A 54062-nucleotide genomic window follows, 5' to 3' on the forward strand; every position below is an offset into this window, starting at 1 on the left:
CCTGTCGCCGCAGGGCGGCGGTGGGCTCGGGAGGCAGCATGTGTATTAGTCGCCGGCGTAGCCGATGCCGGCCTCGGTCTCGTTGATCGCGGCGTTCACCAGGTTGATGGCGCGCTCGCGATGGCCGCCCTTGTTGGGACGCGCCTGGATCAGCTCGGCGCGCGCGGCCTGCAGCGAGCCGAGGGCGGCCTGCATGTTGGGCTGGTTGGCGCCGGCGGCGCAGGCGCCGATGGCGGCGCCGATGATGAGGCTGGCGACGGAGATCTTCACGGACGAACTGATCATCTTAGGCTCCAAACGAAAACGGGCGGGGAAAGCCCCGCCCGTGATGCTAATCGTTCGCAATGCCTTCGTGCAGCCTTATTTGAGAGCGGCGGCCCTGTTTGCAGCCGAGGTGACGGCCTTGAGCGAGGCGGCCACGATGTTCGAGTCCATACCGACGCCCCACAGGATCTTGCCGCCTGGCGTCTCGGCCTCGATGAAGCTCACGGCCTGGGCATCGGAACCGGCGCCCGTGGCGTGCTGGTGATAGTCGCGGACCCGGATCTGGATGCCGCAGTTCTTGCCCAGCGCATCGACATAGCCCGCGATCGGGCCGTTGCCGGCGCCGGAGATGGTTGCGGGTTTGCCGTTGAAGCTCACCTTGGCATCGAGAAGACGCACGTCGGGATGCGCCGGATCGGGCACCGTGGTGTGGCTGTCGAACTCGACCGGCGATGTGTTCTCGAGATACTCCTTGCGGAACGTGTCCCAAATCAGCGCCGGCTGGATCTCCTTGCCGGTCTCGTCGGCGATCTGCTGGATGCGCTTGGAGAACTCGACCTGCAGGAGGCGCGGCATGTCGATGCCGTAGTCGCTCTTCAGGATGTAGGCGATGCCGCCTTTGCCCGACTGGCTGTTGATGCGGATGATCGCCTCGTAGCTGCGGCCGAGATCGGCCGGGTCGATCGGCAGGTAGGGGACTTCCCAGACCTTGCTGTTCGACGCGTCGAGCGACTTGAAGCCCTTGTTGATCGCATCTTGGTGCGAGCCCGAGAAGGCGGTGAACACCAGGTCGCCGCCATAGGGATGGCGCGGATGGACGGGGAGCTGGTTGCAGTATTCGACGGTCTGGCGGATCTCGTTGATGTTCGAGAAGTCGATCTCGGGATCGACGCCCTGCGTGAACATGTTGAGGCCCAACGTCACCAGGTCGACGTTGCCGGTGCGCTCGCCGTTGCCGAACAGGCAGCCCTCGATGCGGTCGGCGCCGGCCATGTAGCCGAGCTCGGCCGCCGCGACGCCGGTGCCGCGGTCGTTGTGCGGATGGAGGCTGAGGATGATCGAATCGCGGTACTTGAAGTTGCGATGGCACCATTCGATCTGGTCGGCATAGACGTTGGCCGAGGACATCTCGACCGTGGCCGGCAGGTTGATGATCATCTTCTTCTGCGGCGTCGGCTTGTAGATGTCGCCGACCGCGGCGCAGATGTCGCGCGCGAACTCGAGCTCGGTGCCGGTGAAGCTCTCGGGCGAATACTCGAACACCCATTCGGTCTTCGGATCGGCGTCGGCCATCTGCTTGACCAACTTGGCGCCCGACACGGCGATGTCGATGATGCCGGCGAAGTCGGTGTTGAACACGACTCGTCGCTGCAGGGTCGAGGTCGAGTTGTAGAGATGGACGATGACGCGCTTGGCGCCGCGGCAGGCCTCGAAGGTGCGCTCGATCAACTCCGGCCGGCTCTGCGTCAGCACCTGAATGGTGACGTCGTCGGGGATCATCTTCTTCTCGATGAGCTCGCGCACGAAGTCGAAGTCGGTCTCGGAGGCGGCGGGGAAGCCGATCTCGATCTCCTTGAAGCCCATGTCGCAGAGCAGCTTGAACATCCGGGTCTTGCGGTCGGAGTCCATCGGCTCGATCAGCGCCTGGTTGCCGTCGCGCAAATCGACCGCGCACCAGATCGGCGGCTTGGTGATGACGGCGTTCGGCCACTTGCGGTCGGGGAGGGGCACGGCCTTGAAGGGCACGTACTTCTCGGCCGCGATCGGCATCATGGGCTTCTGGGGATTATGGGATGACATGACGTAGCTCCTCGCGCCGCGCACGGCCGTATGGCTCAAACGAACACTGCGATGGATGAAAGAGAGGCGGCGACTGGTTGGGTAAGAACAGAGACGAACGACAAGCGATCCGCAGGGCCCTTCCGGTTGTCCCGGACGGGCGGCGGATCAGCCAATAAGTCGTAGCGTCGTCAGTCGCAGCATGATGGGCGCGAACATCGTAGATTTAGGCGCGGACGTCAACCCGCCGAATCCGGGCTGTTTCGCCGACGCGCGAAACCCCCTCACCCAGCCTCTCCTCCCTATCGGGCGGAGAGAAGTCCGAAAGGTTTATCAGCGCAGCGGAACGTCGATACCGATGCTGAGGTTGCCGCCGCGCGGATAGACAGGGCCGTATACCGGCGCCGGCGCGTAGGCCACGGGCGGGGCATAGACCGGGGCGGGATAGACCACCACCGGGCGCGGTGCGTAGTAGACCGGGCGTTGCGGCTGCACGACGATCACATCGCCATGGTGATAATGGTGGTGATGCTTGTGCCCGCGACCCTTCTTCCAGTCGCCGGCCATCGCTGCCGAGGCGGTCAGCATGACGGCGCCCGCCATCGCGAGCGAACCAGTCAGACGCAGAACCTCGATGATCATTTTTGCGGTCTCCTTTGCTGCAGGATGAAACGCCTGCAGGAGACCAATGTTGCCTGTGATTTCGCCCGCGGCCGGTGACCAACTTGTGGTAAGCCGATGTGAAGAACTGGAGGAATCTTAGATGGCAGGTCCGTTGGACGGCGTTCGCATTCTCGACTGCACGACCGTCGTGCTGGGTCCGTGGGCGGCGCAGCAATTGGGCGATCTCGGGGCAGACGTCATCAAGATCGAGCCGCCGGAAGGCGACACGACGCGCGTGCTGGGACCGGCGCGCAATCCCGGCATGGCCGCCTTCTATCTCGGCTGCAATCGCTCCAAGCGCTCGATCGTGCTCGACCTCAAGCAGGAGGCCGGCCGCGCCGCTTTGTTCAAGCTGGCCGAGACCGCCGACGTGATCATGCACAACTACCGGCCCGAGCCGGCCAAGCGTCTCGGCGTCGAGTACGAGAAGTTCGAGAAGGTCAATCCGCGCATCGTCTATCTCGCGACCTACGGCTATCGCTCCGCCGGTCCGATGGGGCCGAAGGCGGCCTATGACGACATCATCCAGGCGGGCTCCGGCCTCGCCGCGTTGCAGACGGTCGTGGCCGGCCAGCCGCGCTTCCTGCCGACCATCGTGGCCGACAAGACCAGCTCCAACGGCGTCGTCTCGGCGCTGCTGGCCGCGCTCTTCGCGCGCGAGCGCACCGGCAAGGGCCAGGCGGTCGAGGTGCCGATGTACGAGACGCTCGTGTCGTTCGTGATGGTCGAGCATCTCTACGGCGAGACCTTCAAGCCGGCGCTCGACACGCCGGGCTACAAGCGCGTGCTCAACAAGGAGCGTCGTCCCTATCCGTCGAAGGACGGCTACTTCGCGCTGCTGCCCTACACCGACGGTCACTGGCGCGAGTTCTGCACGCTCGTGGGTCGCGAGGATCTCGCCAAGGACGAGCGCTTCCAGGGCATGGCCAACCGCCTGAAGAACGTCGAGCAGTACTACTCGACCCTGGCCGGCCTCTGCGCCGAGCGCACCAATGCCGAGTGGGTGGAGTTGCTCAAGAACTCCAACGTGCCGCATGGGCCGGTGAACACGCTCGACGATCTGTTCGTCGATCCGCAGCTCGAGGCGACCGGCTTCTGGAAGGAAGTCGATCATCCGACCGAGGGCAAGCTGCGCATGCCCGACATCCCGCCGCGCTTCAGCAAGACCCAGCCTGAGATCACGCGCCTGCAGCCGCGGCTGGGCGAGCACAGCGTCGAGGTCCTGCGGGAGGCCGGCTTTACGCAAGGCGAAATCGACGCCATGCTCAAGTCGGGCGCGACCAAGACGGCTCCTGCAACCTAAGCCGTCTCGACAACGAGTCGCCGCCCGATCGGGAGGCGACCATGATCATCCGTGCAACACGGCGTGACCTGCTGCGCTACGGATCTCTGACGGCGCTGGCATCCTTGCCGGCGCCGGCGATTGCGCAGACATGGCCCACCAAACCGATCAAGATCGTCTGCACCTATCCGGCGGGCGGGCTCACCGACATCTTCGCCCGCGCCTATGGCGAATACGTCGCCGAGAAGACCGGCCAGACGGTGATCGTCGAGAACAAGGCGGGTGCGGCCGGCGCGATCGGCGCGGAAATCGTCAAGCAGTCGCCGCCCGACGGCTACACGCTGATGTTCACCAACTCCACGACGATGGTGCAGAACAAGGCGCTGTTCAAAAAGCTGCCCTACGATCCCGACAAGGATTTCACGCTCGTCGCCTGGTTCAACACCGGCCATCTGCCGACGATGGTGCACAAGGACATCCCGGTGAAGAACATCGCCGAGTTCGCCGCCTGGGCGAAGGACAGGAAGGTCTCGCTGGCGACCTACGGCATCGGCTCCTTCGCCCACATCGTCACCGAGACGCTGAACCGTCACTACGGTCTCAAGATGGAGGCGGTGCACTATCGCGGCGAGTCGGCGATGTGGCAGGACGTGGCTTCCGGCAACGTGCAGGGCGCGACCGGCAGCTACGCCTCGGGTGCGGCGGTCTTGCAGGCGGGCAGCGTTAAGCCGATCGCGGTGCCCACCATGGTGCGCATGAAGAAGATGCCCGACGTCGCGACCTTCTACGAGCAGGGGCTGACGGAGAAGGCCTTCCAGATCCGCGGCTGGGTGGGCTGTGCCGCACCCGCCGGCACGCCGCCCGAGGTGGTGCAGAAGCTCTCGACGCTGATGGTCGAGGGCGGCAAGACCGAGCGCATCCAGAAGGTCAACGACACCTTCGCCATCGACGAGGGCGCGCGCGACGCGACGTATTTCCGGCAGGTCCTCGACGAGGAAGGCCCGGTGTCGATCGAGGTGCTGAAGAGCCTGAACATCGAGCCGCAGTAAGTCGTCCTGACATGAAGGGCGCTCACCCCGTCGACGCCTCCGCGAGCCACTGCCGCGCTTCCGGCTCGTCGGTGAAGAGGCGGAAGCGGCGCGAGGTGCCGACGCGCTGCTTCAGCAGGATCGCCATGTCGAGCATCAGCGGCGGCGGATTCTTGCCCACCAGGATGGCGACCGGGCCCGAGGCGGAGGGATCGTTGTTGCGCGTCAGCGTGCCGATGGCCTGCAGGTCGTCGCCGCTCAACTGGATGTCGGCCTGCCGCAGGTCGAGCAGCTTGCAGTAGCCGACGGCGCCCGCCGCCTGCGTGGCTTTCAGGTAGGACAGGAGAAACGGCAGGTCGAAGACGCCGACGCCGCTCACGATGACGAGATTGTCCTGCGCAAGGATCGCCCAACCCAACGCCGCCATATGACGCTCCCGGTTGTGTTTTCTCCAGTAATTAGTCTGCGCCGCTTCCGGGCCGGCCGCCACCCAAACGCGTCGCTGGCCTTTACGCCCTGTGAAATGGCCGCCATGCTCGCCTGAGGCGCGACCCGAGGCGGCGTGGACCGTCATCAAAAATAACCGCGCCGCAGGGAGGCAATCGATGATCGTGCGTGCGTCGCGACGTGATGTGCTGCGTTATAGCTCGGCCGCTGCCGTTGCAGCCGCCCTGCCGGCCCCCGCGATTTCCCAGGGGACATGGCCCAACAAACCGATTCGCATCGTGTGCGGTTACCCGGCGGGCGGCCTCACCGACATCTTCGCCCGCGCCTATGGCGAGTATATCGCGCAGAAGACCGGGCAGCCGGTGTCGGTCGAGAACAAGACCGGCGCCAGCGGCGCGATCGCGGCCGAGCAGGTGAAGGCCGCGGCGCCCGACGGCTACACGCTGATGTGGACGATCTCGACCACGATGATCATGAACAAGGTGCTGTTCAAGAAACTGCCCTACGACCCGGACAAGGATTTCGTCCTGATCTCGTGGATGGATGCAGGCCATCTGCCGACGATCGTGAACACCAAGCTGCCGGTGAAAAACCTGGCCGAACTCGCCGACTATGCGCGCGCCAACAAGACCAGCCTCGGGACCTATGGCGCCGGCTCCTACAGCCACGTCGCCGTCGAGGCGCTGAACCGTCACTACAAGCTCGGCATGGAGGCCGTGCATTATCGCGGCGAAGCGCCGATGTGGCAGGATGTCGGTTCGGGCGCGGTACAGGGTGGCAGCGGCAGCGTCGCCGCGGCCTCGGGCGTGCTGCAATCGGGCAATGGCCGGCCGATCGCCGTGCCCACCAAGGTGCGCATGAGCAAGCTGCCCGACGTGCCGACCTTCTATGAGCAGGGCGTCACCGACAAGGCGTTCCAGGTTCAGGGTTGGATCGGCCTGGTCGGCCCCGCCGGCATGCCGAAGGAAATCGTCCAGAGGCTGTCCGACATGATGGTCGAAGGCGGCAAGAGCGAGCGCATCCAGAAGATCCTCACGACCTTCGGCATCGATAATGGCGCGCGCGATCATATCTTCTTCGAAAAGATCGTGGCAGAGGAAGGTCCGATCTGGATCGATCTGGTGAAGGGCCTGAACATCGAGCCCCAGTAAGCGGATTGGGCGAGTCGCATCAGAAAACTGAGCCGGAACGTCGGCCGGGCCTGTCTTTTTGTCCGGTTCCGGACCGTTGGCGGCTCTGTGATTCTGCGCAGTACTCGCGCAGGTTGTTCTGCCTCTAAGTGTGCCGCAGGCCGATATTTACAGGTTTCCCTGTCGCTTTAAGATTGCTCTTTTACACGTCTTGATTGTACGTGTAGGGAAATTACAAGCGACTGGCACGAGCCGGCGCACGAACCCGAGGGGACCCGGTCGTTCATGGCCCTTGACGTCTATGTAGGGTCGCTCACGCGTTACTACGCCGGTGCCTGGGACAATCTGGTCGAGAAAGCCGCACGCGAGCGCGGGACGCCGCAGCCGATGCGATCGGGTGGTCCAGCCGAGGCCGCGAAGGCGCAGGCGCGTATTCGTCCGCAGGTGATCGCGTGGCGCACGGCGCTGGCCAAGGCGCTGGGCAAGCGGATCACCTCGCCGCTGGACTGGGACGAGACGGAAGCCGCGCCCTGGTTCACCCATCGTCCCGGCTGGGACGGCTTCGGCTCGCTGGTCCTGTGGGCGGCCTATGCCGAGCATCCGACCCTGCGCCTTCCCGAGACCTTGCCGGAGGAGTGGGACCACGACGTGGCGCTGACGCGCTCCGCGGGCGAGGGCTTTCGTTCGCGCTACTCCCATCTCGTCCGCAACGTCGAGATGTGGTTGCCCGTCGCCTTCGAGATCACGTTCGAGGGTGAGGATGTCGGTGGCCGCCGCGTGGTGGTCGGCTCGGTGACGACCTTGCGCCGCCAGCTCGCCGAGCTGAACGCGGCGACCTGGAAGGCGTCGGCCAGCGACGTGGGCGCATGGGGCCGCATGCAGCCGGAGACGGGACCGCTCGAAGAGCGCGCGCGCTACGCCTTCGCCATCCTGTCCGATCTCGCGCAGTGCGCGCACGACCACAAACTGCCGATGAAGCTCGATCACTGACAAAAGAAAACGCCCGCGGCGAACCGCGGGCGTCCTCGTCAGACAGGCTTTGGTGGAGAGAGGTTAGGCCTGGGTCGGCGCCGGCGGCGCGGCCGGCGGCTCGGTGGCCGGACGGTTGCGGCGGTCGGCCATGAACTGGTCGAACTCCGAGCGGTCCTTGGCGGCGCGCAGCTTGTCGAGGAAGTCGCGGAACTCGCGCTGCTCCTCGTCGAGGCGGTTCAGCGTCTCCTCGCGATATTCGTCGAAGGCAACGTTGCCGCTGCTGCCGTTGCGGCCCCAGCGCTGGCGACGCTTCCAGCCGCGGAATTCCTCACGGCACGAGCGGCCGTCCGGCATGTTCCAGTGGCCATAACGCTTCGAGCAAAACATGCGTCCACTCCCTTTGAGATAGATGAGAAGGGCCAGGCCAACCGGCCAGAACAGGATGAAGCTCAGCACCATGAGGGCGATCCACGCCGGCTTGCCGAGGTCGTCTATTTTTTCGATCAGGCCCATGTGGGAGCCCCCTTTTGATGATGTTAACGATGTGAATGTTAACGACATTTACATTGGGGTCGCCGACCCGGGGAGTCAAGGGCTCGCGGAAAAACTTTCAGCGCGAAGAGGGAAAACCCAATCCCTGCAGGTAGATCAGGACCTCGGATTCCAGCAGCTCCTCGGCCGACATGGGCAGAGGCCGGCGGCCGCCGTCGCCACGGCCGAACAGCGAGGCGATGCCGTGCGACATCGACCAGATGTGCAGGCTCATCATCAGGGCGGGCGGGCGCTTCGGTGCCGGCAGCAAAGTCACGAGCTGATCGGCGGCGGCGCGCAGCACGGCAAAGGCGCGGTCGGATGCGGCGCGCAGCTCGCCGTTGAGGTCGGGCGAGATGCCCGATTCGAACATGGCGGCGTAGTAGGCGGGCTCGGCGCGGGCGAAGGCGAGATAAGCCTTGCCGATATTGTGGAAGGCCGTGATCGCGTCGGGTTTCCCGTTCGCCCAGCCGGTCGACAGCATCGCGGCGAAGCGCTCGAAGCCCTCGCGCGCCACGTCGGCCATGAGGGCGTCGCGGTCGCGGAAATGGCGGTAGGGTGCGGCCGGGCTGACGCCGGCGGAGCGGGCGGCATCGGCGAAGGTGAAGCCCGCCGGGCCCTTTTCCTTGATGAGCTCGCGCGCGGCCTTGATCAGCGCTTCGCGCAGACTGCCGTGGTGATACTTGCGCTCCTCACCGTCGTTACGCTTCCAGCTCATGTTAAGGAGATTTACATGAGCGGGCGGCGATATGCACGCCTCTCCTCGCGCCTGGAACGGCGGCTCCGCAGGCAGGCTGCAGGGATTCGGCCTAAAGCTTCGTCAGGAAGTCCTTGGCGATCTGGGCGATCTCGTTGGCGCGGTCGGTGCCGTTGATGCAGCGCCGGGCGTCGACGAAGTTCGTGCGGTCCTCGGAGATGTAGTCGGTGATCGCGCGGCCGGTGAAGGCGCCGGTCTTGAAGCCGTGCACCAGGACGAACAGCGAGACCGCGGGCTCGAGGGCGATGTCGGGATCGGCGACCATGTCGCGTCCGATGAGGTCCGAGTAGGTCTTGTAGTTGTTCTTCCAGGTGAGCTGGACGTAGCCGCGACCGTAATAGGGATAGTAGCTGAGATTGGCCTTCCGCCAGTTCTCGCTGAGCCAGTAGGCCTCCTTCACCGGCTGGAAGGTCTGCGCCGTCTCCCACTGCGTGGTCGCCAGCACGTAGGCGATCTGGGTCGGCAGGCCGATCCCCATGGTGATGCACTGGTTCTTGATCGCCTGGATCGTCGCGTCCTTGGTGGACAGCATCGGCTTGGCGACGCTCGGCAACTCGCGCAGCTTCTCCTGTAGCGTGGCGACCGATTCGGGGCCGATCAGTTCGGGATTGCCGGAATGGACGTCGGTCTTGAACTCGGCCCAGGCGTTGCGCGTCTTGGGGCCGTAGAGGCCATCGAGGTCGCCGACCGGATAGCCCAGCCGCTTCAGCGCGGTCTGCAGTTCGCGCAGCGGGTTCTCCTTGAGTTCCGTGAGAGGCACGGGCCCGGAGATGCTGGAAAGATAGACGAAATCGATCTTCACCTTCGCGACGGCCATATGACGATCTCCCCCGAGAAGCCAAGGGAAGTGTCCGCAGCGGCGTCGGCGACCGCAACTGTCGTTTGCGAATATCTTGTGGTGCTCACCCGCACATGCCGGCCGGCAGATCTTCCGCTTGACCTTCGGGGCGGGTCGCGACAGTTTCCGGCGCCATGTTCAGGAACGAAAACCTTTTCGACCGACGCCGACGTCGCTGCACCCAGCGGCGGCTTCAGGCTGCGCGTCGATTGGCGTTCCTCCGCATGGTGAGGACCTCTTCGTAGGTCTCATCCGCAGGAGCGGCCCTGGCCCGCGTTCCTGAACCCCCGCAGCCCTCGGCTCCGGGGGTTTTCTTTTGCCTGAACTCCAGAGGACATCATCATGAGCATCCGCGTCGGTATTGTCGGCATCAGCGGTTTTGGCGGCGGCGAGGCGATGCGCCTGGTCGCGAGCCATCCTTCCTTCGAACTGGTCTATGCCGCGGGCGAGGGCAGCGCCGGCAGTCGCCTGGCCGATCGCTTTCCCGGCCTGCCGGCGAAGCTGGCGGGGCTCGTGATCGAGAAGTGGGATCCGGCGGCGCTGCCGAAGCTCGACGTGCTGTTCGCGTCGCTGCCCACGGGCGCCTCGGCCGATGCGCTGGCGCGTGTGCCGAAGGAGGTGAAGATCGTCGATATCGGCGGCGACCATCGCTACGTCGACGGCTGGGCCTATGGTCTTGCCGATGTCTGGCCCAATGAGATCGTGGGGACGACCCGCGTCGCCAATCCCGGCTGCTTTCCCGCCGCGACGCTCACCCCGCTGGCGCCGTTGCTGGCCAATGGACTGATCGAGCCCGGCAACATCGTGATCGACGCCAAGACCGGCATCTCCGGCGCGGGCCGCGGCGGCAACGACAGCCGGTTCGGCTATGCCGAGAGCAACGAGAATCTCGTGCCCTATGGATTACTGAAGCACACGCACATGCCCGAGATGGCCAAGACGATCGAGCGGCTGAGCGGCGGCAGCGCGAGCGGCCTGGTGTTCACGCCGCATCTGGTGCCGATGACGCGCGGCGTGCTCGCCACGATCTACGCGCGCGGCCGCGCCACCACGGAGCAGTGCCTCGATGCGGCCCGGGCCTTCTATGCAGGGCGGCCGTTCATCCGCGTCACCGACAAGCCGCCGCAGACCAAATGGGCGACCGGCTCGAACCTCGCCTTCGTGAGCTACGCGGCCGACCCCGAGCGCAACCTGGTGATCGCGATGGGCGTGGTCGACAATCTCGGCAAGGGCGCCGCCGGGCAAGCGGTGCAGAACGCGAACCTGATCTGCGGCCTGCCCGAAACCGCGGGGCTGGACGGCGCGCCCGTCTGGCCCTGACGAGGGTTGCGGGTGCGGCCTAGCGCGAGACTTCGCCGACCAGGATGTCCTCGGTCACCTTGCCGGCGATTTCCTCTTCCGGCTCGATCAGCCGCTTCTTCTTCCAGTCACCCTTTGCGTAGAGGCAAAGGGTGATCAGCGCCGTCACGATGTTGGAGATGGGCAGGGCCCACCAGATGCCCAGCTCGTGCAGCTCGGTGTGCTTGGAGAGAACATAGGCCAGCGGGAACTGCACCACCCATTGCGAGACCAGGGTCAGCACCATGGTCAGCACCATGTTGCCCGAGGCGCGGAACACGCCGGTCAGCGCGAACTGCAGGCCGAGGAAGCCCCAGGCCAGAGACATGATGCGCAGGAAGCCCGCGCCCGCCGCGATCACGGCGGGATCGTTCGGCACGAAGAAGGCGACGAACTGCGGCGCGAGCAGGAACACCAGGACGCCAAAGAACTCGAGGCTGGCGAAGCCCAGCAGGGCGCCCAGCCGGCCGATCTGCGCGGCACGCTCGATGTTGCCGGCGCCGATGTTCTGGCCGACCAGGGTCGAGATCGCCATCGACAGGCCCATCGCCGGCACCATCACGACCTGCAGGATGTTCGAGCCGACGCCATAGGCCGCGAGCGTCAGCGTGCCGAAGCTCGCGATCAGGAAGGTCATCACCATCAGGCCGAGCGCCCGCGCCGACAGTTCGACGGAGGCGGGCAGGCCCAGGAAAAAGGCGCGCTTGATGTAGGAGAAGTCGGGGATGAAATCGCGCCGCCGCACGTGGATGCCGTGCATGCCGAGCCGCAGGATCGCGATGCCGATCGCGGCGGCGATCGCCTGCGTCACCAAGGTGGCGATGGCGGCACCCATCACGCCGTAGCCGGGTACGGGGCCCCAACCGAAGATCAGCAGCGGATCGAGCACGAAGTTCAGGAACACCGTGCCCAGCACGATATAGACCGGCAGGGTCGGCTTGCCGATGCCGCGCATGATCGCCTGGAAGACGAAGAAGGTGAAATTGAAGACGATGCCGATGAACGACACGCGCATGAATCCCAGCGCGCCGGGATAGACCTCGGGCGCCACGCCCATCAGCCGCAGCAGCGCGGGCGAGGAGAAATAGCCGATCGTGCCCAGCACCAGCGACGCCAGCATGACCATCAGCAGGGTCTGGCCAGCGACGTGCGCCACCATCTTGTCGTTACGCGCGCCGACATACTGCGCGATCAGGGTCGAGCCCGCGAGCGACAGGCCCGAGCCAATGGCGAAGGTGAGGAACAGCACGGGGAAGCTGATCGACACTGCGGCCACCGCCGGGCCGCCCAGCCGGCCGACCCAGAAGGCGTCGATGATCTGGTAGGCCGACTGCAGGATATTCGCCGCCACGATGGGCACCGCGAGCGTCAGCAGCGAGCGCAGGATCGGACCTTCGAGGAGCTTGTTTCTGGAGTCGGTCGTGGCGCTCATGCGTGGGTCCAATACGGCCTGGCGAGAGATTGGTTGCACTGAAGTGGCGCTTCAAAAAGCCCGATGTCAAAGTAGCTGAACATGCAGGCGTGCTGAGCGGAGGCAGAGCGTGCAATCGTCGGTGAGATTGCGTCCCGCCCGTTCACTCGGCGACAGGGTGATGAAGGTCAACCATGCCGGCGAGCAGGGGGCGATCTGCATCTATCGTGGTCAGCGATGGATCGCGGCGAAGACGATGCCCGATCTCGTGCCCGAGCTGGCGGAATATCAGTCGCATGAAGAACGGCATCGCGCCGTCTTCGCAGCCGAGCTGAGCCGGCGCGGCCTTCGCCGCTGTCGCAGCTTCATGCTCTGTGCAGGCGGTGGCATGGCTCTGGGCGTCGTGACCGGATTGATGGGGCGCAAGGCCATCGCCGCGACGACGGTCGCTGTCGAGCGTGTAGTCCTCCGTCACCTCGAGGATCAGAAGGAGCGCCTGGCTACCCTCGATCCGGCCGCGGTCGCCGCCATCGCACAGATCGAGCGAGACGAGCGGGCGCATCACGATCTCTCCGTGCGCGACCTCGGCCGGCCGTCATGGCTTCAGCGAATCCTGATGGGCATCGTCTCGGCCAGCACCGAAGCGGTGATCTGGCTGGGAATGAAGCTCTAGTGTCGTTTCCCTCCCCATTCAAATGGGGAGGTGTCGGCGTCTTACGCCGACGGAGGGGTCATGGCTTCGCGACGCCCCTGACCCCATCGCCCCCGTATGACGGGGCACTTCCCCATCTGAATGGGGAAGGGAAGACTCTGGCGTCAGCGCCAGATCTTCTTGCCGCTGCCCGGCAGCCCGAGCTCGCTCCACATCGCATCGACCTTCTCGATTACGGCCTCATCCATGCGGATCTGCCGGCCCCATTCGCGGTTGCTCTCGCCGGGAAACTTGTCGGTGGCGTCGAGGCCGATCTTGGAGCCGAGGCCCGACACCGGGCTCGCGAAATCGAGATAGTCGATCGGCGTGTTCTCGATCACCGTGATGTCGCGCGCCGGGTCCATGCGGGTCGACAGCGCCCACATCACGTCCTTCCAGTTGCGCGCGTCGATGTCGGCGTCCACCACGATCACCCACTTGGTGTACATGAACTGTCGCAGGTAGCTCCACACGCCCATCATCACGCGCTTGGCGTGGCCGGCGTAGGCCTTCTTCATCGACACGACGGCGATGCGATAGGAGCAGCCTTCGGGCGGCAGCCAGAAGTCGATGATCTCGGGAAACTGCTGCTGGAAGAGGGGGATGAACACCTCGTTCAGCGCTTCGCCCAGCACCGAGGGCTCGTCGGGCGGACGGCCCGTGAAGGTCGAGAGGTAGATCGGCTTGCGCCGCATCGTGATGGCGCTGATCGTGAAGACCGGGAACTGCTCGACGCTGTTGTAGTAGCCGGTGTGGTCGCCGTAGGGACCTTCGTCGCCATAGTCTTCGAGGCTGACATGGCCTTCGAGCACGATCTCGGCCTCGGCCGGCACCTTGAGCGGTACGGTCTTGCACTCGACCAGCTCGACCTTCTTGCCACGTAGGAGTCCCGCGAACTGATACTCCGACAGCGTGTCGGGCACCGGCGTCACGGCGGCCAGGATGGTGCCGGGATCGGCGCCGATCACCACCGCGGCCGGCAACGGCTCGCGCTTGCCTGAGCCCTTCCAGCGCTGGTGATGCTGCGCACCGCCGCGATGTTTCAGCCAGCGCATGAGCGTGGTGTTCCTGCCCGTGACCTGCAGGCGGTAGATGCCGAGGTTGAAGCTGTCCTGCTTGTCGCCTTTCGGGTTCGGACCCTGCGTCACCACCAGCGGCCAGGTGATGAGCGGCGCCGGCTCGCCCGGCCAGCAGGTCTGGATCGGTAGCTTCGCGAGGTCGATGTCGTCGCCGGTGAGGACGATCTCCTGGCACGGTGCGGAGCCGACCGTCTTGGGCTTCATCGCCATGACGGTGCGCACCATCGGCAGCATTTCTAGCGCCTCGCGCCAACCGCCCGGCGGCTCGGGCTGGCGCAGGAAGGCCAGCGTCTCGCCCACGGCGCGCAACTGTCCCGGCTCGCGGTCCATGCCCCAAGCCACTCTCTCGACCGTGCCGAACAGGTTGACCAGCACCGGGATGTCGGAGCGCGTGCCGTCTTCCCGCACCACGTTCTCGAACAGCACCGCGGGGCCGCCTTCGGCCAGCAGGCGGGTCTGGATCTCGGTCATTTCCAGGTGCGGCGAGACCGGCGCGGTGACGCGCGCGAGACGGCCGCTCTTCTCCAGCCGGTCGATGAAGTCGCGAAGCGAGGCGTAAGGCATGCTAGGCACGTCGTTTAGAGGGGCGGACCGATGAGATCAAACGACATTCCGGCCGAGTTCGAGGACCTTTTGAGCCGCGCCGGCAAGCGCGTGCTGGCGGGCACGCATCCTTTGTGCGGGGCTCTGGCCAATCCGCGCACGCGCTTTCTCGCGGCCGAGGACTTGCTCGACAGGACCAAGGCCGCGCGGCTGCGGCGTATCCTGGAGGCCGAGCTGCCGGACACGCTGGAGCCGATCGAGAAGCCGGTCCCGCCCGACACGATCTTCGACATGAAGCAGGACTATGGCGAGCTGCTGCCCAAGAGCAGCCGCGCCCGCACCATCTACTTCGAGAGCCGCCGCGAGCCCGGCTACAAGGCGGCCGAGCGGATCGGTCTCGCACGCATGATGCGCAGCCAGAGTTTCCGCGCCTTCGCCGAGTCGCTGGCCGGCCGCCGGCTGCGCTCCGGCTGGGGCCTGCAGGTGCTGCGCTACGGGCCCGGCGACTATGCCGGCCCGCACAACGACCACCATCCCGAGAACCCGACCGCGGTCGGCGGCTATATCGACCTGCACCTCAGCCTCTGCGGCCCGGAGGTCGATCACCAGTGGCTGGTCTACAGCCGTGCCGGCCATTTCAGCGAGATCGTCTCGGTCGCCGGTCCGGCGACGGTGACCGCCTATCGCCTGCCGTTCTGGCATTACACCACGCCGCTGGTCGGCACCCCGAAAGCCGGCCGCTGGGTGCTGCTGGGGACGTTTCTCTATCGATAACCTCATGTTCCTCTCCCCCGCTAGGGGGGAGAGGCTAGGTGAGGGGGTTACACCAGGTGCGCCGCCCCCTCACCCAACCTCTCCCCCTAGCGGGGGAGAGGAGTATGAAGGTTAGTCCCTATCCGGGGCGCCCAACGGGAACAGTGGGCGGTACTGGCGCGCATCCTCGACGCAGCGGGCGAAGGAGGGGCGGGCCAGCAGGCGGGTGCGGTAGGCGCGCAGGAGCGGATACGACTCCGGAATCCGGTGCACCCAGTCGGCGTAGAACAGCGACGGGGCGGCAGCGCAGTCGGCCATCGTGAAGTCGCTGCCGGTAGCCCAGGTGCGGCCGTCGAGTTCGCCCTCCAGCCAGGCATAGGCACGCTCCAGCTTCGCGATGGATTCGTCGTGGCCGTCCTTGCGCTTGACCGGATCGCCGGTCAGCGCGCCGTTCACCGCAATCTGCATCATGTTCATCACATGCAGGTCGAAGAACCGGTCGAGGAAGCGTACGTCGAGCGCCTTCATCGGATCGGCGGGCAACAGCTTCACCGGACCGGGATGCTTGAGCTGCAGATACTCGATGATGATGCTGGTCTCGACGAGCGTGCGATCCCCGTCCACGAGCAGCGGGAACTTGGCCAGCGGCCAGCGCTTCAGCCACTCGCCGACATGTTCGGGCGTGTCCTGGCCGATGGCGCGGAACTCGAACGGCGTGCCGTTCTCGTAGAGCGCCATCAACACCTTCTGTGTGTACGACGAGAAGAGGTGACCGTAGACCGCGAGCGACATAGTAGACGTTCCCCTGGTTAGCTGGCTTTAGCTGGCTTTCTTCCACGACGCCGCCCGGGCGAGCAGCCGCTCGGCGCGGATGACGATGGGCAGGTCGACCATGCTGCCCTCGAAGGCGACGGCACCCTCGCCATTGGCCTTGGCGACCTCGAAGGCGGCAAGCAGGCGGCGGGCGCGATCGAGCTCGGCGTCTGACGCGCCGTACTCCTCGTTGATGATCGGCACGTGCGCGGGATGGATGCACGAGGCCGTGGTGAAGCCAAGCTCCCGGCCGCGCTTCAGGCCGGCGCGATAGGATTCGAGATCGTCGATCTTGGCGAGCTGGCCCATCGAGCCCATCGGCAGGATGCCGGCGGCGCGGCAGGCGGCAAGACCGTGCATGGCGAAGACGTACATGCTGTCGGCCGAGGGCGTGGCGCCCATGTCGGTCGCCATGTCCTCGCCGCCGACCGACATGCCGGCCATGCGCGGCTCGGCGGCGATGGCGAAGAGATGCGGCAGCGCCGCCGTGGTCTCGATCAGCACCAGGAAGCGTGTGTGGCCGATTTCCATGCCGAGCTGCGTCTCGCGCTCGGTCACCAGCTCGGCCAGCAGGCGCACATGCTCGGGCCCCATCACCTTGGGCAGCATCAGCGCCGAGACACCGGGCATCACGGCGGCGGCGATGTCGGGCACCGCCAGTTCGAGCGGACGGTTGATGCGCACCACGACGTCGGCGCCGTTCTGTGCCACACGCGGCACGGCGGCGGCGATGGCGGCGCGGGCTTCTTCCTTCTTGGACGGGATGATCGAATCCTCGAGGTCGAGGATCAGTGCATCGGCACCGCGCGTATGGGCCTTGGCGATGAAGCGTTCGGCCAGCACCGGCACGAACATCAGCGAGCGCCAGTTGGGCTGGGGACGGGTGGTCATTTCATTGTTCTCCAGAGGAAGTCAGCGCAGGCCGACGGGCACGACGCTGATCGAGTTCTGCGGGCTGCCCTCGATCACGCGGTCGGTATAGGTGAGATAGATCAGCGCGCGCCGCTTGGGATCGTAGAAGCGCACGACCTGGGTGGTCTTGAAGATCAGCGAGGCGCGCTCGCTGAAGACCTCGTGCGGGCTTTTAAGCTTCTCGGCCTTGTCGGCGTCGACCGGGCCGACCTGATGGCAGGAGATCGAGGCGTAGGGCGGGTCTTCCGCGAGACCCACCATGCCCTTGAGGCCACCGGTGCGGGCGCGCGCCAGATAGCAGGTGATGCCGGCGAGGTCGGGATCGTCGAACGCCTCGACCACGATCTTGTCGTTGGGGCCGAGCCACTTGAAGCGATAGCCGACCGAGCCGATGTCCTCGGCCGCGGCGGGCAGCGCCACCAGCAGGGCGAGAGCAGCGAGGATCGCGCGGGTCATGTCAGGCTCCTTTTGGTGAACGGGTCGCGAGGAACAAGCCAGGTAGCACCAGTATGGTTCCCATCAAATGATACCATTGCGGCGCCTCGCCAAGGACGATCCAGGCGAGGATGCCGACATAGAGCGGGCCGAGATACATCGACACGCTGGTGACAGAGGGGCCGAGCTCGCGCACGCAGTAGGCGAAGGCGCCATAGGCCCCGACGCCGGGAATGATCGCCAGCACGAGGAAGGCAGCCCAGGTGCGCCAGTCGGCGAGGTCCGGCGCCTGCCACAGCAGCGCCTCGCCCAGGGTGAACGGCAGCAGCACCAGCGAACCCGCGAAGGAGATGGCGCAGAGTCGCGTCAGCGGATCGAGGGCGCTCGGCCGCGCTTTCAGCAGCACCGAATAGAGGCCCCAGCAGGCCGAGGCGGCGGCGATCCAGAGGTCGCCCTCGGTGAACTGCACGGATAGGAGGTTCTCGATCCGGCCCTTGGCGAACACCGCCGCGACGCCGGCAAGGCAGAGCACGATGCCCGCGATACGGCCCGGCGTCAGCCGCTCGCGGTAGAACAGGCGGCCCAGCGCCACGACCAGGATCGGCGAGGCGGCGTAGATCAGGCCGATGTTGAGGGCGGGGACGGAGCGCGCGCCGATATAGACCCAGGCGCCGCAGATCCACATGCCGATCGCGCCCAGCATGAACAGGTCCCGCCATTCGCGCGCGAGCGCATGGCGATGGCGCACGAGGCGCGTCCAGACGAACGGCAGCAGCAGGAGGGCGACGAAGAACCACCGCCCCAGCGCCAGCGCGTTCGGCGGCACGAACGTGGCATAGCGCGCGCCCAGCATGTTCACGGAGAACATCGCGGGCGTCAGCAGCAGCAGCGTCCAGGCGATGCGACGGCGGGTGAAGAACGACACGGCCGTCCTTCTAGCATGTCTTGCGGTGGTGAAGGCTTCTTCGGACCGCGGGCCTCCAGGCCCGCATAATCATTATGAGCGGGCCTGGAGGCCCGCGGTCCGCATGAACTCAAGTCGGGCGGAGGCCGTCCTTCGGATACTCGCCGCCGGCGTCCTTGATCGCCTGCTTGTAGTTCTTCTCGGAGTTGAACGGCTCCATCTTCGGGAAGTCCTTGGGCTTGCCGGGACGGATCTCGCCGGTCGAGGGCGTCACGATCAGCAGCTCGCCCTTGCGGCCGAGCAGCGGGATCTCGCGCTTCCAGCGCGAGTAGACCCGGCGCGCCGTCGCCGAGTAGTCGACATAGGTGTCGAACTCGCTCGGGTCCTTGATGAACAGCGCTTCGTAGGTGGTGATGAACTCCTCGACGAACTTGCGGTCGACGATCTCGAGGTTGGACATCATCCAGCAGCGATCCTGGAACACCCAGTAGGTGCCGACGCCGACGAATTCCTTCTGCCGCGTCAGGTAGGGATAGAAGGGGAAGCCGCGACAGGCGATCGTGCGGTTGTCGCGCTCGCAGTGGCGCGCGCCCTTGCAGTGGATCGCCATGCAGTCGTTGGTCAGCTCCTCGACGATCATCCTGGTGGAATAATCGTAGGGCTTGAACTTCGACCAAAGATCAGTGCGGTTCTTGAGCAGGTCCCATTCGGCCTTGTGCACGACGGGGACGGCGTTCTGTGTCGAACAGCAGACCGGCTCGCCATCGTTCAGCGGCGCGCACTTGCGGCCGCAATCGAAGCGCGAGACCGACGAGTTGAAGCCTTCGTACAGGCTCGCGAAATCGGCCGCGTTTATCTTTGTTTTCTTGGTGGCAGGGGGCATCGCTGATCTGTACCCCGATCCGTCTGTGAAAGAACAGTTACCGAATTATAACACCCTATCGGTGAATAACTTCAGGAAACCGGCAGGACCCGCCACAGCACGGTCTCGCGCATCCCCCGGTTCTCGAGCTGCAGTGAGGTCGGGATCTCGTACCGGCCGAGTTCTTCCAGTCCCTGGGCGCTGAAATAGTTGCGGCCGGGGTCGCCCAGCAGGACGAGGCGGCCCTTTGCAGCGTGGCTGCGCAGCCAGGCCAGCGCCTGCACCGACATCTCGCGCTCGTAACAGACGTCTCCCGCGATCACGACGTCGGCCTCGGGGTTTCCCGCCGGACCGGCCAGCCAGTCCTCGTCGCTGGTCTCGATCGAGAGGCCATTGGCCGTGGCGTTGAGGCGGGCGGCGACCAGGGAGAGCTTGTCGATGTCGTTGGCCAGCACCGAAGCGGCCCCGCAGCGGGCCGCCGCCATCGAGGAAACGCCCGAGCCGGCGGCGAAGTCGATCACGTGCTTGCCGGCGACCATGGCGGGATTGTCGAGCAGGTAGCGCGCGACCGCCTGGCCGCCCGGCCAGCAGAAGGCCCAGTAGGGCGGGTCGACGTTCTGTTCCTCCAGCCACGCTTCGGTGGCCTGCCAGATCGGCACGTATTCGCTGGCCAGCCACAGCTTGAACTCGGGCACCATCGCGGGCGCTTCGAGCGCGGTGTTGGCGCGGATGAATCCTTCGGGATCCTCGGGGAGCCTCGACATCAGTGCAGCCTGTCGGCGACGAGCGCGGCCAGCATCAGCCAGCCGACCAGCCGGTTGGACTTGAAGCGCATCAGGCAATCGGCCTGGTCGTTGGGCTTGAGCAGCGCGATCTGCCAGACGAAGTGCGCGGCGATGCAGGCCAGCAGCACGAAGTAGCCCGGCCCCAGCGGCGCCAGCAGGCCGGTCGCGATCCACATTGCGATTGCCAAGACGGCAAAGAGCGTGAGCCAGCTCTTGGGCGCGGCAGCGAAGCGGCGGGCCGTCGACTTCACGCCGACCACCGCGTCGTCGCGCTGGTCCTGCATGGCGTAGATCGTGTCGTAGACCATCGTCCAGGCGACGCCGCCGAGATAGAGCGCGACGGTGGCCCAGGAGAGCGTCTCGGTGACGGCGGCGTAGCCCACCAGCGCGCCCCAGTTGAAGGCGAAGCCCAGCACCACCTGCGGCCAGGAGGTGATCTTCTTCATCGTCGGATAGATCGCGACCAGCAGCAGCGACAGCAGCGCCACGCCGCCCGCGAACTTGTTGAGCTTGAACAGCACGGCCGCGCCGACCGCGCCCTGCAGCGCCATCCAGATCAGCGCGTGGTGCAGCTTCAATTCGCCCGAGGGCAGGGGCCGGCCGCGCGTGCGCTCGACGCCGGCATCGACCTTGCGATCGACGATGTCGTTCCAGGTGCAGCCCGCGCCGCGCATGGCCAGCGCGCCCAGTGCGAACAACGCCATCAGGCCGGCGAGCCGTCCCCAGTTGGGCGCGGCGGCCAGCGCCAGCGACCACCAGCAGGGAAACAGCAGCAGCCAGATGCCGATCGGCCGGTCCCAGCGCGCCAGCCGCCCGTAGGGCCGCGCCCAAGGTGGCAGGTAGCGCAGCGTCCAGTGCGTCGGATTGATATCGGTGAAGCCGGTTGTCCGTCCGGCTGTCATGGCGTCATCATGGGCGTCATCATGCTGGTATGCGCGTCAATGATCGTGAGGGCAAATAGATGAGTGGAGCACGTCTCTTCGTCGAGGCCGATCTCGCGGCCGGCGGCGAAGCCCCGCTCGACGATGCGCAGGTCCACTACCTGCGCAACGTCATGCGCCGGCCCGACGGTGCGCCGCTGCTGCTGTTCAACGGCCGCGACGGCGAATGGCGCGGCACCCTGGCGTTTCGCGGCAAGAAGGCCGCCGTCGCTGAAATCGGCGAGCGCACGCGCGAGCAGGTGCCGGAGCCCGACGTGTGGCTGTGCTTCGCGCCGGTGAAGCGGGCGCGCATCGACTACATCGCGGAGAAGGCGACCGAGCTCGGCGTGTCGGCGTTGCAGCCCGTGGTGACGCGCCACACCGCTGTCGAAAGGGTCAACGTCGATCGCCTGCGCGCCAATGCGATCGAAGCGGCGGAGCAGACGGAGCGGCTGACGGTGCCAGAGGTGCGTGAGCCGATCGATCTCGGCAAGCTGCTCGATGGCTGGCCGGCGGAGCGACGCCTGCTGATGTGTGACGAGACCGGCGGTGGTCCGCCCATCGCCGAGGCCTTGTCGCAGCTCGACGAAGCGGCGCGCGCCGCGCCCTGGGCCATCGTGATCGGACCCGAGGGCGGCTTCGCCGACGTCGAGCTTCAGGCGCTGCGTCGCATAAAGGATGTAACGTCTGTAGGCCTCGGTCCACGCATCCTGCGGGCCGATACCGCGGCGCTTGCGGCGCTGGCATGCTGGCAGGCGCTTTTGGGCGACTGGCGACGCCCGACACCCCGTCTCAGCGGCGATTATCGCACATCCAAGGTTACCGTCTGAGCGCTTGCGCAGGCCCCCGGCGATGTGGGACAGAGCGAATCGAACAGGATGAACCAGCCGCAGGCTCGCGTGAGGATTTCTCATGCGACTGCGCCGCTCCCTCAGCCTTCACAAGGCGCGGAGCGATCAGGGAGAGTTGAACGTATGTCCGCACCTCCGTCGGGCGGCGGCGCGCCGATCGAAAATCGGCGGCAGCTGATTGAATATTTCGCGGCCGGCAACAAGCCTCGTGCGCAGTGGCGCATGGGCACCGAGCACGAGAAGTTCGGCTACCACACCAAGACGCTGAAGCCGCTGGCCTATGACGGGCCCGACGGCATCCGCGCTATGCTCGAGGGGCTGACGCGCTTCGGCTGGGAGCCGGTGATCGAGGGCAACAACCCGATCGCGCTGTTGCGTGGCAAGGCCAGCATCACGCTGGAGCCGGGCGGCCAGTTCGAACTGTCGGGCGCGCCGCTCGAGACGCTGCACGAGGCGGCGGCTGAGAACGGCCAGCATATCGACGAGGTGAAGGAGGTCGCCGGCGAGATCGGCGCGTCGTTCATCGGTCTCGGCTTCGCGCCGGAGTGGACGCGCGAGGACATGCACTGGATGCCCAAGGGCCGCTACAAGATCATGCGCGAGTACATGCCCAAGGTGGGCAAGCTCGGCATCGACATGATGCTGCGGACCTGCACCGTGCAGACCAACCTCGACTTCGATTCCGAAGCCGACATGGTGAAGAAATTCCGCGTGTCGCTGGCCCTGCAGCCGATCGCCACGGCGCTGTTCGCCAACTCGCCCTTCAAGGAGGGCAAGGACGCCGGCTTCAAGAGCTACCGCAGCCACATCTGGACCGACACCGATCCCGACCGCTGCGGCATGCTGCCCTTCGTGTTCGAGGACGGATTCGGCTTCGAGCGCTATGTCGACTACATGCTCGATGTGCCGATGTACTTCGTCTATCGCGACGGCAAGTACATCGATGCGTCCGGCCAGAGCTTCCGCGATTTCCTGAAGGGCAAGCTGCCGGCGCGTCCGGGCGAGTTGCCCTCGATCAACGACTGGGCCGATCACATCACGACCGCTTTCCCCGAAGTGCGCCTGAAGCGCTATCTCGAGATGCGCGGCGCGGACTCCGGCCCGCTCGGCGCGCTGAACGCACTGCCCGCGCTTTGGGTCGGCCTGCTCTACGACCAGGGCGCGCTCGATGCGGCGTGGGACCTGGTGAAGGACTGGAGCACCGCCGATCACGACTTCCTGCGTGCCGAGACGCCGAAGACGGGTCTCTCGACCATGTTTCGCGGCCGCGTCCTGTCGGAACTGGCGCGCGACGTCGTCGAGGTCGCGCATGCCGGCCTGCGTGCCCGCAAGCAACTCAATGCCGAAGGCGCCGACGAGACCATGTACTTGGCGCCGCTCGATCGCGCCGTTGCCAGCGGCCAGGCGCCGGCCGACGAACTGCTCGCCAAGTGGAACGGCGAATGGAAAGGGTCCTTCGCGGCGCTGTTCCGCGACTACGCCTACTGAGGTAAGGTCGGGCCATGCTCGACCGTTGCGACCGCGTCCAGATTGCCGTGCACGACGCCGCCAAGGCGGCCCAGCGCTTTGGGCTGCTGCTGGGCAGCCAGGTGTCGCGTCACGACCATAGCCGCCATCTCTCCGCCAAGCGCACGATCCTTGCGGTTGGCGAGAGCGAGTTCGAGCTGTGCGAGCCCGACGGCGCGGGCCTCACCCAGGATTTCCTGAGCCGGCGTGGCGAAGGGCTGATGACGGCGGGCTACTGCACCGCCGATCTCGACCGCATGGTGAAGCGCTGGGAAGGTCTCGGCATTCCCTACGACCTCGACAACGAACAGCTCTATCTCTCGACCGAGGCGACCTTCGGCCTGCCGATCGTGATCTCCGAGAGCACCTACCGGCCGCGCGTGGGTCCGGTGTCGTTCCTCTACGAGACGACCAACACGCTGATGAGCGACTGGCGTCGCGTCGCCGCCGTCTATGCCGGCCTGTTCGGGCTCGATCCGTCGCGCTTCAGCGAGATCGGCAGCGAGCGCTTCGGCTATATCGGCACGCTGACCCTGTTCGATCCGCCCAACCGTCTCGATCGCATCGAGCTGAGCCAGGTCACCGACAACGTCCATTCGATGGGCCGCTACGCCCACAAGCACGGCGACTCGCTCTACATGTGCTACGTCGAGGTCCACGACTGGCCCAACGTCCGCCAGCGCCTGCTCGATGCCAATGCGCGCTACACGCCGCGCGGCTCCGATCCCGTCACCGATCCGGACGGCGGATGGATCCATCCGAAGGAGCTGCACGGCGTGCTGCTCGGCGTCTCGCGCACGGGGCTGGCCTGGGATTGGTCTGGCCGCAAAGAACTGGTGCCTCCCGTATGAGTTTGTTCAAGAGTTTTGGCATGACCCGTCGTTCGTTCGTTTTCTCGGTTCCGGCGATGTCGGTGGTGCCGACAGTCGCGCTGTCTATCCCGGGGCAGGCGCAGCCGGCCGAGTGGCAGACCGTGGTCGGCTCCGATCTTCGCTTCCGGCTGGAGATGCCGGCGCCGGCCGCTAAGAGCTCGGCTGCCGAGAAGGAGAAGGGGCATGCCGGCGAGCGCGTGGCCTGGGCCTCCAAGCGCAACGGCGAGATGTTCGACTTCGACTATGTCGACTATGAGCCCGGCTGGTTCTCGGCCCGCGACAGCAAGGAGATGGCGCGCGAGCTGGGGCGTGGCGAGGCCGAGAAGGCCTTCCCCCGGTCCAAGTTCAAGTACGTGCTCGACGAGCCGGTGACCCTGCAGGGTTGGGACGGCTACGCGCTCGACATCGCCGACCAGGAGTTCGCGCTGGTGATGATGCGCACCTACATCGTGAAGGACCGGCTCTATCGCCTGCTGGTCACGGCCAAGAACGACGAGGATTCCAAGGCCGCGGCCAACCGTTTCCTCGGCTCGCTGCGATTTGCGGAGACAAGAAGTTAAGATGCGTATCTGTGTTTTCGGCGCCGGCGCGATCGGCGGCAATTATGCGACGCGCCTCGCGGCCGCCGGCAACGAAGTCTCGGTGGTGGCGCGCGGGCCCCATCTCGATGCGATCCGAGCCAACGGCCTCACGCTCCTGACCGGCGACAAGAAGATCGTCGCCAAGGTCGCGGCCAGCGATAAGCCGGCCGATCTCGGACCGCAGGACGTGGTGATCTCGACCCTGAAGGCTTCCAGTCTCTCGGCGATCGCCGACACGGTGGCGCCGCTGTTGGGCCCCGGCACGCCGGTCGTGTTCGCGCAGAACGGCATTCCCTGGTGGTACGGCCACGGGCTCGGCAAGGACCGGCCCAAGGCGCCCGACCTGTCGCGACTCGATCCCGGCGGCGCGCTGCAGAAGGTGGTCGGTTTCGACCGCACCCTGGGCGGCGTCATCACCTCGTCCAACCACGTGATTGAGCCCGGCGTGGTGCGCAACATCTCGCCCGACCGCAACGTGCTCTGGGTCGGCGAGCCCGACGACAGCCAGACGCCGCGCATCACCAAGCTGCGCGAGACGCTGATCGCCGCCGGCATCGCCTCGCCCTCGACGACCGACATCCGCTACGACATCTGGCACAAGCTGATGGCCAACTTCACCGGCTCGACGCTCTGCCTGATCCTGCGCCAGCCCACGACCATCCAGGCGACGCCGATGGTCAATCGTCTGGCCCGCCGTGCCCATACGGAAGCATTGGCCATCGCCACTGCGAACGGCGTCGTGCTCGACGATTCGCCCGAGGTTCGCTACGGGCCCAAGCGCGTCTATCCCGACCACCGCCCGTCGATTCTGCAGGACTACGAGGGCGGCCGGCCGATGGAAGTCGAGGCGATCGTGCGCGCGCCGCTCGCTTTCGGACGCAGCGCCGGCATCGACACGCCCACGCTGGACGCCATCGAATCGATCTGCGTCAGCCTCGCCGAATCGAAGAAGCTTTATCAGTCCTGATCGCGGGAGCGAACATGGCCAAGTCCGCCGCTTCAGCCAATATCGACAAGCGCATCAAGGAGCTGGGCGACTGGCGCGGCGAGACGCTGGCGCATGTCCGCAAGCTGATCCACGAGGCCGAGCCGGAGATCGTCGAGGAGTGGAAGTGGCGCGGCGTGCCGGTGTTCGAGCGCGACGGCATCATCTGCACCGGCGAGACCTACAAGCAGGTCGTGAAGCTCACCTTTGCGCGCGGCGCGGCACTCGCGGATCCCAAGAAGCTGTTCAATTCCAGCCTCGAGGGCAATGTGCGGCGCGCCATCGACATCCCCGAAGGCGCGAAGCTCAATGAAGCCGCCTTCAAGACCCTGATCCGCGCCGCCGTCGCGGCGAACAGGGAAGCACTTGCCGAGCGGGCGGCGAAAAAGAAGAAGCAGTAGCGGTCGACGGCCCCGTTCGAGCCTAGGCTCGGGGCGGCGGCGTCCTCTCGACCCATTCCGGCTCTTCGTAAGCCGGGCGCGGCACGGTCGACTGTGCCGGTCTCTTCGGGTGAATGGCGCCGTTTGCACAAGGCGGGTGCATGCAGTGGGCCTGATGCAGGCAGCGGTCGATCACGGCATCGAGCAGGCGCAGCTCGCGTTCGATGGCCAGTCCCAGCTCCTCCGCCTGCCTGTCGGGCTGCATCATCCAGCGAGTGGCCGACACCGCCAGCTTCTGGCTGCGGCGCTTGGCCGGGCTCGGGCCGAGGTGAAGGCCGAGCTTCTCGGCCTGCTCGAAAAGGTGGATGGCGAAGCGATTGAAGGCGTCCGGGGAACCTGCAGGTCCTCGAAGCGCGTTCTGCATGCCCAGCAGGGCAAAGCGCATTTCCCAGAGTTCAAGGGGTAGAGCCATGAGTGCCTCCCCGTCGTTCGAATTATAGGATCACGAAAGACGCCCCTAGCAGAAGACAACTGTGGGGCGAGTGTCCACACAAAATGCCGCAAAACGGGCGTGGAGTCCGTTAACGGACATCGGTTGCGGTGCTCGTGTACCGTGCACGCCGGATTCGCCCGCGATTGCGGGCGATTGCTGAGACAGGTGTCATCGAGAATAGAAGCACAACCCTTCACACAGACAGTGAAGGGAGGCCTGGCTCAGGTGGCGGTGCCACCCACGGTGAGGGCGTCGATGCGGAGCGTCGGCTGGCCGACGCCCACGGGAACGCCCTGGCCGTCTTTGCCGCAGGTGCCGATGCCAGGGTCCAGCGACATGTCGTTGCCGACCATGCCGACGCGGGTCAGCGCATCGGAGCCGGCGCCGATCAGGGTCGCGCCCTTCACCGGGCGGCCGAGCTTGCCGTCCTCGATCAGGTAGCCCTCGGTCACGCTGAACACGAACTTGCCCGACACGATGTCGACCTGGCCGCCGCCGAAATTGGCGCAGTACAGGCCCTTCTTCACCGAGGAGATGATCTCTTGCGGATCCTTGTCGCCGCCCAGCATGAAGGTGTTGGTCATGCGCGGCATCGGCGAATAGGCGTGGCCCTGGCGGCGGCCGTTGCCGGTCGGCTTAACGCCCATCAGGCGGGCGTTCATGCGGTCCTGCATCAGGCCGACCAGACGACCGTCCTCGATCAGCACGTTGCGCTGGGTCGGCGTGCCCTCATCGTCAATCGTGAGCGAGCCGCGGCGGTCGTTCAGCGTGCCGTCGTCGACCACGGTGACGCCCGGCGAGGCAACCATCTCGCCCATCAGGTGGGTGAACATGGAGGTCTTCTTGCGGTGGAAGTCGCCTTCCAGCCCGTGGCCGACCGCCTCGTGCCACAGCACGCCCGACCAGCCGGCGCCCAGCACGACCGGCATCTCGCCGGCCGGCGCATCGACCGAGTCGAGATTGACCAGCGCCTGGCGGATCGCCTCGTCGGCTTCCTTCTGCCAGTAGCCCGGCAGGAAGATGTCGCCATAGGCGGCGCGGCGGCCGCTGCCGGTGCCGCCGGCTTCCATGCGGGTGCCATCGGCGCAGACCACGCTGACGTTCAGCCGCACCAGCGGGCGCACGTCGGCGGCGCGCCAGCCGCCGGCGCGCACGATCTCCACGACCTGCCACGAGCCCGACAGCGAGACCGAGACCTGGCGGGCCTTGGGCTCCTTGCCGCGGACATAGGCGTCGATCTCCTGCATCAGCGCGACCTTCTGGGCGAAGGGCACGCCGTCGATCGGATTGTCGTCGGCGTAGAGCAGGTGGTTGGTGCCGCGCGGCGACTCGTCGGATTTGCCGCCCCGGCCGGCGCGCACGGTCTTCACCGTCTCGGCCGCCCGCTTCAGCGCCTGCTCGTCGAGCGCCGAGGCATGGGCGAAGCCGGTCACGTCGCCCGCCACCGCGCGCAGGCCGAAGCCCTGCGAGGTGTCGAACGACGCACTCTTCAGCTTGCCATCGTCGAAGGACAGGCTCTCGCTCTGGACATATTCGAGGAACAGCTCGCCGTCGTCGGTGCCGGCCAGCGCATCGTCGACCATCTTGGCGGTCTTGCGCTGGTCGAGCCCGCCCTTTCCGAAGAACAGGCTGTCGGCGGTGGCGAGATGGTTGATCGACTTGCTCATGGGAGCACCTCTTCCAAACAATTTGTCATCCTGAGCGTAGCGAAGGATCTCATGCCGACCAGAGACACCTACTTTGTGGCAGGCGCGAGGTCCTTCGCTGCGCTCAGGACGACAGCGTGCCTCAAACTACCAGCACGATCTTTCCAAAATGGGCATTGGCCTTCATGTGCGCAAGCGCGGCGGCGGCCTCGGACAGGGGGAAGGTCTTGTCGATCGGCAGGCTGAGCTTGCCTTCCTCGATGGCCGTCCACAGGTCCTTGCGGGCGGCCTGCACGATATCGCGCACTTCCTCGGGGCTGCGCGTACGGAAGGTGACGCCGATATAGTCGATGCGCTTCAGTGCATGCAGGTCGAAGTTGAACTCGCCCTTCATGCCGCCCAGCCGGCCGACATTGACGATGCGGCCGAGGATGGCGGCGGCTTCCATGTTCTGGTTCATCACGCCGCCCGAGACCTGGTCGACGATCAGGTTCACGCCCTTGCCGCCGGTGGCTTCCTTGACCTTCTCCGGCCACTTCGGATCGCGCGTGTCGATGGCGACATCGCAGCCGAACTCAGCCAGCCGTGCGCGGCGCGCGTCGTTGGTCGAGCTGCCCAGCACCACCGAGGCGCCCATGATCTTGGCGATCTGCATGCCGAGCAGGCCGACGCCCGAGCTGGCGCCCTGGATCAGCACGCTCTCGCCCTTCTTGAGACGGCCGGCGCCGACCAGCGCATTGTGCATGGTCTGCACGGCGACCGGCATGCAGGCGGCCTGCTCGTAGCTCATGTTGTTGGCCGGGATCTTGTGGGCGCGGCCGGCATCGGTGAGGGCGAATTCGGCGAAGCCGCCGGCGGCCGAGCTCATGACCCGATCGCCCGGCTTGAAGTCCTTCACGTCGGGACCGACCGCCTCGACCTCGCCCGCGCATTCCAGGCCCACGATGGTGCCGGGGCCGCCGATGCGGCCGTGCGCATGACCCGAGGCCACGGCGAGGTCGGCGCGGTTGAGCGACGCGGCCTTCACCTTGATCAGGATCTCGTTGCCCTTGGGCGCGGGCTTCGGGGCGTCGGTGTACTGGACGCCCTTGTCGGTGACGACGGCTGCCTTCATGGCGGATCTCCCTGGAAACGGCTTGATGATTCAGGCGTCCTGCTTAGCAGGCAGGAGGCCCGGGCTCTATGCCCGCGCCGTGGCGGTCACGTATTTCGTTTCGTCGGGCGGGTCAGGGATGTTCGAGGAACGTCTGGACCGTCTCGAACAGGCGAGGGCGGCCCGTCTCCATCATCATCGAGTGGGTGCCGCCCTCCAGGATGACGAGCTTGCTCCCCGGGGCCTTCAGCAGCGGATGGAGTTCCTTGGCCATGTACGGGGGCGTATCGGCGTCACGGTCGCCCACGACCAGCAAGGTGCGGGCGGCGATCTTCGACGGATCGTAGTAGGGACGGCCGGCGCTCCAGTATTCCAGCCCGTCCAGAACCACGCCGTTCGGCGCCCGCAGGACCGGCGGGTTCATTGCCGCGCCCTCGGGATCGGTGGCGAACGCGACGTCCGCGAAGTGCTCGAACCAGCCCGGCGGGATGAAGGCTTCGCGCTCTCCTTCGCCGACACCTGACAGCCATCGCTGCAGGCATTGCTCACGCGTCACGCCGCGCCACGCGCCGAGCGGTCCGGGCCCGGCCTGCACCAGGCTGGGCGTGCGCCGGATCCAGACCGGCGCGAACAACACGACTGTCTCGACCAGACCGGGATTGTCGGAGGAGAAGCGCCCCACCAGCGCGGTTCCCCAGGAATGGCCCATCATGGTCAGCGTCTTCAGTCCACGCGCCGTGCGGATGAAGGCGCTGGCGGCCGCGATGTCTCGTTGGGCCGCGTCGCCGCGCGCGATCGGGCCATTCTCTTGCGCAGGTCGCGACATTTCGATGGGGCGTGTCGAATGCCCATGGCCGCGAAGATCGAGGCACCAGACGTCGAAGCCGCGCTGCGCCATGAAGCTCATCCAGGACAGGCCGTCGAGCTCGAGGTCGAAGGTCGCGCTCGACGGATAGGTGGCGCCGTGGATGAACAGCAGGGTCCGCGAGGGTGGCTGCGCCCCGATGTCCGCGCGCCTGCGGTTGCGGAGGTAGAGCGTGATGCCGGGATCGCCGCCGGGGATCCGGTGATGTTCGGTCAAGATCTCTGGCATCGCACTCACCTGTTAAAGAAGTCCGCCTATCGCGGCAGTCTCGCCACCCTGAAATAGGCGTAGTCGAGCCTGGCGTCGGCGGTGAGATAGAACGTGGCCTTCCACACGAAGGATGGCGTCGTGGCGCCGTATTCGATGAGCTCGTTGCCGTGCGGCCGCGTCGGCGGCTGCGGCGGCGCGGTGTGGGGCGTGGGCTGGATCGGGCTGGCCTGCCATTGCTTGCCGAAGATCGCCTCGATCGTGCCGAACTCGGGGCTGCTGCGGCCGAGGAAGCTCAGCGACCACTTGGTCGAGATGCCGTCGCCGAGGCGTTCCTCGACGTGCTGCGCGAAGACCAGTTCGAGACCGGGAAACGACTTGCCGTTGTGCCGCACCGGTTCGGCCAGGGTGTCGAAGCCGGTGATCTGGCCACCGATCTTGCCGCTGGTCTGGTTGGTCCAGCGGACAGCCGTGCCGCCGGTGACCCTCTTGAGGTTCTCCTCGCTGTAGAAATCGTCGCGCGCCAGCAAGCCCTGCTCGGTTGCGCGCTTCAGGTTGCGCAGGAGGCCGGCCAGATCGTTCGGCGGCGCGTCGTCGGCTTTGGTCTGGGCCCACGCCGCGGCAAGCGGTGCCATGCACAGGGCACCGCCGAGGCCCGCGAGCAGGAAGCGGCGAATCATGCGCGGCGTCTAGGCGATCTTGCTCGTGCGGCCCTGCCAGTAACGATCGCGCAGCAGGCGCTTGTAGAGCTTGCCGGTGGGATGGCGCGGCAGCTCGGCCTCGAAGTCGATGCTGCGCGGGCACTTGATGGCGGAGAGGTGCTGCTTGCAGTAGGCGATCAGCTCCTCGGCCAGCGCCGGGCCGGCCTCGGACATATCGCGCGGCTGCACGACCGCCTTCACTTCCTCGCCGAAGTCGGCGTTGGGCACGCCGAACACGGCGCAGTCCATCACCTTGGGATGGTTGATCAGCAGGTTCTCGCATTCCTGCGGGTAGATGTTCACCCCGCCGGAGATGATCATGAACGCCTTGCGGTCGGTGAGGTGCAGGAAACCGTCGGCGTCGACATAGCCCACGTCGCCGAGCGTGCTCCAGCCCTTGGGATGGCGCGATTCGGCGGTTTTCTTCGGATCGTTGTGATACTCGAACTTGCGGCCCTCGGCGAAATAGACCGTGCCCGATTCGCCGGTGGGCAGCTCGTTGCCCTCGTCGTCGCAGATCTTGAGCTTGCCTACGATGGCTTTCCCGACCGTGCCCTTGTGCGCCATCCATTCCGCGGCGTTGCACATGGTGAGGCCGTTGCCTTCGGTGCCGCCGTAATATTCCCAGACGATCGGTCCCCACCAGTTGATCATCGCTTCCTTGGTCGGGATCGGGCAGGGCGCGGCCGCGTGGATCGCGCACTTCAGCGAGGACATGTCGTACTTCGCGCGCACGTCCTCGGGCAGCTTGAGGAAGCGCACGAACATGGTCGGCACGACCTGCGTGTGCGTGGCCTTATGCTTCGGCACGAGCTTCAGATATTCCTCGGCGTCGAAGTTCTCCATGATCACCGAGGTGCCGCCCAGCCGCATCACGCTCATGTTGAAGCGCAGCGGAGCCGCATGATAGAGCGGCGCCGGCGACAGATAGACCGTGTCGCTATTGATGCCATAGAGCTTGCGGGTGATCGCCAGCAGCGGATTGTCGAAGTCGATGGGCTGCGGCTCGACGACCGGCATCACGCCCTTGGGCCGTCCCGTCGTTCCCGACGAATAGAGCATGTCGTGGCCGGCCGTTTCGTCGGCGACCGGCGTCGCGGGAAAGCGCGCGACCTCGGCCTCCCAGGAGGCGTAGCCGTCGATCGTGCCGTCGACCATGTAGCGATGGGGCGCGCCCTTCATCATCGGCTTCAGCTCGGCGGCCTTGTCGGCCAGGTACTTCGAGGTGACGAACAGCCGGGCGCCACAGTCGGTCACGATATAGTCGACCTCGGCGGCGGTGAGGCGCGAGCTGATGGCGGTATAGATCAGGCCCGAGCGCTGGGCGCCCCAGCAGATCTCGAAGAAGCGGGGATTGTTTTCCAGGAAGATCGCGACATGGTCGCCGGCCTTCAGGCCGAGCGAGCGGAAGAGCTGCGCGATGCGGTTCGACTGCTCGTCGAGCTGGCGGTAGGTCACCGTCTGGCCGCTGCCGGCCATGATGTAGGCGGGCTTGTCGGGCTGGGTGCGGGCGTGATGGGAAGGATGCATGGCGCGGCATAAGAGCGGACGAAAAGACGGCTCGCAAGCGTTGACCCGGTTTCGCTCGTCGGCTTTGTGCTACAGGCAGAGGATCAGGAGTTTGGGCCGATGGCTGCAGTAGAGGTCGTCAACATCTTCACCATCGACGGGGCAGGCGGAAATCCGTGCCCGATCGCGGTCGACGCGCGCGCGCTCGAGCCGAAGGACATGCAGAAGGTGGCTGCTCAACACGGGCATGAGTCCGGGTTCGTCCTGCCGCCGCGCAATGGTGACTTCGACTATTCCTTCCGCTTCTGGGTGCCCAACCACGAGATGGAGATGTGCGGTCACGCCACGATCGGCGCGCTGTGGCTGCTGGCCAAGCACGACATGTTGCCGTCCAGGACCTTGCGGATCGATACGCTGAGCGGCCCGGTGACGGGCTTCGTCACCACCGGCGCCGACGGCCAGCCTTCGGTCGAGATCACCCAGCCTGTGGGCAAGGTGACGCCGCTCACGCCGGAGCAGGAGGCCGACGTCCTGCGCGTGCTGAAGCTCGAGCGCCGGGACCTGCTCGACGTCCCGCTGCACAATTCGATCACGTCGCGCGTGAAGACGCTCGTGCCGGTGAAGGATCCGGACCGGCTCAATGCGCTGAAGAGCGACATGCCGGCGGTCGAGGCGGTGTGTAACCGGATCGGCTCGACGGGGCTCTATCCCTATGCGGTCGTCGACAAGGAGGCGCGTTCGTTCGAGGCGCGGCAGTTCCCGCGCTCCTCTGGCTATCCGGAGGATGCGGCCACGGGCATCGCCGGCGCGGCGCTGGCCTTCGGCCTGCTGAGCGCCGGGCTGGTCGCCGCCGACGATCGCGAGATCGGCATCATCCAGGGCCGGGCGATGGGACGGGCGTCCCTGATCCGGGTGCGGATCGGCTTTGCCGGCAAGCAGCCGGTCGGCTGCCTGCTGGGCGGCGCCGTGACGCCGGCAGGGGAGCACTTGTAAAGGCCGCGCCCTTCGGCTTTATTCGCCGCGCACGAGTGTGTGCCCCCGTGGCGGAACTGGTAGACGCGCCTGACTCAAAATCAGGTTCCTCACGGAGTGTTGGTTCGAGCCCGACCGGGGGTACCATCGTGCATAAAAAGCCGGCTGACTGGCTTTTTCGGGCACTTCGGAACATTGCGCCCTAATTCCACATCGCTTGTAAGGTGTCTAACGCAGCCAGAGCCGCTGGCGGCTATGGTATGGCCGATGATGACACCTCCACTTTCAAGAGCGCCGCCCCGATGACCGGACAGAAGTTGCTCGTCGCCAATCGTGGCGAGATTGCCATTCGCATATTCCGCTCGGCAGCCGATCTCGGCATGGGCAGCGTCGCGATCTACCCCGCAGACGATGGCGCCAGCCTTCACGTCGAGAAGGCCGATACGGCGATCGCCCTGCCGGGTCGCGGCGTCGCTGCGTATCTCGACGGAGCCGCCATCCTGCGGGCGGCAAGCGAAGCGGGGGCGACCGCCATTCATCCCGGCTACGGCTTCCTGTCGGAGAACGCGGCCTTCGCACGTGCCTGCGCCGAGGCCGGCGTCACCTTTGTCGGTCCGACGCCCGAGATCTTGGAACTGTTCGGCGACAAGGACCAGGCGAGGCAGCTTGCCCGTAAGGTTGGCGTGCCGACTCTTCCGGGCACGGCGGCGCCCACGTCGCTCGAAGAGGCCCGCGCGTTCATGACGGGGCTCGGCGCCGGCGCGGCGGTGATGGTGAAGGCGGTCGCGGGCGGCGGCGGTCGCGGCATGCGGCCGGTCCTTGCAGCCGGCGAGCTGGAGGAGGCCTTTGCCCGTTGCCGGTCGGAGGCAACCACGGCCTTCGGTTCGGGTGATCTCTATGTCGAGCAACTCGTCCGCCAGGCGCGCCACATCGAGGTGCAGGTGATCGGCGACGGGACAGAGGTCGCGCATCTGTGGGAACGCGACTGCTCGCTGCAGCGTCAGCGGCAGAAGCTCGTCGAGTTCGCGCCCGCGCCGAACCTCGATGCGCGTGTCCGGCAACAGTTGCTGGACGCGGCCCTGACGCTCGCGCGCGCCGCGAACTACCGCAGCCTTGGCACCTTCGAGTTCCTCGTCGACAGCTCCAGCGGTGCCTTCTACTTCATCGAGGCGAATCCGCGTCTACAGGTCGAGCATACGGTGACGGAAGCGGTTACCGGCCTCGACCTGGTCGAATTGCAGCTCCGGCTTGCGGGCGGCGTCACGCTGGCCGAGCTTGGCCTTTCGGGTGGTGCAGGACCGGCCCCACGCGGCATGGCGATGCAGCTCCGCATCAACGTCGAGACGATGCAGCCCGATGGGTCGGCCAAGCCCGGCGGTGGCGTCCTGAGCACCTTCGAGCCGCCGTCTGGTCCAGACATTCGCGTCGATGGCTATGGCTATGCCGGCTATGCGACCAATCCGGCCTACGATTCGCTGCTCGCCAAGCTGATCGTTTTTGCCCGCAGCGGTCGCGTCGAGGATGTGACGGGCAAAGGCTACCGGGCTCTTTGCGAATTCAACATCGCGGGCGCGCCGACCAACATCGGCTTTCTCCAGGCCGCTCTGCTGGACGAGAGTGTGAGGACCGGCAAATTCGACACCGGCTTCGTGGGAGCCAGGGCGCCCGCGCTGATCGCGATGGACGCGACCGTTCATCCGCGTCTCTACGCGAGCGCGAAGGAAGAGAAGGAAGACAGGAAGCGGGGCAGTCGGGCGGGCGCCAAGGTCGACGCGGCCGATCCGCTTTCCGTGCTCGCCTACGGCCAGGCGACGCGCGACCGGCCGGCGTCAGGCGCCAGCGCTACGGGCGCGGATGAGCTGCAGGACGGGATGATCGGGCTTCGCACACCGATGCAGGGCACGGTCATCTCGATTGCCGTCGCGGTCGGGGACGCCGTTCCGGCGGGAGCCGAGGTCGCCGTGATGGAAGCCATGAAGATGGAACACGTCATCAAGGCGAGCGCGGGCGGCATCGTCCGGGCCCTTCATGTCGAGCCCGGTGAGACGCTCTGGGAAGACCAGTTGCTGCTGTCTCTCGAACCATCCGAGGTCGTGGGGCAGGTGCTGGATGGCGGCGACGAGGTGGATCTCGATGCGATCCGTCCGGACCTGGCCGAGGTGCTGGCGCGTCGGGCGATGACGCGGGACGAGAACCGGCCGGATGCCGTGAAGCGCCGGCACAAGACCAACCATCGAACCGCGCGCGAGAATGTCGACGACCTGGTCGATCCCGGCACGTTCGTCGAATACGGCCCCCTGCTCATCGCCGCGCAGCGGCATCGGCGGACGCTGGACGACCTGCTGGCGCGCAGTCCGGCCGACGGCCTCGTCGCGGGCGTCGGCCGCATGAACGGGCACATGTTCGAGGCGCCCGCCACCGGCGTTGCCGTGATGGCCTACGACTACACCGTCTTCGCAGGCACGCAGGGCGTTCACAATCACTGGAAGACCGACAAGATTCTCGACGTCGCCGAGGATGGGCGCATGCCCCTGGTGCTGTTCGCCGAAGGTGGCGGCGGCCGGCCCGGCGACGACGACTATGGCGGCTTCATCCAGTTCGATACGTTTCATCATTTCGGCCAGCTCTCGGCTCTCGTGCCGATGATCGGCATCGTCTCGGGCCGCTGCTTCGCGGGCAATGCGTCGCTGCTCGGCTGTTGCGACGTGATCATCGCGACGGCCGATACCACGCTCGGCATGGGCGGCCCGGCCATGGTCGAGGGCGGCGGTCTCGGCGTGTTCACGCCGGAGGAGATCGGCCCGATGTCGGTGCAGACGCGCAACGGCGTCATCGACATCCTCGTGGCCGATGAAGCCGAAGCCGTTGCCGTCGCCAAGAGGTATCTCGCCTATTTCCAGGGCCCCTTGAAGGAGTGGGCGGCGCCGGACCAGCGACGGATGCGCCACATCGTGCCGGAGAACCGGCTGCGCACTTACGAGATCCGCGACGTCATTCGCACGCTGGCCGACGAGGGCTCGGTGCTCGAGCTGCGCCGCGACTTCGGGCGCACGCTGGTGACGGCGCTGATCCGTCTGGAAGGACGGACGGTCGGCGTGATGGCCAACGATCCGAAGCATCTCAGCGGTGCGGTCGACTCGGACGGTTCCGACAAGGGCGCGCGGTTCATGCAGCTCTGCGACGCCTACGACATCCCCATGGTCAATCTCTGCGATACGCCGGGCATCATGGTTGGACCCGAGGCGGAGAAGACGGCGCTGGTTCGACATGCCGCCCGCATGTTCCTGACGAGCTGCAACATGACCGTTCCCTATTTCACGATCGTGCTGCGCAAGGCCTATGGCCTCGGCCAAAGCGCCATGGCCGGCGGCAACTACCGCGCGCCATACTTCTACGTCTCCTGGCCGACCGGCGAGTTCGCGCCGATGGGCATCGAGGGGCAGGTCAAGCTGGGCTTTCGCGCCGAACTCGCGGCCATCGAGGATCCGCAGGAGCGCCTGAAATTCTTCGAGGCCAAGGTTGCGCAGGCCTATGAAGCCGGCAAAGCGCTGAACCGCTCGACCAATTTCATGCTCGACGACGTGATCGACCCGGCGGAGACGCGGACCTGGGTCGTCAACATGCTGGCCGCCATCCGGCCCGCCCCGGCACGCACCGGCAAGAAACGCCCGATGATCGACGCCTGGTGATGGCGTGTTGCTCCAAGGCCGCCATCATTTACGTGTCCTGAACCGCCTGCGCGAGAAGCCGGCGCTTGCCGATTGACTACTTGCGCGCGGCGGCGACCAGCGCGTTGGCGGCGTGCTTCAGCAGCGGCACGGCTTCCTTCGGTTTGAACAACAGCGTGCTGACATAGGCGCCATTGACCAGCAGCGCGAGCTGGCCGGCCAGTTGATCCGGATCGGCGACGCCCAGCCCCTCGGCGATGTGCTTCAGGCGCTGGCGCATCTCGCGCTTGTTGCGGCGTGACACTTTCCGCGCCGGATGATCGGGTTCGGGGAACTCGGCGGCGATATTGATCTGTGGGCAGCCACGATAGGAGGGATTGCCCGCCTTCTCGCCGATCCATGTCATCAGCGCTTCGAGTTGTCGGGCGGGATTGCCTTCATGCGGCTGCACCGCCGCGTCCCATCCGGCCCAGTAGTTCTTGTCGGCGCGTTCGAGGAAGGCGGCGACCAGGTCGTCCTTGGTGCCGAAATGGCGGTAGAGGCTGGTCTTGGCGACGCCCGCCTTCTCCACGACGAGATCGACGCCCACCGCGCGCACGCTCATCTTGTAGAAGAGGTCCGACGCCGTATCGAGGATCTTGTCGCGCACGTCCTGCGTCGCACCGGACGCCGCCGCGGTCTTGGCCATCGTTCACCCGTTCGTCTCGTTCGCCCTCAACGTAATGTCCGTTCGGCCATCGCGCTACAGGCCTGTCTGTAGCGCGGCAGGAAGCCCGATAGTGGAGGCTTTCCGGGCTTCTTTCCCATCGCGGAAAAGAAATCTCATCGGCCGATGATCATAAGTCCTGCGCCGGAGCACGTGGTTCGGCGGGATGCGCTTGACCCCTCTCGTGCGCATTCGTACTTGAGGAACAGACAGGTCTGTATCGTCAAGGATCGGAGAAGGAAGATGGATCAGGTCGGCAAGGCGAAGCGGTTCCACGCGCTTCACGTGAAGGGCACGCCGGTCGTGCTCTACAATGCCTGGGACGCGGGCAGCGCCAAGGCGATCCTGGCGGCGGGCGCGAAGGCGATCGCCACCAGCAGCTGGTCAGTGGCCGAAGCCAATGGCTTCCGCGACGGCGAGAGCATTCCGCTGGCCTTCGTCGAACAGAATGCGGCGCGGATCGCCGGCACGGTCGAGGCGCCGGTGACGGTCGACTTCGAGGGTGGCTACAGCGAGGACGACGGGGAACTGGCCGACAATGTCGCGCGGCTGATCGATCTTGGCATCGTCGGTATCAACTTCGAGGACCGGGTGGTGCAGGGCGCGGGTCTCTATCCGGGGGAGCGCCAGGCGGAGCGCATCGCCGCCATCGCTCGTGTTGTCGCGCAGAAGAAGGTCGACCTCTTCATCAACGCGCGCACCGACACGTTCTTCATGGAAGGTGATCCCGCCACCTTCATGGAGACCGCACTCGCGCGGGCCAAGGCCTATGCGGCGGCCGGCGCGTCCGGCTTCTTCGTGCCTGGCCTGAAGGACGATGCGCTGATCGGGCGGCTCGCGGCGGAAGTGAGCGTGCCGCTGAATGTCATGGTGATGCAGGGCGTCTCGTCCAACACACGTCTGGCCGAACTCGGCGTCGCACGCATCAGCTACGGCAACATTCCCTATGTCGATGCGATGAAGGGCCTGCAGGCGCTGGCCGCGAAGGTGCTGTCGTGAGCGCGCCCGTCGATTACACACCGCGCAAGGTCTGGACCTGGAACAAGCCGAACGGCGGCAAGTTCGCCAGCATCAACCGGCCCCTCGCCGGCGCGACGCACGAAGCCGAGCTGCCGGTCGGCCGGCATCCGCTGCAGCTCTATTCGCTGGGCACGCCCAACGGCGCGAAGGTGACGATCCTGCTCGAGGAGCTGCTGGCCGCCGGCCATGCGGGCGCGGAATACGATGCATGGCTGATCGACATCAACAAGGGCGAGCAGTTCGGCAGCGGCTTCGTCGGGATCAATCCCAACTCGAAGATCCCCGCGCTGGTGGATCGCAGCGGATCGACGCCGGTCACCGTTTTCGAAACCGGGTCGATCCTGCTTTATCTCGCCGAGAAGTTCGGCGCCTTCCTGCCGAAGGACGTCGCGGGACGGACCACGGTGCTCAACTGGCTGTTCTGGCAGGTCGGCAGCACGCCCTATCTCGGCGGCGGCTTTGCGCATTTCTACGGCTATGCGCCGGTGAAGCTCGAATATGCCATCGACCGCTTTGCGATGGAGATGAAGCGCCAGCTCGACGTGCTCGATCGCCGTCTCGCCGACAACGCCTTCATCGCGGGCGACGGTTACAGCATTGCCGACATGGCAATCTTCCCCTGGTACGGCACGCTGGTGCAGGGCACGAGCGTCCCGGGATCGGCCGAGTTCCTGTCGGTGCACGAGTATCCAAACGTGCGCCGCTGGGCCGACACGATCGCCGCGCGTCCTGCCGTCCGGCGCGGCCGCATGGTCAACCGCACCTGGGGCGACGACCCCACGCAGCAACTGCGCGAGCGTCACGACGCCAGCGACTTTGACACCGCCACACAGGACAAGCTGGCGGCCCCGGCCGCTTGAGGACATCCCATGGATCGCCGTCTGCTCGTCCTGACCCTGGGCATGTTTGCGCTCGGGACAGACAGTTTCGTCATCGCCGGGGTGCTGCCCCAGATCTCGCGCAGCTTCGATGTGTCCATCGAGGCGGCCGGGCAGATGACCACCATCTACGCCGTCACCTACGCACTGCTGGCGCCGACCATCGCGGCGCTGGCGGCGGGCGTGCGCCGCAAGTCGTTGCTGTTCTGGAGCCTGGCGCTGTTCGTGATCGCCAATCTCGGCACGGCACTCGCACCGACCTACGGGATCGCGATGGCGACCCGCGTCGTCGCTGGCATCAGCGCCGCCATGTTTGCGCCCACGGCGACCGGTGTCGCGGCCTTGCTGGTCGCGCCGGAACGGCGAGGCTTCGCGCTCTCGGTCGTGGCGGCGGGCCTCAGCGGCTCGACCGCGCTCGGCACGCCCATCGGCGCCGTCATCGGCAATCTCGGCGACTGGCGCTGGACCATGGCCTTCGTCGCGGGCCTGGCGGCCGTGGCCTGCCTCGGCGTGCGGACGATGCTGCCGGAGATGCCGATGCCGCCGCGCATCGGTCTCGCGCAGCGCCTGAAGCCGCTGGCCGATTCGCGCATCGTCTTCACCCTGCTCACGACGCTGCTGACCATGAGCGGCATCTTCACGGTCTACACGTATTTCACCGTGGTCTTCGACCGCGTCATCCTGGGCGACGGGCTGGTGCTCGGCGCGCTGCTCGTCCTGTGGGGCGTGGCCGGCACGCTCGCGAACTTCCTGTCGGGCCGGCTGATCGACGCGATCGGCAACCGCAAGGTCATCTTCCTGCTGCTGGCGATCCAGACTGTAGTCACCCTGTCGTTGCCCTGGACCGGCGCCCATCTGTGGACGGCGGCCATCGCCATCGCGATCTGGGGTGGCAGCGCCTGGGGCTATCTGGTGCCGCAGCAACACCGGCTGGTCAGCGTGGCGCCGCAGGTCGCGCCGGTGGTGCTGGGCCTCAACAATTCCGGCTCCTATCTCGGTGTCGCCATCGGCGGCGTGATTGGGGCCTTCGGCTTGCAGTTCATCGATCCGCACCGGCTGGGCCTCATCGGCGCAGCCCTGGTGTTCGCCGCTTTCATATCCGCCGAGCTCGCGACCTGGCGTATCAATGTCGCGAACAAGAAGTCTTCGGCGTAGGCGGGCGTGGTCGGGATGGCGCGGGTGTTTTACGGCTGGTGGCTGGTCGCCGCCTATCTTTTGGTGGCGGTGGTGAGCTGGTCGCTCGGGACCTTCGGCATGGGCGTCTACATCCACGCTTTGTCGGCGGATGGACATTTCTCCATCAGCCTCGTGTCGAGCGCGGTGACGGTTTCGTACCTCGTGACCGCCGCCGCCCTGATGGTCGTGGGGACGGCCACGGTCCGCTACGGACCGGGAGCGGTCACCGCGGCCGGCAGCATCGTGCTCGGCGGATCGGTGGCCCTCGTTCCCTGGTGCACCGAGGCGTGGCACGTCTTCGCGCTGATGGTGGTCATGGGCATCGGCCGCTCGCTGCTCTCCACCACGACGATCAGCACGGGACTGGCGCCCTGGTTCGAGCGTCATCAGGGTCGGGCCATCTCGATGGCGCTTTTAGGCGCCAGCGTCGGCGGGATCGTCGGCACGCCGCTGCTCTTCGGCGGCATCGCGGTCTTCGGATTCCAGGTCGCGCTCTTCGTGGCCGGCGCGATGTCGCTGGTCCTGCTGATCCCGCTGTCGATCTTCGTCCTGAAGAGCCGACCGCAGGAAATGGGCCTCTATCCCGACGGCGTGAAGCCGACCTCCACCCAGGCGCGGGCGGCCGCCAAATGGACGCGCGCCGGCGCGATGAAGACCTTTCGCCTGCAGACGCTGCTGGTGGCGTTCGGTCTCGGCATGATGGTGCAGATCGGCTTTCTCAGTCACCACGTGTCGATGACGGTCGGCACCCTGGGCGAGCAGGGCGCGTCGCTGGCCGTGTCGGCCGCCGCGGTATCGGCCTTCATCGGCCGCATCCTGCTGGCGAAGTATTCCGATCATGTCGACATGCGCCTGACAACCGGCCTCGTGCTGGTGGTCGCAGCCGCCTCGCTGGTCGGCATGGCGATCTTCACGGGGCCCACGGGCCTGATGATCGCGAGCGTCGCCTACGGAATGACGATCGGCAACATGACGACCCTGTCCCCGATCATCGTGCGCCGCGAATTCGGCGCCGAGTCGTTCGGCGCCGTCTACGGCATCGCGGGATCATTGATCGGCTTCGCGATGGCCGGAGGGGCCGCGCTGTTCGGCGCCATCCGCGATGCCAGCGGCAGTTACGGTCCGGCGTTGTTCCTGGCCGCCGGCGTGAACGTGCTGGCGGCCCTCGTCATCGTCTGGGGCCGCCGCCGTCCGGTTCCCGCCGCCTCGTAGGGCGGGGCGGTCTGCTAGACCATCACCACCTTGCCGGTGGGGAGGTCGTAGTAGGCGCCGACGACCTTAAGCTTACCGGCCGCGACCATGTCGCCCAGGATCGGCTTCTCGGTCTGCAGGCGACGGACATTGGCCTGGACGTTGTCGACCACGGCGCGCTGCGCGAGGTCGGCGCCAGGTGTCTTGAGGACCGGCTCGATGCCGGGCTTCATGGAACGGACCAGGTCGGCGATGTGGCCGGGCAGGGTATTGCCCTTCTGCAGTGCCTCGACGGTGGCGTTCACCGCGCCGCAGCTCGTGTGGCCCAGCACCATGATCACCTTCGTGCCCAGCACGGCGGCGCCGTATTCCAGGCTGCCGAGCCCGTCGGGCGTGACGAAGTTGCCGGCGACGCGGACGGTGAAGAGTTCGCCCGGCGGCTGGTCGAAGGCCAGTTCCGGCGCCACGCGAGAGTCGGCGCAGCCGAGGATGGCGGCGAACGGCTTCTGGCCCTGGGCGCGCGCGGCGCGGCCGGCCGAGAAATCGCGTTCCGTCATCTGGCCGGCGACGTAGCGCGCATTGCCTTCCATCAGCAGCGCGAGCGCCGCGTCAGGCGTTGCGGCCGACCGTACAGGCTGGGCCACGGCCGCGCCGGTCGACACGGCGCCGACCGCGGCCGTGACCGCAAGGCCGGCCATTCCCGAAAAAACACCACGGCGTGACAGACAGATGTCGCACATGAACCCTCTCCCCCGAGATGAGTTCAGCATACGAGCGACCTGTTGCCCGGCAATTGCATTCCGTGCATGGCTGATCGCATAAGTTTTACAGTATCGTTGTGGAAAGTTGTAAATTACGGCCGCACGCCTTTGTGGAAGGCCTTCACGGCAAGCGCCGCCACAAGCCCGCCGAGGATGATCCCCATGAAGCCGATGATGACGGCGAGAGTCCGGGTGAGGGGCCGGGTCGGCACGAGATCGCCGTAGCCGATGGTCAGGCCGGTAATGAAGGCGAAGTAGATGCCCTTGAAGACGCCCCAGCCCTCGAGCAGGCCGACGACGATCCCCATCGATGCTTGCAGAGCCAGCAAGGCCGAGAAGATCGGCCAGCAGATGCGCAAGCCTTCCAGGAAGGCGCGCACGTATTGCTGGCGCGCGTTCAGGGCCTGGCCTTCGGCCGGTAGAGGAGCATCGAGCCCTGGCCCATGGGGAAGGCCGTGATGGTCGAACCGCGGCGGTCGTCGTTCCACATCTGCGGCGACGAACCTGCGACAGGTGCACCGTGAATGCCGGAGAGCAGACTGGAGAGCAGGCCTACATCCGAGGTCGGAAAGAGCACTACGGTCTGGACAAGCCGGTCGCTGCCATCGAAGGCGAAGGATGCCTGTGCCGGCATGCCGACCATGGTGATGCCGTCGACGTAGAGCGACGGGGCGACACCGCCCGGCGGCGCGGCGCAGACGGGGAGGCCGGGCTGGCAGGGCGTCGTGCGCCCGCCGCTGGCCGACGCGAGCTGCGAGGCGCTGAGGCCCCACTCGGCATACTGCCACCAGCACAAGGCCGGCGTCGCCGACGCGACCAACAACAGAATCGCCAGTAACGGACTGCGCATAGGCTCCCCCTGCCGGAGCCCACCGTATGTCGCAGGCCGGCGGGGGCAATCTATCGGCCGTCGCGGCCGCGGGGCTTGATTTTACTCAAGGCCCCCGATGCGGCCGCTGGTTACAACCCCCGGACTATGCCAATCGGGGGAGCCAGCATGTCACACAACAACCGTCGTTCGATCCTGAAGCTGATGGGCGGCGCCGCCCTGGCGACCGGTGCCCTGCCGCTGGTGGCGCATGCGCAGGGCGACGACCTCGTCGTCCCGAACCGCTACCAGAACTTCAAGCGCGGCACGATCCACCTGATCCATCCGGAAGCGCGCAGCTTCACGATCATCTGGGAGGATCTCGGCCGCGTGAAGATGAAGGCCGCCGACCTCGTCACCAACTTCGCCTCGCTGAAGGTCGGCCAGATCGTCGACGTGCAGTGGTACGACTATCTCGACTTCCTGGTCGCCAAGACGACGCCCGCCGTCACGGCGCGCGCGCAGGAGATGCTGAAGCAGGGCGCCCGCCTCGAGGGCATTCCCGGCGCACAGCAGCGCATCCGCCTTTGGACGATGGCCGGCATGGCCACCAAGATCGATGTGCCCTCGGCGACGATCTTCCTCATCAACGCCTCGGGCGGCGAGCCGGACAAGCCGTCGCCCAATAGCGGCGAGGTCATCCAGATGCCGCAGATCAAGACCGACGCGGGCCGGGCTGCGCTCGCGACGCTGAAGGTCGGCGATCAGGTCACCACGGTCTTCAGCCAGCAGACCGCGATCGAGGTCAAGATCATCCGCTGACCGGCGGCTAGCACGGGGGACAGCCATGAAGCTGCTGCGCGGCATTCTTGCCGAAGCACCGCTCGCCTGGCTGCTCTTCGCCGTGCCGGTCGCGGCTTGGGCCCATCACGCATACCCGCAGTCGCCGCTGCTGGTATTCGTGCTGGCGTGCCTGGCCATCGTGCCGCTGGCCGGGCTGCTGGGCGTCGCCACCGAAAAGCTGGCGGCGCGCACCGGCGAGGGCATCGGCGGCTTCCTGAACGCCACCTTGGGCAATGCCGCCGAGCTGATCATCGCGCTCGTGGCGCTGAAGGCCGGCATGCTCGACGTCGTGAAGGCGTCGCTCACCGGCTCGATCATCGGCAACCTGCTGCTGGTCCTGGGCGCGGCGTTCCTGGCCGGCGGCCTGCGCCACAAGGTGCAGACCTTCGCCACCATCGGTGCGCGCACGCAGATCGGCATGATGGCGCTCGCCTCGATGGCGATCCTTGTGCCCTCGGTCTTCGCCGCGACCAAAACCGGCGAGCTCGCCGCCCGTTCGGTGACGTTCAGCATTGTCGTGTCGGCGATCCTGCTCGTGGTCTATGTCTGCAGCATCATCTTCACCCTGCGCACCCACGCCGACCTGTTCCGGGGCGAGGCCGCGTCTGGTGACGAGGGGCATCACGGTACCCCGTGGTCGATCTCGCTGGCGCTGGGCGTCATGGCGGGCGTCACGCTCCTGATCGTCTGGATGAGCGAGATCCTGGTCGCAACAGTCGAACAGGCCTCGCACGCGATGGGCCTGTCGAGCCTGTTCGTCGGCGTCGTCGTCGTGGCCGTGGTCGGCAACGCCGCCGAACACAGCACCGCCGTGCTGGTGGCCATGCGCAACCGCATGGAGATGGCGGTGGGCATCGCGATCGGCAGCAGCACCCAGATCGCGCTGTTCGTGGCGCCGTTGCTGGTCCTGCTCAGTCTCTGGATCGCGCCGGCGCCGCTCAGCCTGGCCTTCAGCGGTGTGGAAGTCTTCCTGGTGATGGCCGCGACCTTCGTCGCCTCGATCCTGATCGTCGGCGGCCAGTCGACCTGGTTCACCGGCGTCCAGCTCATCGCCATGTACGCCGTCATGGCCGTCACCGTGTTCGCGGTCCCGGCATGAGGCGGCGCCTGTCTTTTGGCCTGGCATTGGCTGCCCTCGGGGTGGCGGCGTGTCACGATCAGCAGACGATCGAAGGCACGTCGTCCCGGACCATCAACGTGGCCGGCAAGCGCATGAAGGCGAACCTCTCTCCCACGGGCGTGCCGAACGAATACGACCTGCTGATCGTGCGCGACGCCATCGTCATCGACCCGGACCCGCAAAGCGAGCGGGCCCGCGGGCAGGAGGCGGCGACCCGCGTCACCCGCGAGGTCTGCAAGGTCAAAAATCTGAACCCGCAGATCGTCGACGAGCGCCTCGTCGAGGAGATCAATTTCTATGTCCGCTTCCGCTGCGTCTAAGGCCGGCAGCCCGGAATGGCGGGTAGCGAGTTGTTTGTCCGCTACCGGACGGGTTGTATGTCCCGAAATCGCAAGACTCCCCGATTTGCGGCTGGTAGCATCGCGTCGTGAAAGAAGCCTTTCCGCGCCAGCCCCGCGGTGTCGCCTTCGCGGGCCCGGCATCCTCACCTCCTCTGCCATGCGATCGCTGCATCGGCAGGACTCTCAATTTGTGCAAACCCCTGGAGACGGCGCGACTGCGCGAGCTGATGGCGTTGGGCACGATGCGGCGCTGGAAGCGCCACGAGATCCTGTTCCGGGCCGGCGATCCGATGTCGAGCTTCTTCAAGATCAGGGACGGCGTCGTGGCGGTATCGCGCACGCTCGACGACGGTCGGCGACAGATCGTGGCGGTCCGCTCGGCCGGCGAATGCGTCGGCTATCTCGATGCGGCCGGCTGCTATGCCTTCGAGGGCCAGGCGCTGACCGACGTGGAAGCCTGCGCTTTCGACCGCCGCGGCTTCGATGCGATGGCAGCCGACAATCCCGATCTTGCCGCCGCGCTGGCGGAAGCCCTGTCACACGCACTCACGCAATCGGCCCAGTCGATGCTCGTCGTCGGCAAGCTTCGCTCCACCGAGCGGGTGGCGCATTTCCTCGCGGAGATGGTGCTGGTGCATCGCCGCAGCCACACGAATGGCGGGCCTTTGCATCTGAGCATGAACCGGACGGAGATCGCCGACTATCTCGGCCTCACCGTCGAAACCGTCAGCCGGTCGATCGGCAAGCTGAAGAAGCGTTCGATCATCAGCCTCATCGACAGCGACGAGGTGGTCGTCCTGAACGATGCCCTGCTGAACGAGATCGGCAAGATCGACGGCGATGCCGGCAAGGGGGCGATCGGCTAGCGCCCGTTCATATCATCAGCGTAAGGAGCAACAGATGCATCGGATAGCGCGACACGTCTCTCTTCTCGCGGTCGTCACGGTGCTGGCCGCCGGCTGCGACCAGTTCGACAACATGTCGCCCGGCCAGAAGGGCGCCGTCACCGGCGCGGCCCTGGGCACTGGCATCGGCCTGGTGTCGGGCGGCAGCTTCGGCACGGTCGTCGGCGCCGGCCTGATCGGCGGCGCGGTCGGCTATATCGGCGGCACCGCCATCGGCAACAACCGGTAGGGGCCACAACGATGTTCCCGCGGTTTCTCTCGGCCATCATCGCCCTCGCGCTGCCGACCGCCGTTGCGCACGCCCAATCGCCCGCGCTGAGCTTCGACAGCGCGGCCTACGTCACGTGCCGGGAAGCGCACGCCATGACGCCCGATGCGCGCCGCGCGCTGGCCGTTTTCCTGATCGATCACTCCGCGCGGCGGCACGGCGTCACGATCCCTGAGGACGAGCGCGGTGCCCAGCTCGGCCATCTCGTCCGAGGCGGCTGCACCCTGTCGCCGGACGCCTATCTCTATGCCGTGATCGACCGCGCCGTGGTCGCCGAGTCGTCGAGGCTTCCGAAACGCTAGGGCCTTTCGCCCGTTTTAAATAATGACCTCACCCTGAGGAGCGCTCCGCAGGAGCGCGTCTCGAAGGGTGGGAACGAGCACCGCGTTTGTTGCCCATCCTTCGAGACGGCCACTTCGTGGCCTCCTCAGAATGAGGTCGGTGGGTCAATCTGAGACGGGAAGACGCTAGCGTCCGTCGAGCCATTGCACGATGTAGGGATCGACCTCGGCGGCGATCGTTGCGAAGTCCTCGGCGCGCAACGCCTCTTCGGGACGGACGATGAGGATGCCTTTGTCACGAAGCAGCTCGAAACGGATCATGTGTCCTGCTCCCATCGCGGCCGGCGACTGCCACTGCCGGAGAGGCTACCCCCTGCATGGGGTGCGCGCCATCCTGTGCGGGAGACGTTCACATCGCGGTAGTCTGACGGTGTGACAATCGGGCACCGCGCGGTTTGACTTTCATCAAGGGCATGCCGGCGGGCGGCGATAGGTTGGAGACCCATTCCAGGGAGGCGCATCATGTCGACTGCTCCCAGTCTCGGCTTCATCAACGACTACTGGATCGACGCGTGGCAGCGATCGATCCTGACGCTGGACGCGCTGCGTCAGCGCGGGAACACCTATCTCGAACAGGCCGACAAGATCGCGCCCAACGTGCTGGGCTTCGAGTTCGAGCTGGTGCGCGACGGCCGCCTGTTACCGCATCCGGTCAACTACATGCTGGTGCGCATCGTCCCGCCCGAGGGTGCGGTCATCGATCCCGCGAAGCCACCCTTCATCGTGGTCGACCCGCGCGCCGGCCACGGGCCGGGCATCGGTGGCATGCGCCAGGACAGCGAGATCGGCGTCGCGCTGGCGGCGGGTCACGCCTGCTACTTCGTCGGCTTCCTGCCCGTGCCTGTCCCGACCCAGACCATCGAGCATGTCTGCGAGGCCGAGGCGACCTTCGTCGAAGTCGTTACCGGCCTTCATCTCGAGAGCGACGGCAAGCCGGTGATCGTCGGCAACTGCCAGGCGGGCTGGCAGATCATGATGATGGCCGCGATCCGGCCCGAACTGTGCGGACCGATCCTGCTGGCCGGCTCGCCGCTGTCCTATTGGGCGGGCGTGCGCGGCCGCAATCCGATGCGCTACCTCGGCGGCACGCTGGGCGGGACCTGGCTCACCGCGCTGTCGGGCGATCTCGGCAAGGGCATCTTCGATGGCGCCAACCTGGTCGCCAACTTCGAATCGCTCAATCCGGCCAACACCTACTGGCAGAAGGGTTACAACCTCTACTCCAAGGTCGATACCGAGGCGGCGCGCTACCTCGACTTCGAGACGTGGTGGGGCAACCCTGTGCTGCTCAATGCCGGCGAGATGCAGTGGATCGCCGACAACCTCTTCGTCGGCAACAAGCTGACCTCGGGCGAGATCCGCACCTCGGCCGGCGTCCGCGTCGACCTGCGCAACGTGCGCTCGCCCGTCATCGTGCTGTGCTCGTGGGGCGATAACATCACGCCGCCGCAGCAGGCGCTGGGCTGGGTCCTCGATCTCTACGATCAGGACGACGAGATCGTGGAGAACGGCCAGACCATCGTCTACACGCTGCACCAGACGATCGGCCATCTTGGCATCTTCGTGTCGGGCAAGGTCGCGACCAAGGAACATGCGGAGTTCGCTTCCTGCATGGAGATGATCGATCTCCTGCCGCCCGGCCTCTACGAGGCCGTCATCACCGAGGTCGACGACAAGACCGCGAACCCGGACCTGATCCACGGCAAGTACCTGTTCCGGCTGGAGACCCGGACGCTCGACGACCTGCGCGCCCTGGGCGGCAACAGTCCCGAGGACGACCGTCGTTTCGCCGCCGCGGCGCGCGTCTCGGAGATCAACAAGGCGCTCTACCAGACCTTCCTGCAGCCGGTCGTGCAGGCCACGACCACCGAACAATCGGCGGCTCGGATGCGCGAGACGCATCCCAGCCGGCTGCGCTTCGAGGCGCTCTCCGACCGCAGCCCGATGGGCTCGCAGATCGAGTCGCTGGCGAAGGCGGTGCGCGCCGACCGCAAGCCGGTCGGCGAAGACAATCCGCTGCGAGTCTGGGAGAAGGTCACCTCGACCTGGATCGCGACCTGCTGGCACAACTATCAACTGGCGCGCGACGCAGCGACCGAAGCGACGTTCCTCGCGACCTATGGATCTCCGCTGCTGCAGGCGATGGTCGGCATCGACGGCACGGAGAGGCCAAAATCGGTCACCCGCGACCTGACGCGCGACGCCAGCGTCGCGGAGCGGCGGGCCGATCTCGAGAAGCATTTCGAAGTGGGCGGCGTCGCGGCCGCTCTTGTCCGCGCGATCGTCTATCTCAGGATGAAGGAAGGCACCGTCGATGAGCGCGGCTTCGCCGTCCTGCAGGCGGTGCGCCGCCTCCAGCCGGCCAACCGGCGGATGACCTCGGGCGAGATCAAGGCGCTGTTCCGCGACCAGTACCTGCTGTTGCGCCTCGACGAGGAGCGCGCCATCCGCGCATTGCCCCGCTTGTTGCCCGACGACGCCCAGCAGCGCGAGACGGCCTGGCTGATCATCCGGGACGTGATGGCGGCGAGCGGCCGTCCGCCGGACGAGGCGCGCCTGCGCCGCATCGAGGAGGCCTTCGGACATGCCTGACGCAGCGCCGCTGCGGCGGCACGAGAAGTATGAGCAGCTGATCGCGGTCGCGCAGAAGCATCAGCCGATGGTCACGGCGGTAGCGCACCCGTGCGATTCCGTTTCGCTGGAAAGCGCAGTGGAGGCCGCACGGCTGGGGTTGATGAAGCCGATCCTCGTCGGTCCGCCGATGCGCCTGGCTGATGTCGCGGCGCAGGCGTCGATCGATATAGGCGCCTTCGAGATCGTGGGCTCGGCCCACAGCAACGATTCGGCCGCCAAGGCGGTCGAACTCGTGCGTGCCGGGCGGGCCGAGGCCTTGATGAAGGGTAGCCTTCACACCGACGAACTGATGGCGGAGGTGGTGTCGCGTCAGACCGGTATCCGTACCGCGCGACGCATCAGCCACTGTTTCGTGATGGACGTGCCGGGGCACGCGCAGGCGCTGATCATCTCCGATGCCGCGGTGAACATCGCGCCGACCCTCGAAGACAAGATCGACATCGTGCAGAACGCCATCGACCTGGCGCACGCCCTGAACGTCCCCCAGCCGCGCGTGGCCATCCTGAGCGCGATGGAGACGGTCAATCCCAAGGTGCAGTCGACCATCGAGGCGGCCGCCCTCTGCAAGATGGCGGATCGCGGCCAGATCACCGGCGGCCTGCTCGACGGGCCACTGGCGCTCGACAACGCCATCAGCGTCGAGGCGGCGGCCATCAAGAAGATCGTCTCGCCGGTGGCCGGACGCGCCGACATCCTGATCGTGCCCGATCTCGAAGCAGGGAACATGCTGGCCAAGAGCCTGTCGTTCCTTGCTTCGGCCGATGCCGCGGGCATCGTGCTGGGCGCCCGCGTCCCCATCATTCTGACGAGTCGCGCCGACGTGTTGCTGACGCGCCTCGCTTCCTGCGCCGTGGCCTGCCTTTCGGCCGCCGCCCGGCGCGCCCAGAGCGCCCTTCGATGAGGACGACATGAGCGAACCCATTCGCGCGGTGCTGACCGGCCACAAGGCGCTGGTCGTCGGGATCGCCAACGACCAGTCGATCGCCTATGGCTGCGCCAAGGCATCTCGCGAGGCCGGCGCCGACCTCGCCGTCACCTGGCTGAACGAAAAGGCCCGGCCGCATGTCGAGCCGCTGGCCGATACGCTCGAAGCGCCGATCAAGGCGCCGCTGAACGTCGCCGAGCCCGGCCAGCTCGAAGCCGTGTTCGACGAGATCGCGCGGCGCTGGGGCAAGCTCGACATCCTCGTCCATTCGATCGCTTTCGCGCCGATGGAGGATTTGAGGGGCGGCCTGCTCGACTGCTCGGCCGAGGGCTTCGCCAAGGCGATGGACGTGTCGTGCCACTCCTTCATCCGCATGGCCCGGCTGGCCGCGCCCCTGATGAAGAAGGGCGGCACGATGTTCGCCATGAGCTATTACGGCGCCAACAGGGTCGTGCCGAACTACAACGTGATGGGACCGGTGAAGGCCGCGCTCGAAGCCGCCTGCCGCTATCTCGCCTACGAGCTGGGACCGCAGGGCATCCGCGTGCACGCGATCTCGCCCGGCCCGCTCAAGACCCGCGCGGCGTCGGGCCTGAAGGATTTCGAGCTGCTGCTGAACGAGGCGGCCCGCAAGGCGCCGCTGGGCGAACTCGTCGACATCATGGATGTCGGCTATGCCTGCGCCTATCTCGCCACGCCTTTCGCCCATCGCATCACCGGCGGCACCGTCTATGTCGACGGCGGCACCAACATCGTGGCCTGACGCGAAGATGGGGCTTCCTGGCTGCATCGCCGTCCTCAATGCGGGCTCATCCAGCATCAAGTTCGCGCTCTACGACGCGGACGCGCATGACCTGTTATTCCGCGGTCTGATCGAAGGCCTGGGCACCCATCCTCATCTCAAGGTGCGCGACGCCGGCGGCGAGACCGTCGCGGAGAAGAACTGGCCGGACCAGAGCCTCGATCACCATGCCGCGACGGCCGAGATCATGACGCTGGGCCGCGAGCTGCTGGCGGGACGGCCGGTGGTCGCCTTCGGTCATCGCGTCGTGCATGGCGGCATGGACTTCGCCGCGCCGGTGCGCATCGATACCGACGTCATGACGAAGCTGGCCCGGCTCGTCCCGCTGGCGCCGCTCCACCAGCCGCACAATCTGGCGCCAATCGCTGCGATCGCCGAGGCAGCGCCCGGCCTGCCGCAGATCGCCTGCTTCGACACGGCCTTCCATCGCGCGCAGCCGCCGCTTGCCCAGCAGTTCGCCCTGCCGCGGCAACTCACCAGCGAAGGCGTGCGGCGCTATGGGTTCCACGGCCTGTCCTACGAATACATCGTGCGCCAGACCCAGGAAGACCCCACGTTGCACGACGCGCGGCTCGTGATCGCCCATCTCGGCAATGGCGCCAGCCTGTGTGCGGTCAGTGGCGGCCGCAGCGTCGCCAGCACCATGGGCTTCACCGCGCTGGACGGGCTGATGATGGGAACGCGCTCGGGCGCGCTCGATCCCGGCGTGCTGCTCTATCTCCTGCAGCAGCGCGGCAGGTCCGCCGCCGACATCGAGCACCTGCTCTACAGCGAATCCGGCCTGCTGGGCGTCTCGGGCCTGTCGTCCGACATGCGCACCTTGCGGCAATCGACGGCGCCGGAAGCCCGTGAGGCCACCGACCTGTTCGCCTATCGCATCGTGCGCGAGGTCGGCTCGCTCGCGGCCGCCCTGGGCGGGCTCGACGCCATCGTGTTCACCGGCGGCATCGGCGAGAACGATGCCGCGACGCGCGAGGCCGTCTGCTCGGGCTGTGGCTGGCTCGGTCTGCGGCTCGACCGCGAGCGCAACGGACGCGGCGAGCGCTGCATCAGTGCCGCCGGTTCTTCGGTATCGGCCTGGGTCGTGCCGACCGACGAGGAGCGCATGATCGCGCTGCATACGAAGGAAGCGCTGACGGCTTGATCATTGTCAAAGGCGCGGGTGCCGCCTTGGCATAGGCTTGGACGACAGGGGGAGTCCGATGGCCAAGGACGAGAAGCTGACGCGCAAGGTCTACGAGAAGCAGCTCGCCAAGCTGCAGGTCGAGCTCTGCCATCTGCAGGAGTGGGTCAAGCATACAAGGGAGCGCGTCATCATCGTGCTCGAGGGACGCGACGCCGCTGGCAAGGGCGGGCTCATCAAGGCGATCACGGCGCGCGTCAGTCCTCGCGTGTTCCGTGTCGTCGCCCTCGCGGCGCCGTCGGACCGCGAAAAGACTTCCATGTACATCCAACGCTACATGGAGCGCTTCCCGGCGGGCGGCGAGATCGTGATCTTCGATCGCTCCTGGTACAACCGCGCCGGCGTCGAGCCGGTGATGGGCTTCTGCACCGAGGCGCAGCACAAGCAGTTCCTGACCCATTGTCCCAACGTCGAGCGCTTCATCGTCGAGGGCGGCACGCGCCTCCTGAAGCTGTGGCTCGAGGTCGGCCAGGAGGAGCAGGAGAAGCGCTTCGCGGCGCGGGTCGATGATCCGCTGCGGCAGTGGAAGCTGAGCCCAATGGACATCAAGTCCTACGACCACTGGTACGACTATTCGCGCGCGCGCGACCTGATGCTCCAGCATACCGATACCGAAGATGCGCCTTGGCACATCGTGCGAACCGACGACAAGAAGCGCGGCCGGCTGAACGCCATCTCGCACATCCTGGCGAGC

Annotated in this window: 58 protein-coding genes and 1 tRNA gene (2 of these 59 only partly in view); 31 read left to right on the forward strand and 28 right to left on the reverse strand. The window is 66.4% G+C overall.

Going from position 1 to position 54062, the window contains the following annotated elements:
• From AC1RP5_RS08635 to AC1RP5_RS08650, 4 genes are all read right to left on the reverse strand, one after another.
• Positions 1 to 40, reverse strand: the beginning of a protein-coding gene (locus AC1RP5_RS08635; protein ID WP_493110225.1) for a hypothetical protein. It extends 230 nt beyond the left edge of the window; only the first 40 of its 270 coding nucleotides appear in the window; it begins with the start codon at positions 38 to 40; the stop codon falls past the left edge of the window.
• Positions 41 to 45: 5 nt separating this feature from the next.
• Complete coding sequence (locus AC1RP5_RS08640) at positions 46 to 285, reverse strand: hypothetical protein (RefSeq protein WP_493110226.1); 240 nt, start codon at positions 283 to 285, stop codon at positions 46 to 48.
• Positions 286 to 360: 75 nt separating this feature from the next.
• Positions 361 to 2064, reverse strand: coding sequence for a 2-isopropylmalate synthase (gene leuA, locus AC1RP5_RS08645; protein ID WP_493110227.1), 1704 nt, complete (start codon positions 2062 to 2064; stop codon positions 361 to 363).
• Between the two features lie 312 nt (positions 2065 to 2376).
• Positions 2377 to 2685, reverse strand: coding sequence for a hypothetical protein (locus AC1RP5_RS08650; RefSeq protein WP_493110228.1), 309 nt, complete (start codon positions 2683 to 2685; stop codon positions 2377 to 2379).
• Between the two features lie 121 nt (positions 2686 to 2806).
• Between AC1RP5_RS08650 and AC1RP5_RS08655 the strand changes: the two genes are divergently transcribed.
• Both AC1RP5_RS08655 and AC1RP5_RS08660 read left to right on the forward strand, forming a co-directional pair.
• The gene (locus tag AC1RP5_RS08655; RefSeq protein ID WP_493110229.1) at positions 2807 to 4009 is read left to right on the forward strand and encodes a CaiB/BaiF CoA transferase family protein; all 1203 of its coding nucleotides are present in this window, start codon (positions 2807 to 2809) and stop codon (positions 4007 to 4009) included.
• Positions 4010 to 4050: 41 nt separating this feature from the next.
• Positions 4051 to 5037 (forward strand): Bug family tripartite tricarboxylate transporter substrate binding protein, encoded by a 987-nt coding sequence (locus tag AC1RP5_RS08660; RefSeq protein ID WP_493110230.1) that lies wholly within the window; start codon positions 4051 to 4053, stop codon positions 5035 to 5037.
• Positions 5038 to 5059: 22 nt separating this feature from the next.
• On the opposite strand, the gene AC1RP5_RS08665 is transcribed toward AC1RP5_RS08660, so the two are convergent.
• A complete protein-coding gene (locus AC1RP5_RS08665) occupies positions 5060 to 5443 on the reverse strand; it encodes a hypothetical protein (RefSeq protein ID WP_493110231.1) in 384 nt (127 codons plus the stop codon).
• Between the two features lie 178 nt (positions 5444 to 5621).
• Between AC1RP5_RS08665 and AC1RP5_RS08670 the strand changes: the two genes are divergently transcribed.
• Together AC1RP5_RS08670 and AC1RP5_RS08675 are read left to right on the forward strand one after the other, a co-directional pair.
• On the forward strand, positions 5622 to 6614 hold the full coding sequence (locus AC1RP5_RS08670) for a Bug family tripartite tricarboxylate transporter substrate binding protein (RefSeq protein WP_493110232.1): 993 nt from the start codon (positions 5622 to 5624) through the stop codon (positions 6612 to 6614).
• A 264-nt stretch (positions 6615 to 6878) separates the two neighbouring features.
• Positions 6879 to 7583, forward strand: a complete 705-nt coding sequence (locus tag AC1RP5_RS08675) for a hypothetical protein (protein WP_493110233.1) — start codon at positions 6879 to 6881, stop codon at positions 7581 to 7583.
• Positions 7584 to 7646: 63 nt separating this feature from the next.
• Here AC1RP5_RS08675 and AC1RP5_RS08680 read toward each other — a convergent pair whose 3' ends face one another.
• From AC1RP5_RS08680 to AC1RP5_RS08690, 3 genes are all read right to left on the reverse strand, one after another.
• Positions 7647 to 8078: a DUF2852 domain-containing protein gene (locus tag AC1RP5_RS08680; RefSeq protein ID WP_493110234.1), complete on the reverse strand. Its 432-nt coding sequence runs from the start codon at positions 8076 to 8078 to the stop codon at positions 7647 to 7649.
• A 97-nt stretch (positions 8079 to 8175) separates the two neighbouring features.
• A complete protein-coding gene (locus tag AC1RP5_RS08685; protein WP_493110235.1) occupies positions 8176 to 8814 on the reverse strand; it encodes a TetR/AcrR family transcriptional regulator in 639 nt (212 codons plus the stop codon).
• 91 nt (positions 8815 to 8905) lie between these two features.
• Positions 8906 to 9670: a peptidoglycan-binding protein gene (locus AC1RP5_RS08690; protein WP_493110236.1), complete on the reverse strand. Its 765-nt coding sequence runs from the start codon at positions 9668 to 9670 to the stop codon at positions 8906 to 8908.
• 363 nt (positions 9671 to 10033) lie between these two features.
• Here AC1RP5_RS08690 and argC point away from each other — a divergent pair, with 363 nt between their 5' ends.
• Positions 10034 to 11011 (forward strand): N-acetyl-gamma-glutamyl-phosphate reductase, encoded by a 978-nt coding sequence (gene argC, locus AC1RP5_RS08695; RefSeq protein ID WP_493110237.1) that lies wholly within the window; start codon positions 10034 to 10036, stop codon positions 11009 to 11011.
• Between the two features lie 19 nt (positions 11012 to 11030).
• On the opposite strand, the gene AC1RP5_RS08700 is transcribed toward argC, so the two are convergent.
• Positions 11031 to 12461, reverse strand: coding sequence for an MATE family efflux transporter (locus tag AC1RP5_RS08700; RefSeq protein ID WP_493110238.1), 1431 nt, complete (start codon positions 12459 to 12461; stop codon positions 11031 to 11033).
• Positions 12462 to 12582: 121 nt separating this feature from the next.
• On the opposite strand from AC1RP5_RS08700, the gene AC1RP5_RS08705 reads away from it, so the two are divergent.
• Positions 12583 to 13113 (forward strand): demethoxyubiquinone hydroxylase family protein, encoded by a 531-nt coding sequence (locus AC1RP5_RS08705; protein ID WP_493110239.1) that lies wholly within the window; start codon positions 12583 to 12585, stop codon positions 13111 to 13113.
• 143 nt (positions 13114 to 13256) lie between these two features.
• On the opposite strand, the gene AC1RP5_RS08710 is transcribed toward AC1RP5_RS08705, so the two are convergent.
• A complete protein-coding gene (locus tag AC1RP5_RS08710; RefSeq protein WP_493110240.1) occupies positions 13257 to 14774 on the reverse strand; it encodes a UbiD family decarboxylase in 1518 nt (505 codons plus the stop codon).
• A 30-nt stretch (positions 14775 to 14804) separates the two neighbouring features.
• On the opposite strand from AC1RP5_RS08710, the gene AC1RP5_RS08715 reads away from it, so the two are divergent.
• Positions 14805 to 15527, forward strand: coding sequence for a hypothetical protein (locus tag AC1RP5_RS08715; RefSeq protein ID WP_493110241.1), 723 nt, complete (start codon positions 14805 to 14807; stop codon positions 15525 to 15527).
• Between the two features lie 111 nt (positions 15528 to 15638).
• Here the strand turns inward: AC1RP5_RS08715 and AC1RP5_RS08720 are convergent, their stop codons facing one another.
• From AC1RP5_RS08720 to ubiA, 7 genes are all read right to left on the reverse strand, one after another.
• Positions 15639 to 16298: a glutathione S-transferase family protein gene (locus AC1RP5_RS08720; RefSeq protein WP_493110242.1), complete on the reverse strand. Its 660-nt coding sequence runs from the start codon at positions 16296 to 16298 to the stop codon at positions 15639 to 15641.
• Between the two features lie 27 nt (positions 16299 to 16325).
• The gene (locus AC1RP5_RS08725; RefSeq protein ID WP_493110243.1) at positions 16326 to 17210 is read right to left on the reverse strand and encodes an HpcH/HpaI aldolase/citrate lyase family protein; all 885 of its coding nucleotides are present in this window, start codon (positions 17208 to 17210) and stop codon (positions 16326 to 16328) included.
• A 21-nt stretch (positions 17211 to 17231) separates the two neighbouring features.
• Positions 17232 to 17687 carry a CreA family protein gene (locus tag AC1RP5_RS08730; RefSeq protein ID WP_493110244.1) on the reverse strand — a complete coding sequence of 152 codons (456 nt, stop codon included), beginning with the start codon at positions 17685 to 17687 and terminating at the stop codon, positions 17232 to 17234.
• 1 nt (position 17688) lies between these two features.
• Positions 17689 to 18591 (reverse strand): DMT family transporter, encoded by a 903-nt coding sequence (locus tag AC1RP5_RS08735; RefSeq protein WP_493110245.1) that lies wholly within the window; start codon positions 18589 to 18591, stop codon positions 17689 to 17691.
• 109 nt (positions 18592 to 18700) lie between these two features.
• A complete protein-coding gene (locus AC1RP5_RS08740) occupies positions 18701 to 19453 on the reverse strand; it encodes a hypothetical protein (protein ID WP_493110246.1) in 753 nt (250 codons plus the stop codon).
• A gap of 71 nt (positions 19454 to 19524) precedes the next feature.
• On the reverse strand, positions 19525 to 20196 hold the full coding sequence (locus AC1RP5_RS08745; protein ID WP_493110247.1) for a class I SAM-dependent methyltransferase: 672 nt from the start codon (positions 20194 to 20196) through the stop codon (positions 19525 to 19527).
• Positions 20196 to 21119: a 4-hydroxybenzoate octaprenyltransferase gene (gene ubiA / locus AC1RP5_RS08750; protein ID WP_493110248.1), complete on the reverse strand. Its 924-nt coding sequence runs from the start codon at positions 21117 to 21119 to the stop codon at positions 20196 to 20198. The genes AC1RP5_RS08745 and ubiA overlap by 1 nt, the downstream gene beginning before the upstream one ends.
• A gap of 59 nt (positions 21120 to 21178) precedes the next feature.
• Here ubiA and AC1RP5_RS08755 point away from each other — a divergent pair, with 59 nt between their 5' ends.
• The 6 genes from AC1RP5_RS08755 to AC1RP5_RS08780 all read left to right on the forward strand — a co-directional run bounded on the left by AC1RP5_RS08755 (position 21179) and on the right by AC1RP5_RS08780 (position 26333).
• Positions 21179 to 21967 (forward strand): 16S rRNA (uracil(1498)-N(3))-methyltransferase, encoded by a 789-nt coding sequence (locus tag AC1RP5_RS08755; protein WP_493110249.1) that lies wholly within the window; start codon positions 21179 to 21181, stop codon positions 21965 to 21967.
• Positions 21968 to 22111: 144 nt separating this feature from the next.
• Positions 22112 to 23476, forward strand: a complete 1365-nt coding sequence (locus AC1RP5_RS08760) for a glutamate--cysteine ligase (RefSeq protein WP_493110250.1) — start codon at positions 22112 to 22114, stop codon at positions 23474 to 23476.
• 14 nt (positions 23477 to 23490) lie between these two features.
• On the forward strand, positions 23491 to 24345 hold the full coding sequence (locus tag AC1RP5_RS08765; RefSeq protein WP_493110251.1) for a VOC family protein: 855 nt from the start codon (positions 23491 to 23493) through the stop codon (positions 24343 to 24345).
• Positions 24346 to 24365: 20 nt separating this feature from the next.
• Positions 24366 to 24926 carry a hypothetical protein gene (locus AC1RP5_RS08770; RefSeq protein ID WP_493110252.1) on the forward strand — a complete coding sequence of 187 codons (561 nt, stop codon included), beginning with the start codon at positions 24366 to 24368 and terminating at the stop codon, positions 24924 to 24926.
• Position 24927: 1 nt separating this feature from the next.
• Positions 24928 to 25914: a ketopantoate reductase family protein gene (locus tag AC1RP5_RS08775; protein ID WP_493110253.1), complete on the forward strand. Its 987-nt coding sequence runs from the start codon at positions 24928 to 24930 to the stop codon at positions 25912 to 25914.
• Between the two features lie 14 nt (positions 25915 to 25928).
• Complete coding sequence (locus AC1RP5_RS08780; protein WP_493110254.1) at positions 25929 to 26333, forward strand: DUF1801 domain-containing protein; 405 nt, start codon at positions 25929 to 25931, stop codon at positions 26331 to 26333.
• 22 nt (positions 26334 to 26355) lie between these two features.
• Here the strand turns inward: AC1RP5_RS08780 and AC1RP5_RS08785 are convergent, their stop codons facing one another.
• From AC1RP5_RS08785 to AC1RP5_RS08810, 6 genes are all read right to left on the reverse strand, one after another.
• Positions 26356 to 26784 (reverse strand): hypothetical protein, encoded by a 429-nt coding sequence (locus tag AC1RP5_RS08785; RefSeq protein WP_493110255.1) that lies wholly within the window; start codon positions 26782 to 26784, stop codon positions 26356 to 26358.
• 242 nt (positions 26785 to 27026) lie between these two features.
• Positions 27027 to 28388 carry a metalloprotease TldD gene (gene tldD, locus AC1RP5_RS08790; RefSeq protein ID WP_493113316.1) on the reverse strand — a complete coding sequence of 454 codons (1362 nt, stop codon included), beginning with the start codon at positions 28386 to 28388 and terminating at the stop codon, positions 27027 to 27029.
• 205 nt (positions 28389 to 28593) lie between these two features.
• On the reverse strand, positions 28594 to 29565 hold the full coding sequence (locus tag AC1RP5_RS08795; protein ID WP_493110256.1) for a zinc-binding dehydrogenase: 972 nt from the start codon (positions 29563 to 29565) through the stop codon (positions 28594 to 28596).
• Between the two features lie 112 nt (positions 29566 to 29677).
• Positions 29678 to 30637: an alpha/beta hydrolase gene (locus AC1RP5_RS08800; RefSeq protein ID WP_493110257.1), complete on the reverse strand. Its 960-nt coding sequence runs from the start codon at positions 30635 to 30637 to the stop codon at positions 29678 to 29680.
• A gap of 26 nt (positions 30638 to 30663) precedes the next feature.
• Positions 30664 to 31296: a hypothetical protein gene (locus AC1RP5_RS08805; RefSeq protein WP_493110258.1), complete on the reverse strand. Its 633-nt coding sequence runs from the start codon at positions 31294 to 31296 to the stop codon at positions 30664 to 30666.
• Positions 31297 to 31305: 9 nt separating this feature from the next.
• Positions 31306 to 32847, reverse strand: a complete 1542-nt coding sequence (locus tag AC1RP5_RS08810; RefSeq protein ID WP_493110259.1) for an AMP-binding protein — start codon at positions 32845 to 32847, stop codon at positions 31306 to 31308.
• A 99-nt stretch (positions 32848 to 32946) separates the two neighbouring features.
• Here AC1RP5_RS08810 and AC1RP5_RS08815 point away from each other — a divergent pair, with 99 nt between their 5' ends.
• The 3 genes from AC1RP5_RS08815 (at position 32947) to AC1RP5_RS08825 (ending at position 37487) form a co-directional block, all read left to right on the forward strand.
• Entirely contained in the window at positions 32947 to 33819 is an 873-nt protein-coding gene (locus tag AC1RP5_RS08815) for a PhzF family phenazine biosynthesis protein (protein ID WP_493110260.1), read from the forward strand.
• A 41-nt stretch (positions 33820 to 33860) separates the two neighbouring features.
• Positions 33861 to 33945, forward strand: a tRNA-Leu gene (locus tag AC1RP5_RS08820).
• A gap of 155 nt (positions 33946 to 34100) precedes the next feature.
• Positions 34101 to 37487 carry an acetyl-CoA carboxylase family protein gene (locus tag AC1RP5_RS08825; RefSeq protein WP_493113318.1) on the forward strand — a complete coding sequence of 1129 codons (3387 nt, stop codon included), beginning with the start codon at positions 34101 to 34103 and terminating at the stop codon, positions 37485 to 37487.
• Positions 37488 to 37563: 76 nt separating this feature from the next.
• Here the strand turns inward: AC1RP5_RS08825 and AC1RP5_RS08830 are convergent, their stop codons facing one another.
• Positions 37564 to 38154 carry a TetR/AcrR family transcriptional regulator gene (locus AC1RP5_RS08830; protein WP_493110261.1) on the reverse strand — a complete coding sequence of 197 codons (591 nt, stop codon included), beginning with the start codon at positions 38152 to 38154 and terminating at the stop codon, positions 37564 to 37566.
• 261 nt (positions 38155 to 38415) lie between these two features.
• On the opposite strand from AC1RP5_RS08830, the gene AC1RP5_RS08835 reads away from it, so the two are divergent.
• Genes AC1RP5_RS08835 through AC1RP5_RS08850 form a run of 4 tightly spaced genes read left to right on the forward strand, consistent with a single transcriptional unit; the run spans position 38416 to position 42458 of the window.
• Complete coding sequence (locus tag AC1RP5_RS08835) at positions 38416 to 39171, forward strand: isocitrate lyase/PEP mutase family protein (protein WP_493110262.1); 756 nt, start codon at positions 38416 to 38418, stop codon at positions 39169 to 39171.
• Positions 39168 to 40052 carry a glutathione-dependent disulfide-bond oxidoreductase gene (yghU, locus tag AC1RP5_RS08840; RefSeq protein ID WP_493110263.1) on the forward strand — a complete coding sequence of 295 codons (885 nt, stop codon included), beginning with the start codon at positions 39168 to 39170 and terminating at the stop codon, positions 40050 to 40052. The genes AC1RP5_RS08835 and yghU overlap by 4 nt, the downstream gene beginning before the upstream one ends.
• A gap of 9 nt (positions 40053 to 40061) precedes the next feature.
• Positions 40062 to 41225, forward strand: coding sequence for an MFS transporter (locus AC1RP5_RS08845; protein ID WP_493110264.1), 1164 nt, complete (start codon positions 40062 to 40064; stop codon positions 41223 to 41225).
• A gap of 15 nt (positions 41226 to 41240) precedes the next feature.
• Positions 41241 to 42458: an MFS transporter gene (locus AC1RP5_RS08850; RefSeq protein WP_493110265.1), complete on the forward strand. Its 1218-nt coding sequence runs from the start codon at positions 41241 to 41243 to the stop codon at positions 42456 to 42458.
• 14 nt (positions 42459 to 42472) lie between these two features.
• Here AC1RP5_RS08850 and AC1RP5_RS08855 read toward each other — a convergent pair whose 3' ends face one another.
• The 3 genes from AC1RP5_RS08855 to AC1RP5_RS08865 all read right to left on the reverse strand — a co-directional run bounded on the left by AC1RP5_RS08855 (position 42473) and on the right by AC1RP5_RS08865 (position 44048).
• Complete coding sequence (locus AC1RP5_RS08855; RefSeq protein WP_493110266.1) at positions 42473 to 43177, reverse strand: carbonic anhydrase; 705 nt, start codon at positions 43175 to 43177, stop codon at positions 42473 to 42475.
• A gap of 113 nt (positions 43178 to 43290) precedes the next feature.
• The gene (locus AC1RP5_RS08860) at positions 43291 to 43578 is read right to left on the reverse strand and encodes an ion channel (protein ID WP_493110267.1); all 288 of its coding nucleotides are present in this window, start codon (positions 43576 to 43578) and stop codon (positions 43291 to 43293) included.
• A 17-nt stretch (positions 43579 to 43595) separates the two neighbouring features.
• Entirely contained in the window at positions 43596 to 44048 is a 453-nt protein-coding gene (locus AC1RP5_RS08865) for a hypothetical protein (protein ID WP_493110268.1), read from the reverse strand.
• 147 nt (positions 44049 to 44195) lie between these two features.
• Here AC1RP5_RS08865 and AC1RP5_RS08870 point away from each other — a divergent pair, with 147 nt between their 5' ends.
• The 6 genes from AC1RP5_RS08870 (at position 44196) to AC1RP5_RS08895 (ending at position 47785) form a co-directional block, all read left to right on the forward strand.
• Positions 44196 to 44828: a hypothetical protein gene (locus AC1RP5_RS08870; RefSeq protein WP_493110269.1), complete on the forward strand. Its 633-nt coding sequence runs from the start codon at positions 44196 to 44198 to the stop codon at positions 44826 to 44828.
• Between the two features lie 25 nt (positions 44829 to 44853).
• Positions 44854 to 45948 (forward strand): calcium/proton exchanger, encoded by a 1095-nt coding sequence (gene cax / locus AC1RP5_RS08875; RefSeq protein WP_493110270.1) that lies wholly within the window; start codon positions 44854 to 44856, stop codon positions 45946 to 45948.
• Positions 45945 to 46289, forward strand: coding sequence for a hypothetical protein (locus tag AC1RP5_RS08880; protein WP_493110271.1), 345 nt, complete (start codon positions 45945 to 45947; stop codon positions 46287 to 46289). The genes cax and AC1RP5_RS08880 overlap by 4 nt, the downstream gene beginning before the upstream one ends.
• A 209-nt stretch (positions 46290 to 46498) precedes the next feature.
• Entirely contained in the window at positions 46499 to 47176 is a 678-nt protein-coding gene (locus AC1RP5_RS08885; RefSeq protein WP_493110272.1) for a Crp/Fnr family transcriptional regulator, read from the forward strand.
• Positions 47177 to 47210: 34 nt separating this feature from the next.
• Positions 47211 to 47444: a YMGG-like glycine zipper-containing protein gene (locus AC1RP5_RS08890; RefSeq protein ID WP_493110273.1), complete on the forward strand. Its 234-nt coding sequence runs from the start codon at positions 47211 to 47213 to the stop codon at positions 47442 to 47444.
• 11 nt (positions 47445 to 47455) lie between these two features.
• Positions 47456 to 47785, forward strand: a complete 330-nt coding sequence (locus AC1RP5_RS08895; RefSeq protein ID WP_493110274.1) for a hypothetical protein — start codon at positions 47456 to 47458, stop codon at positions 47783 to 47785.
• A gap of 165 nt (positions 47786 to 47950) precedes the next feature.
• Here the strand turns inward: AC1RP5_RS08895 and AC1RP5_RS08900 are convergent, their stop codons facing one another.
• A complete protein-coding gene (locus AC1RP5_RS08900; RefSeq protein WP_493110275.1) occupies positions 47951 to 48085 on the reverse strand; it encodes a hypothetical protein in 135 nt (44 codons plus the stop codon).
• Between the two features lie 201 nt (positions 48086 to 48286).
• On the opposite strand from AC1RP5_RS08900, the gene AC1RP5_RS08905 reads away from it, so the two are divergent.
• The 5 genes in view from AC1RP5_RS08905 to ppk2 are tightly spaced (at most 58 nt apart) and all read left to right on the forward strand, a layout consistent with a single transcriptional unit that may run on beyond the window.
• Positions 48287 to 50416 (forward strand): DUF3141 domain-containing protein, encoded by a 2130-nt coding sequence (locus AC1RP5_RS08905; protein ID WP_493110276.1) that lies wholly within the window; start codon positions 48287 to 48289, stop codon positions 50414 to 50416.
• Positions 50409 to 51359, forward strand: a complete 951-nt coding sequence (locus AC1RP5_RS08910) for a phosphate acetyltransferase (protein ID WP_493110277.1) — start codon at positions 50409 to 50411, stop codon at positions 51357 to 51359. The genes AC1RP5_RS08905 and AC1RP5_RS08910 overlap by 8 nt, the downstream gene beginning before the upstream one ends.
• Positions 51360 to 51366: 7 nt before the next feature.
• Complete coding sequence (gene fabI, locus AC1RP5_RS08915) at positions 51367 to 52146, forward strand: enoyl-ACP reductase FabI (protein WP_493110278.1); 780 nt, start codon at positions 51367 to 51369, stop codon at positions 52144 to 52146.
• 7 nt (positions 52147 to 52153) lie between these two features.
• Positions 52154 to 53329: an acetate/propionate family kinase gene (locus tag AC1RP5_RS08920; RefSeq protein ID WP_493110279.1), complete on the forward strand. Its 1176-nt coding sequence runs from the start codon at positions 52154 to 52156 to the stop codon at positions 53327 to 53329.
• A gap of 58 nt (positions 53330 to 53387) precedes the next feature.
• Positions 53388 to 54062 carry the 5' portion of a polyphosphate kinase 2 gene (gene ppk2 / locus AC1RP5_RS08925; protein ID WP_493110280.1) on the forward strand. 117 nt of this gene lie beyond the right edge of the window, so only the first 675 of its 792 coding nucleotides appear in the window; its start codon is at positions 53388 to 53390; the stop codon falls past the right edge of the window.

This window comes from Reyranella sp. GW821-FHT12G01, assembly GCF_058806575.1.

What these genes read in the sequence shown, in the direction of transcription:
- AC1RP5_RS08640 (WP_493110226.1), bottom strand. Translation starts at nt 285, where the DNA reads ATGATCAGTTCGTCCGTGAAGATCTCCGTCGCCAGCCTCATCATCGGC.
- leuA (WP_493110227.1), bottom strand. Translation starts at nt 2,064, where the DNA reads ATGTCATCCCATAATCCCCAGAAGCCCATGATGCCGATCGCGGCCGAG.
- AC1RP5_RS08650 (WP_493110228.1), bottom strand. Translation starts at nt 2,685, where the DNA reads ATGATCATCGAGGTTCTGCGTCTGACTGGTTCGCTCGCGATGGCGGGC.
- AC1RP5_RS08655 (WP_493110229.1), top strand. Translation starts at nt 2,807, where the DNA reads ATGGCAGGTCCGTTGGACGGCGTTCGCATTCTCGACTGCACGACCGTC.
- AC1RP5_RS08660 (WP_493110230.1), top strand. Translation starts at nt 4,051, where the DNA reads ATGATCATCCGTGCAACACGGCGTGACCTGCTGCGCTACGGATCTCTG.
- AC1RP5_RS08665 (WP_493110231.1), bottom strand. Translation starts at nt 5,443, where the DNA reads ATGGCGGCGTTGGGTTGGGCGATCCTTGCGCAGGACAATCTCGTCATC.
- AC1RP5_RS08670 (WP_493110232.1), top strand. Translation starts at nt 5,622, where the DNA reads ATGATCGTGCGTGCGTCGCGACGTGATGTGCTGCGTTATAGCTCGGCC.
- AC1RP5_RS08675 (WP_493110233.1), top strand. Translation starts at nt 6,879, where the DNA reads ATGGCCCTTGACGTCTATGTAGGGTCGCTCACGCGTTACTACGCCGGT.
- AC1RP5_RS08680 (WP_493110234.1), bottom strand. Translation starts at nt 8,078, where the DNA reads ATGGGCCTGATCGAAAAAATAGACGACCTCGGCAAGCCGGCGTGGATC.
- AC1RP5_RS08685 (WP_493110235.1), bottom strand. Translation starts at nt 8,814, where the DNA reads ATGAGCTGGAAGCGTAACGACGGTGAGGAGCGCAAGTATCACCACGGC.
- AC1RP5_RS08690 (WP_493110236.1), bottom strand. Translation starts at nt 9,670, where the DNA reads ATGGCCGTCGCGAAGGTGAAGATCGATTTCGTCTATCTTTCCAGCATC.
- argC (WP_493110237.1), top strand. Translation starts at nt 10,034, where the DNA reads ATGAGCATCCGCGTCGGTATTGTCGGCATCAGCGGTTTTGGCGGCGGC.
- AC1RP5_RS08700 (WP_493110238.1), bottom strand. Translation starts at nt 12,461, where the DNA reads ATGAGCGCCACGACCGACTCCAGAAACAAGCTCCTCGAAGGTCCGATC.
- AC1RP5_RS08710 (WP_493110240.1), bottom strand. Translation starts at nt 14,774, where the DNA reads ATGCCTTACGCCTCGCTTCGCGACTTCATCGACCGGCTGGAGAAGAGC.
- AC1RP5_RS08715 (WP_493110241.1), top strand. Translation starts at nt 14,805, where the DNA reads ATGAGATCAAACGACATTCCGGCCGAGTTCGAGGACCTTTTGAGCCGC.
- AC1RP5_RS08720 (WP_493110242.1), bottom strand. Translation starts at nt 16,298, where the DNA reads ATGTCGCTCGCGGTCTACGGTCACCTCTTCTCGTCGTACACACAGAAG.
- AC1RP5_RS08725 (WP_493110243.1), bottom strand. Translation starts at nt 17,210, where the DNA reads ATGACCACCCGTCCCCAGCCCAACTGGCGCTCGCTGATGTTCGTGCCG.
- AC1RP5_RS08730 (WP_493110244.1), bottom strand. Translation starts at nt 17,687, where the DNA reads ATGACCCGCGCGATCCTCGCTGCTCTCGCCCTGCTGGTGGCGCTGCCC.
- AC1RP5_RS08740 (WP_493110246.1), bottom strand. Translation starts at nt 19,453, where the DNA reads ATGCCCCCTGCCACCAAGAAAACAAAGATAAACGCGGCCGATTTCGCG.
- AC1RP5_RS08745 (WP_493110247.1), bottom strand. Translation starts at nt 20,196, where the DNA reads ATGTCGAGGCTCCCCGAGGATCCCGAAGGATTCATCCGCGCCAACACC.
- ubiA (WP_493110248.1), bottom strand. Translation starts at nt 21,119, where the DNA reads ATGACAGCCGGACGGACAACCGGCTTCACCGATATCAATCCGACGCAC.
- AC1RP5_RS08755 (WP_493110249.1), top strand. Translation starts at nt 21,179, where the DNA reads ATGAGTGGAGCACGTCTCTTCGTCGAGGCCGATCTCGCGGCCGGCGGC.
- AC1RP5_RS08760 (WP_493110250.1), top strand. Translation starts at nt 22,112, where the DNA reads ATGTCCGCACCTCCGTCGGGCGGCGGCGCGCCGATCGAAAATCGGCGG.
- AC1RP5_RS08765 (WP_493110251.1), top strand. Translation starts at nt 23,491, where the DNA reads ATGCTCGACCGTTGCGACCGCGTCCAGATTGCCGTGCACGACGCCGCC.
- AC1RP5_RS08770 (WP_493110252.1), top strand. Translation starts at nt 24,366, where the DNA reads ATGACCCGTCGTTCGTTCGTTTTCTCGGTTCCGGCGATGTCGGTGGTG.
- AC1RP5_RS08775 (WP_493110253.1), top strand. Translation starts at nt 24,928, where the DNA reads ATGCGTATCTGTGTTTTCGGCGCCGGCGCGATCGGCGGCAATTATGCG.
- AC1RP5_RS08780 (WP_493110254.1), top strand. Translation starts at nt 25,929, where the DNA reads ATGGCCAAGTCCGCCGCTTCAGCCAATATCGACAAGCGCATCAAGGAG.
- AC1RP5_RS08785 (WP_493110255.1), bottom strand. Translation starts at nt 26,784, where the DNA reads ATGGCTCTACCCCTTGAACTCTGGGAAATGCGCTTTGCCCTGCTGGGC.
- tldD (WP_493113316.1), bottom strand. Translation starts at nt 28,388, where the DNA reads ATGGTCGACGATGCGCTGGCCGGCACCGACGACGGCGAGCTGTTCCTC.
- AC1RP5_RS08795 (WP_493110256.1), bottom strand. Translation starts at nt 29,565, where the DNA reads ATGAAGGCAGCCGTCGTCACCGACAAGGGCGTCCAGTACACCGACGCC.
- AC1RP5_RS08800 (WP_493110257.1), bottom strand. Translation starts at nt 30,637, where the DNA reads ATGCCAGAGATCTTGACCGAACATCACCGGATCCCCGGCGGCGATCCC.
- AC1RP5_RS08805 (WP_493110258.1), bottom strand. Translation starts at nt 31,296, where the DNA reads ATGATTCGCCGCTTCCTGCTCGCGGGCCTCGGCGGTGCCCTGTGCATG.
- AC1RP5_RS08810 (WP_493110259.1), bottom strand. Translation starts at nt 32,847, where the DNA reads ATGCATCCTTCCCATCACGCCCGCACCCAGCCCGACAAGCCCGCCTAC.
- AC1RP5_RS08815 (WP_493110260.1), top strand. Translation starts at nt 32,947, where the DNA reads ATGGCTGCAGTAGAGGTCGTCAACATCTTCACCATCGACGGGGCAGGC.
- AC1RP5_RS08825 (WP_493113318.1), top strand. Translation starts at nt 34,101, where the DNA reads ATGACCGGACAGAAGTTGCTCGTCGCCAATCGTGGCGAGATTGCCATT.
- AC1RP5_RS08830 (WP_493110261.1), bottom strand. Translation starts at nt 38,154, where the DNA reads ATGGCCAAGACCGCGGCGGCGTCCGGTGCGACGCAGGACGTGCGCGAC.
- AC1RP5_RS08835 (WP_493110262.1), top strand. Translation starts at nt 38,416, where the DNA reads ATGGATCAGGTCGGCAAGGCGAAGCGGTTCCACGCGCTTCACGTGAAG.
- AC1RP5_RS08845 (WP_493110264.1), top strand. Translation starts at nt 40,062, where the DNA reads ATGGATCGCCGTCTGCTCGTCCTGACCCTGGGCATGTTTGCGCTCGGG.
- AC1RP5_RS08850 (WP_493110265.1), top strand. Translation starts at nt 41,241, where the DNA reads ATGGCGCGGGTGTTTTACGGCTGGTGGCTGGTCGCCGCCTATCTTTTG.
- AC1RP5_RS08855 (WP_493110266.1), bottom strand. Translation starts at nt 43,177, where the DNA reads ATGTGCGACATCTGTCTGTCACGCCGTGGTGTTTTTTCGGGAATGGCC.
- AC1RP5_RS08865 (WP_493110268.1), bottom strand. Translation starts at nt 44,048, where the DNA reads ATGCGCAGTCCGTTACTGGCGATTCTGTTGTTGGTCGCGTCGGCGACG.
- AC1RP5_RS08870 (WP_493110269.1), top strand. Translation starts at nt 44,196, where the DNA reads ATGTCACACAACAACCGTCGTTCGATCCTGAAGCTGATGGGCGGCGCC.
- cax (WP_493110270.1), top strand. Translation starts at nt 44,854, where the DNA reads ATGAAGCTGCTGCGCGGCATTCTTGCCGAAGCACCGCTCGCCTGGCTG.
- AC1RP5_RS08880 (WP_493110271.1), top strand. Translation starts at nt 45,945, where the DNA reads ATGAGGCGGCGCCTGTCTTTTGGCCTGGCATTGGCTGCCCTCGGGGTG.
- AC1RP5_RS08890 (WP_493110273.1), top strand. Translation starts at nt 47,211, where the DNA reads ATGCATCGGATAGCGCGACACGTCTCTCTTCTCGCGGTCGTCACGGTG.
- AC1RP5_RS08895 (WP_493110274.1), top strand. Translation starts at nt 47,456, where the DNA reads ATGTTCCCGCGGTTTCTCTCGGCCATCATCGCCCTCGCGCTGCCGACC.
- AC1RP5_RS08900 (WP_493110275.1), bottom strand. Translation starts at nt 48,085, where the DNA reads ATGATCCGTTTCGAGCTGCTTCGTGACAAAGGCATCCTCATCGTCCGT.
- AC1RP5_RS08905 (WP_493110276.1), top strand. Translation starts at nt 48,287, where the DNA reads ATGTCGACTGCTCCCAGTCTCGGCTTCATCAACGACTACTGGATCGAC.
- AC1RP5_RS08910 (WP_493110277.1), top strand. Translation starts at nt 50,409, where the DNA reads ATGCCTGACGCAGCGCCGCTGCGGCGGCACGAGAAGTATGAGCAGCTG.
- fabI (WP_493110278.1), top strand. Translation starts at nt 51,367, where the DNA reads ATGAGCGAACCCATTCGCGCGGTGCTGACCGGCCACAAGGCGCTGGTC.
- AC1RP5_RS08920 (WP_493110279.1), top strand. Translation starts at nt 52,154, where the DNA reads ATGGGGCTTCCTGGCTGCATCGCCGTCCTCAATGCGGGCTCATCCAGC.